General features: G+C 64.6%; 53 protein-coding genes and 1 tRNA gene. 23 read left to right on the top strand and 31 right to left on the bottom strand.

The annotated features are described in order from the left end of the window. Positions 1–165 precede the first annotated feature (165 nt). The 4 genes from B7R93_RS11790 to B7R93_RS11775 all read left to right on the top strand — a co-directional run bounded on the left by B7R93_RS11790 (position 166) and on the right by B7R93_RS11775 (position 4,454). A complete protein-coding gene (locus B7R93_RS11790) occupies positions 166–870 on the top strand; it encodes a hemerythrin domain-containing protein (protein WP_103020954.1) in 705 nt (234 codons plus the stop codon). Positions 871–918: 48 nt separating this feature from the next. Beyond that, the gene (gene hemN / locus B7R93_RS11785) at positions 919–2,301 is read left to right on the top strand and encodes an oxygen-independent coproporphyrinogen III oxidase (protein WP_103020953.1); all 1,383 of its coding nucleotides are present in this window, start codon (positions 919–921) and stop codon (positions 2,299–2,301) included. A 48-nt stretch (positions 2,302–2,349) separates the two neighbouring features. Then, complete coding sequence (locus B7R93_RS11780) at positions 2,350–3,843, top strand: nitronate monooxygenase (protein WP_103020952.1); 1,494 nt, start codon at positions 2,350–2,352, stop codon at positions 3,841–3,843. A 116-nt stretch (positions 3,844–3,959) separates the two neighbouring features. Next, on the top strand, positions 3,960–4,454 hold the full coding sequence (locus B7R93_RS11775) for an RrF2 family transcriptional regulator (RefSeq protein WP_198598668.1): 495 nt from the start codon (positions 3,960–3,962) through the stop codon (positions 4,452–4,454). 14 nt (positions 4,455–4,468) lie between these two features. On the opposite strand, the gene B7R93_RS11770 is transcribed toward B7R93_RS11775, so the two are convergent. The 7 genes from B7R93_RS11770 to B7R93_RS11740 all read right to left on the bottom strand — a co-directional run bounded on the left by B7R93_RS11770 (position 4,469) and on the right by B7R93_RS11740 (position 11,952). Then, complete coding sequence (locus tag B7R93_RS11770; protein ID WP_103020951.1) at positions 4,469–5,215, bottom strand: LytR/AlgR family response regulator transcription factor; 747 nt, start codon at positions 5,213–5,215, stop codon at positions 4,469–4,471. A 50-nt stretch (positions 5,216–5,265) separates the two neighbouring features. After that, positions 5,266–6,402, bottom strand: a complete 1,137-nt coding sequence (locus B7R93_RS11765) for a sensor histidine kinase (protein WP_103020950.1) — start codon at positions 6,400–6,402, stop codon at positions 5,266–5,268. Between the two features lie 43 nt (positions 6,403–6,445). Next, positions 6,446–7,180: an ABC transporter permease gene (locus B7R93_RS11760; RefSeq protein WP_198598667.1), complete on the bottom strand. Its 735-nt coding sequence runs from the start codon at positions 7,178–7,180 to the stop codon at positions 6,446–6,448. A gap of 53 nt (positions 7,181–7,233) precedes the next feature. After that, positions 7,234–8,175 carry an ABC transporter ATP-binding protein gene (locus B7R93_RS11755; protein WP_103020949.1) on the bottom strand — a complete coding sequence of 314 codons (942 nt, stop codon included), beginning with the start codon at positions 8,173–8,175 and terminating at the stop codon, positions 7,234–7,236. Between the two features lie 156 nt (positions 8,176–8,331). Next, a complete protein-coding gene (locus tag B7R93_RS11750; protein ID WP_103020948.1) occupies positions 8,332–9,171 on the bottom strand; it encodes a tetratricopeptide repeat protein in 840 nt (279 codons plus the stop codon). Between the two features lie 128 nt (positions 9,172–9,299). Then, positions 9,300–11,516: a TonB-dependent receptor gene (locus B7R93_RS11745; protein WP_103020947.1), complete on the bottom strand. Its 2,217-nt coding sequence runs from the start codon at positions 11,514–11,516 to the stop codon at positions 9,300–9,302. A 226-nt stretch (positions 11,517–11,742) separates the two neighbouring features. Continuing rightward, positions 11,743–11,952: a hypothetical protein gene (locus tag B7R93_RS11740; protein ID WP_103020995.1), complete on the bottom strand. Its 210-nt coding sequence runs from the start codon at positions 11,950–11,952 to the stop codon at positions 11,743–11,745. Positions 11,953–12,203: 251 nt separating this feature from the next. Here B7R93_RS11740 and B7R93_RS11735 point away from each other — a divergent pair, with 251 nt between their 5' ends. Next, the gene (locus B7R93_RS11735) at positions 12,204–12,491 is read left to right on the top strand and encodes a hypothetical protein (protein ID WP_103020946.1); all 288 of its coding nucleotides are present in this window, start codon (positions 12,204–12,206) and stop codon (positions 12,489–12,491) included. A 257-nt stretch (positions 12,492–12,748) separates the two neighbouring features. Here B7R93_RS11735 and bioB read toward each other — a convergent pair whose 3' ends face one another. Further along, the gene (bioB, locus tag B7R93_RS11730) at positions 12,749–13,828 is read right to left on the bottom strand and encodes a biotin synthase BioB (RefSeq protein ID WP_103020994.1); all 1,080 of its coding nucleotides are present in this window, start codon (positions 13,826–13,828) and stop codon (positions 12,749–12,751) included. Positions 13,829–14,192: 364 nt separating this feature from the next. Further along, on the bottom strand, positions 14,193–14,852 hold the full coding sequence (locus B7R93_RS11725) for a DUF3267 domain-containing protein (RefSeq protein WP_157942280.1): 660 nt from the start codon (positions 14,850–14,852) through the stop codon (positions 14,193–14,195). Positions 14,853–15,163: 311 nt separating this feature from the next. Between B7R93_RS11725 and B7R93_RS11720 the strand changes: the two genes are divergently transcribed. From B7R93_RS11720 to folB, 4 genes are all read left to right on the top strand, one after another. Next, positions 15,164–15,562 (top strand): hypothetical protein, encoded by a 399-nt coding sequence (locus B7R93_RS11720; RefSeq protein ID WP_232798373.1) that lies wholly within the window; start codon positions 15,164–15,166, stop codon positions 15,560–15,562. A 551-nt stretch (positions 15,563–16,113) separates the two neighbouring features. Next, positions 16,114–18,339: a sensor histidine kinase gene (locus B7R93_RS11715; protein WP_103020944.1), complete on the top strand. Its 2,226-nt coding sequence runs from the start codon at positions 16,114–16,116 to the stop codon at positions 18,337–18,339. 260 nt (positions 18,340–18,599) lie between these two features. Continuing rightward, positions 18,600–19,538 carry a PfkB family carbohydrate kinase gene (locus B7R93_RS11710; protein ID WP_103020943.1) on the top strand — a complete coding sequence of 313 codons (939 nt, stop codon included), beginning with the start codon at positions 18,600–18,602 and terminating at the stop codon, positions 19,536–19,538. A gap of 263 nt (positions 19,539–19,801) precedes the next feature. Then, a complete protein-coding gene (gene folB / locus B7R93_RS11705) occupies positions 19,802–20,230 on the top strand; it encodes a dihydroneopterin aldolase (RefSeq protein ID WP_103020942.1) in 429 nt (142 codons plus the stop codon). Positions 20,231–20,237: 7 nt separating this feature from the next. Here the strand turns inward: folB and B7R93_RS11700 are convergent, their stop codons facing one another. Next, positions 20,238–21,089, bottom strand: coding sequence for a type 1 glutamine amidotransferase (locus B7R93_RS11700; RefSeq protein ID WP_103020941.1), 852 nt, complete (start codon positions 21,087–21,089; stop codon positions 20,238–20,240). 107 nt (positions 21,090–21,196) lie between these two features. Next, entirely contained in the window at positions 21,197–21,811 is a 615-nt protein-coding gene (locus B7R93_RS11695) for a Maf family protein (RefSeq protein WP_103020940.1), read from the bottom strand. A gap of 166 nt (positions 21,812–21,977) precedes the next feature. On the opposite strand from B7R93_RS11695, the gene B7R93_RS11690 reads away from it, so the two are divergent. Beyond that, positions 21,978–22,835: a ParA family protein gene (locus tag B7R93_RS11690; RefSeq protein WP_103020939.1), complete on the top strand. Its 858-nt coding sequence runs from the start codon at positions 21,978–21,980 to the stop codon at positions 22,833–22,835. A 99-nt stretch (positions 22,836–22,934) separates the two neighbouring features. Here the strand turns inward: B7R93_RS11690 and B7R93_RS11685 are convergent, their stop codons facing one another. Together B7R93_RS11685 and B7R93_RS11680 are read right to left on the bottom strand one after the other, a co-directional pair. Further along, positions 22,935–23,261 (bottom strand): DUF8026 family protein, encoded by a 327-nt coding sequence (locus B7R93_RS11685; protein ID WP_103020938.1) that lies wholly within the window; start codon positions 23,259–23,261, stop codon positions 22,935–22,937. Positions 23,262–23,264: 3 nt separating this feature from the next. Beyond that, a complete protein-coding gene (locus B7R93_RS11680) occupies positions 23,265–24,722 on the bottom strand; it encodes a sodium-dependent transporter (protein ID WP_103020937.1) in 1,458 nt (485 codons plus the stop codon). 201 nt (positions 24,723–24,923) lie between these two features. Between B7R93_RS11680 and B7R93_RS11675 the strand changes: the two genes are divergently transcribed. Further along, a complete protein-coding gene (locus B7R93_RS11675; RefSeq protein WP_103020936.1) occupies positions 24,924–26,114 on the top strand; it encodes a M20 metallopeptidase family protein in 1,191 nt (396 codons plus the stop codon). 25 nt (positions 26,115–26,139) lie between these two features. On the opposite strand, the gene B7R93_RS11670 is transcribed toward B7R93_RS11675, so the two are convergent. The 6 genes from B7R93_RS11670 to B7R93_RS11645 all read right to left on the bottom strand — a co-directional run bounded on the left by B7R93_RS11670 (position 26,140) and on the right by B7R93_RS11645 (position 29,762). Beyond that, positions 26,140–26,817, bottom strand: coding sequence for an alpha/beta hydrolase (locus B7R93_RS11670; RefSeq protein ID WP_232798372.1), 678 nt, complete (start codon positions 26,815–26,817; stop codon positions 26,140–26,142). A gap of 21 nt (positions 26,818–26,838) precedes the next feature. Further along, entirely contained in the window at positions 26,839–27,402 is a 564-nt protein-coding gene (locus tag B7R93_RS11665) for an LOG family protein (RefSeq protein WP_103020935.1), read from the bottom strand. Between the two features lie 106 nt (positions 27,403–27,508). After that, entirely contained in the window at positions 27,509–28,069 is a 561-nt protein-coding gene (locus B7R93_RS11660) for a DinB family protein (protein ID WP_103020934.1), read from the bottom strand. 39 nt (positions 28,070–28,108) lie between these two features. After that, on the bottom strand, positions 28,109–29,293 hold the full coding sequence (locus B7R93_RS11655) for a cupin domain-containing protein (protein WP_103020933.1): 1,185 nt from the start codon (positions 29,291–29,293) through the stop codon (positions 28,109–28,111). A 53-nt stretch (positions 29,294–29,346) separates the two neighbouring features. Next, entirely contained in the window at positions 29,347–29,532 is a 186-nt protein-coding gene (locus tag B7R93_RS11650; protein WP_103020932.1) for a hypothetical protein, read from the bottom strand. A gap of 41 nt (positions 29,533–29,573) precedes the next feature. Further along, a complete protein-coding gene (locus B7R93_RS11645; protein ID WP_103020931.1) occupies positions 29,574–29,762 on the bottom strand; it encodes a hypothetical protein in 189 nt (62 codons plus the stop codon). A gap of 142 nt (positions 29,763–29,904) precedes the next feature. On the opposite strand from B7R93_RS11645, the gene B7R93_RS11640 reads away from it, so the two are divergent. The 8 genes from B7R93_RS11640 to B7R93_RS11600 all read left to right on the top strand — a co-directional run bounded on the left by B7R93_RS11640 (position 29,905) and on the right by B7R93_RS11600 (position 37,069). Beyond that, complete coding sequence (locus B7R93_RS11640; RefSeq protein WP_103020930.1) at positions 29,905–30,597, top strand: DUF4159 domain-containing protein; 693 nt, start codon at positions 29,905–29,907, stop codon at positions 30,595–30,597. 407 nt (positions 30,598–31,004) lie between these two features. Next, positions 31,005–32,303, top strand: coding sequence for a serine hydroxymethyltransferase (gene glyA / locus B7R93_RS11630; RefSeq protein WP_103020928.1), 1,299 nt, complete (start codon positions 31,005–31,007; stop codon positions 32,301–32,303). 107 nt (positions 32,304–32,410) lie between these two features. Further along, positions 32,411–33,010, top strand: coding sequence for an orotate phosphoribosyltransferase (locus B7R93_RS11625; RefSeq protein WP_103020992.1), 600 nt, complete (start codon positions 32,411–32,413; stop codon positions 33,008–33,010). A 62-nt stretch (positions 33,011–33,072) separates the two neighbouring features. Next, positions 33,073–33,930: a twin-arginine translocase subunit TatC gene (gene tatC / locus B7R93_RS11620; protein ID WP_232798371.1), complete on the top strand. Its 858-nt coding sequence runs from the start codon at positions 33,073–33,075 to the stop codon at positions 33,928–33,930. 39 nt (positions 33,931–33,969) lie between these two features. Further along, positions 33,970–35,625: a S41 family peptidase gene (locus B7R93_RS11615; RefSeq protein ID WP_103020927.1), complete on the top strand. Its 1,656-nt coding sequence runs from the start codon at positions 33,970–33,972 to the stop codon at positions 35,623–35,625. Positions 35,626–35,709: 84 nt separating this feature from the next. After that, on the top strand, positions 35,710–36,321 hold the full coding sequence (locus B7R93_RS11610) for a class I SAM-dependent methyltransferase (RefSeq protein WP_103020926.1): 612 nt from the start codon (positions 35,710–35,712) through the stop codon (positions 36,319–36,321). Positions 36,322–36,403: 82 nt separating this feature from the next. Then, positions 36,404–36,841: an NUDIX domain-containing protein gene (locus tag B7R93_RS11605; RefSeq protein WP_103020925.1), complete on the top strand. Its 438-nt coding sequence runs from the start codon at positions 36,404–36,406 to the stop codon at positions 36,839–36,841. A gap of 153 nt (positions 36,842–36,994) precedes the next feature. Then, positions 36,995–37,069 (top strand) — tRNA-Arg (locus B7R93_RS11600). Between the two features lie 223 nt (positions 37,070–37,292). On the opposite strand, the gene B7R93_RS11595 is transcribed toward B7R93_RS11600, so the two are convergent. The 9 genes from B7R93_RS11595 to B7R93_RS11555 all read right to left on the bottom strand — a co-directional run bounded on the left by B7R93_RS11595 (position 37,293) and on the right by B7R93_RS11555 (position 49,609). Further along, positions 37,293–38,195: a universal stress protein gene (locus B7R93_RS11595; protein WP_103020990.1), complete on the bottom strand. Its 903-nt coding sequence runs from the start codon at positions 38,193–38,195 to the stop codon at positions 37,293–37,295. Between the two features lie 343 nt (positions 38,196–38,538). Beyond that, on the bottom strand, positions 38,539–41,424 hold the full coding sequence (locus tag B7R93_RS11590) for a putative LPS assembly protein LptD (RefSeq protein WP_198598665.1): 2,886 nt from the start codon (positions 41,422–41,424) through the stop codon (positions 38,539–38,541). A gap of 53 nt (positions 41,425–41,477) precedes the next feature. After that, on the bottom strand, positions 41,478–42,461 hold the full coding sequence (locus B7R93_RS11585) for an ROK family protein (RefSeq protein WP_103020924.1): 984 nt from the start codon (positions 42,459–42,461) through the stop codon (positions 41,478–41,480). Between the two features lie 81 nt (positions 42,462–42,542). After that, positions 42,543–42,839 (bottom strand): FtsB family cell division protein, encoded by a 297-nt coding sequence (locus B7R93_RS11580; RefSeq protein ID WP_103020923.1) that lies wholly within the window; start codon positions 42,837–42,839, stop codon positions 42,543–42,545. 15 nt (positions 42,840–42,854) lie between these two features. Further along, the gene (eno, locus tag B7R93_RS11575; RefSeq protein ID WP_103020922.1) at positions 42,855–44,144 is read right to left on the bottom strand and encodes a phosphopyruvate hydratase; all 1,290 of its coding nucleotides are present in this window, start codon (positions 44,142–44,144) and stop codon (positions 42,855–42,857) included. 238 nt (positions 44,145–44,382) lie between these two features. Beyond that, entirely contained in the window at positions 44,383–45,738 is a 1,356-nt protein-coding gene (locus tag B7R93_RS11570) for a tetratricopeptide repeat protein (RefSeq protein ID WP_232798369.1), read from the bottom strand. 133 nt (positions 45,739–45,871) lie between these two features. Next, entirely contained in the window at positions 45,872–47,269 is a 1,398-nt protein-coding gene (locus tag B7R93_RS11565) for a porin family protein (protein WP_232798368.1), read from the bottom strand. After that, positions 47,270–48,616: a hypothetical protein gene (locus B7R93_RS11560; RefSeq protein WP_232798366.1), complete on the bottom strand. Its 1,347-nt coding sequence runs from the start codon at positions 48,614–48,616 to the stop codon at positions 47,270–47,272. It lies immediately after the preceding gene. Between the two features lie 207 nt (positions 48,617–48,823). Continuing rightward, entirely contained in the window at positions 48,824–49,609 is a 786-nt protein-coding gene (locus tag B7R93_RS11555) for a glycogen/starch synthase (RefSeq protein ID WP_232798365.1), read from the bottom strand. 1,057 nt (positions 49,610–50,666) lie between these two features. Here B7R93_RS11555 and B7R93_RS11550 point away from each other — a divergent pair. Together B7R93_RS11550 and B7R93_RS11545 are read left to right on the top strand one after the other, a co-directional pair. Then, complete coding sequence (locus B7R93_RS11550; RefSeq protein ID WP_103020919.1) at positions 50,667–51,293, top strand: ABC transporter ATP-binding protein; 627 nt, start codon at positions 50,667–50,669, stop codon at positions 51,291–51,293. A 67-nt stretch (positions 51,294–51,360) separates the two neighbouring features. Next, positions 51,361–51,735, top strand: a complete 375-nt coding sequence (locus tag B7R93_RS11545) for a hypothetical protein (RefSeq protein ID WP_103020918.1) — start codon at positions 51,361–51,363, stop codon at positions 51,733–51,735. Here B7R93_RS11545 and B7R93_RS11540 read toward each other — a convergent pair. Further along, a complete protein-coding gene (locus B7R93_RS11540; RefSeq protein ID WP_103020987.1) occupies positions 51,732–52,601 on the bottom strand; it encodes a DUF4097 family beta strand repeat-containing protein in 870 nt (289 codons plus the stop codon). The genes B7R93_RS11545 and B7R93_RS11540 overlap by 4 nt on opposite strands. 101 nt (positions 52,602–52,702) lie before the next feature. On the opposite strand from B7R93_RS11540, the gene B7R93_RS16360 reads away from it, so the two are divergent. Together B7R93_RS16360 and B7R93_RS16355 are read left to right on the top strand one after the other, a co-directional pair. Next, positions 52,703–52,888, top strand: a complete 186-nt coding sequence (locus B7R93_RS16360) for a transposase (RefSeq protein WP_103020917.1) — start codon at positions 52,703–52,705, stop codon at positions 52,886–52,888. A gap of 225 nt (positions 52,889–53,113) precedes the next feature. Continuing rightward, entirely contained in the window at positions 53,114–53,545 is a 432-nt protein-coding gene (locus B7R93_RS16355; RefSeq protein WP_103020916.1) for an IS5 family transposase, read from the top strand. 357 nt (positions 53,546–53,902) lie between these two features. Here the strand turns inward: B7R93_RS16355 and B7R93_RS11525 are convergent, their stop codons facing one another. Together B7R93_RS11525 and B7R93_RS15925 are read right to left on the bottom strand one after the other, a co-directional pair. Next, a complete protein-coding gene (locus B7R93_RS11525) occupies positions 53,903–54,397 on the bottom strand; it encodes an META domain-containing protein (RefSeq protein WP_103020915.1) in 495 nt (164 codons plus the stop codon). 701 nt (positions 54,398–55,098) lie between these two features. Beyond that, the coding region (locus tag B7R93_RS15925; RefSeq protein ID WP_232798364.1) for a T9SS type A sorting domain-containing protein at positions 55,099–56,154 on the bottom strand (1,056 nt) is incomplete at its 5' end.

Below are 56,154 nucleotides of genomic sequence, written 5' to 3'. Positions count from 1 at the left end.
TCCTCTATTTCAGATAAAAACATGTTCTTTTCTCTTAAGTAACGTTCTGCGCTGGGGACCGCCGGGCTCCTCCATTACCCTTGGTACTGTAGTGCCGGGGGCCGCTCCGGCCGGTATTGCGTCTGAGTCTCGCACGTGATTCTCTTCATCAGTCTTTTTTGGCCCATGCCTGCTCTCTCCCCCGACACGCCTCTCGTCGACCTCATAGACGAACGGCCCACTCGTGCTCGCATTCTCGACCGACTCGGCATTGACTGTCGCCGGGAGGGGGAGTGCTCCCTCGCGGAGGCCTGCGAAGCGAATGGACTCGACCCCGAGACGGTCGCCCGGATGCTCGACGTGGCGGTCGAGACCGTGCCTCCCGAGGACAGTCCTGAGTGGCTGTCTGTATCCCTGCCGGTCCTGATCGACCACATCCAGTCCACTCATCACGACTATCTGCGGCGCGCCCTGCCCCGTCTCACAAAACGCCTGGAGAGGGCGAGTCGGAATTCGGACGCGGAGACCTCGCGGTGGGTCGGGCAGGTCCGTGAGGCCTTCCAGACGTTGAAGTCGACCCTGCTGGAGGGCCTCCGGCGGGAGGAGGAATACGTGTTTCCCGCCATCCGGACCGTGGCCGCAGGGCGCGTGCTGCCCGACGGGTCGACGCCGAGCCAGGACACACTTTGCCGCATCACAGATCAGCACGATGACACGAAGACGAAGCTGGAGCGTCTCCGGGCGCTGACGAATGGGTACCAGGCGCCGGACGAGGCGGGCCAAGTTCTTCGAGACGTGATGGGTCGACTCCATGAATTGGAGATGGACCTGCGTCGTCACCTCCATGAGGAGCTCTACATCCTCTTCCCTCGTGCCGAATCGCTCCTCTAGCTGCCCGCGGCGTATCCGCCCCGCCCTCGCAGACCGCCAAGCCCTGACATGGATGTTGACCTCGATCTCCTTCGCCAGTACAACCAGTCGCTTCCCCGCTACACGAGCTACCCGACCGCCCCCCACTTCGAGGAGGCAGTGGGGCGCGAGGCCTTCCAGGCAGAGGTCGTTCGCGAGAATGCCTCGTCGCCCGAAGCGCCGCTTTCGCTGTACCTGCACCTGCCCTTCTGCCGGCAGCTCTGCTACTACTGCGGCTGTCACATGAAGGTGACGCACGACCCGGCGCGGATCGCGAAGTACCTTCGCTACCTGAAGCGCGAGATTGACCTGCTGGTCCCCCTGCTGTCGTCGGACCGGCCGGTGACCCAGGTGCACTGGGGCGGCGGCACGCCCACCCTGCTTTCTCCGGAGCAGATTCGGAAGCTGGGGGGGCACCTTCGCGATCGCTTCCGGGTGGCGCCCGACGCCGAGATCAGCATCGAGGCCGATCCCCGTGGGCTCACAGAAAGCCACATCGCCGCGGCCCGCGAGATCGGAGTGAATCGCCTGAGCCTCGGGGTGCAGTCGTTCGACCGCACAGTGCAGGAGGCCATCAATCGGGTGCAGCCGGAGCGGCTTACGCGAACCGCCGTGCGGTGGGCGCGGGGCCACGGCATCGACAGCATCAACCTCGACCTCGTCTACGGCCTGCCCCACCAGACTCTCGAAACGATGGGGGCGACGCTTGATGGGGTCGTCGATCTCGACCCGGCCCGGATTGCGCTCTACAGCTACGCCCACGTCCCGTCCGTCCTGGCGCACCAGCGCCTCATCTCGGAGGAGGCGCTGCCAGCGCCAGAAATGCGGCTTCGGCTCTTTAAACGGGCCTTGGAGACCCTTACCGCGGAGGCCAGCTACCAGTTCATTGGACTGGACCACTTCGCGAAGCCGGACGACGAGCTGGCCTGTGCGCAGCAGAACGGCACGCTCCGTCGGAATTTTCAGGGCTATTCGACCCGCGCGGGGGCCGACGTCTACGCCTTCGGCCTTTCCGGCATTCATCAGCTCTCGGGGCTCTACGCCCAGAATACGAAGACCCTGCGCACGTACTACGACCAGATCGACCAGGACAGACTACCCGTCTACCGGGGATATCGACCGACCCAGGAGGATCGGCTGCGGCGCCACGTCATCATGGAGCTCATGTGCAACGCCGAGGTGCAGAAGGCGGCGGTTGAGGCGCGGTTTAACGTCGACTTTGACGCGCACTTCAGCGACGCCCTCGACCGCCTGCGGCCAATGGCGCAGGACGGGCTCGTTGTGGTGGATCCGGAGGCCATCGCTGTGCGCCCGCCGGGGCGTCTGCTGGTCCGGAACGTGGCCGCGGCCTTCGATGGGCATCTGCACAACGCCTCCCCCGACGCGCAGCCGGCCTATTCCGAGAGCGTTTGACGCCCCAGTCCCGTTTCGTCTCGATCTTTCACCTTGACCTGATTCCCAATGGCCCTTCCTTCCTCACCTGCCCCGTCCACTGCGCCCAACATTATTCAGGGCGGCATGGGCATCGGGGTGTCGAGTTGGTCCCTGGCCCGTCGTGTGGCTCAGCGCGGCGAAATTGGCATTGTGTCCGGGACCGGCATCGACAGCGTGGTCGTGCGTGAGCTCCAGGAGGGCGACCCCCACGACCGGTGCACCGTGCTTGCCGACTACCCCGACAAAGGGATCGCCGGCCACCTGGTCGATCGGTTCTACCGGCCGGACGGGATGCCGGCGGACGAGCCCTACGACCTGTTGAACATGCATCCGTTCGAGCCGTCGGTCCGGTCGCAGCGCATCCTCGCGGCGGCCACTTACACGGAGGTGCGGCTCGCGAAAAAGGGCCACGAGGGAACGATCGGGATGAATCTGCTGGCGAAGCTGAAGCGCTACACGCTGCCCTGCATCTACGGCGCACTGCTGGCCGACATCGACATTGTCTCCATCGGGGCCGGCATTCCGCTGGAGGAGGCCCGCCAGATTCCGAAGCTGGCGGCGGGTGAGCCGGCCGCCCTGCGGCTGGACGTGGACACCAGTCAGGCCCCGGACCCTGACGACTCCTACGCGTACCGGTTCGACCCGGCCGATGTGCTCGATGCGCCGCCCGCCCTCGACCGGCCATTGTTTTTGCCCATCGTCTCGTCGGACGCGCTGGCCCGCATTATGGACGCCAAGCTGCCGGACGAGCACGTGGACGGCTGGGTGGTGGAGGGCCCCGTTGCAGGGGGGCACAATGCCCCGCCCCGCAACAAAAACTACGCGGCCGATGGCACGCCGCTGTACGATGAGCGCGACGAGGCGGACCTGGAGGCCATTCGGGCCCTTGGCAAGCCGTTCTACCTGGCGGGGGGGCACGGCTCGCCCGAGGGCCTTCGGGCCGCCCACGAGGCCGGGGCCGCCGGCATCCAGGTGGGGTCGCTCTTCTCCCTGGCGAAGGAGTCGGGCTACCCGCCCAGCACCACACGTCGCCTCATTCGGGGGCTGCACAACGGAGAGATTGAGGTCAGCACCGAGGGGCGCGTCTCATCCACGGGCTTCCCGTTCAAGGTGCTCACCGTCGACGGCACGCTGGCCGACGCGGAGGTGTACGACCGGCGCGCTCGTGTCTGCGACCTCGGCTACCTGCGCGAGCCGTACCTCGACGAGGAGGGGCGCCTGATGGGCCGATGTCCGGCGGAGCCCGTCAAGACCTACGTCAGTCGCGGGGGCGACCGGGACGAGACAGAGGGGCGGGCCTGCCTCTGCAACGCGCTGATGGCCAACATTGGGTGTGGGCAGCAGCGAGGAGACCGCACCGAGCCGTTCCTCTTTACCGGGGGGGACGCGCTCGAAGACCTGCCGCTCGGCTCGGCGGAGGATCCGCAGTACGACGCGGACGACGTGCTTGACTATTTGTATCGGGGCGTCCGGGATCCCCACGTGTCCAGCTCGTCCCGTCAGCCACAATCGGCAGATTGAGGCGGCGGACCCGAGGGGCGAGTGGGGAACGCTGGCAGAATGGACCGGTGCACACCACGTCGTGCAGACGCTCTGCCATCCCCCCACCGCATTCCGTTCACGTCCCCAACCCCCAGATGCTGCTTTCAAAAAGCTGCGAGTACGGACTGCGCGCAATGCTGTACTTGGGGACCCTCGAGAATGATGAGGGGTCGGAAGGGGAAGACGACGGCTCCGCCCCCACCCGTGAGTATGTTTCGATTCAAACCGTTAGCGACGACCTGGAGATTGGCTTCTCGTTTCTGACAAAGGTATTTCAACAGCTCAACGACGCGGGACTTCTGACGTCGAAGCGGGGACCGGGCGGCGGGGTTGCGCTGACTCGTGCTCCGGAGGCCATTGGCCTCTACGAGATTGTCGTCGCGATCGACGGGGCCGACCTGTTTGAGGAGTGCGTGCTGGGCCTGCCGGGCTGTGGGGAGGCCGAGCCGTGTCCCCTCCACGAGCACTGGACCGAGGAGCGTGACCGTATGAAGACGACCTTTCAGCAGACGACGCTGAGCGAAGTGCCGGACGTGCGCCTAACGCCGTTCGTCAAAGACATGACGGAGGCCGAAGAGGCCTCGGCGTAGACCGACTCTGTGGCTTACACGAGCCGGTCGCGGATCGCGGAGGCGTAGGAGCGGCTCACGCGGACGGTGGTGCCGTCGTCGAGCACGGCCTTGTACCCGCCCGAGCCGTCGCTGTAGAGGTGGTCGATGGCCGGGAAGGCGAGAATGTGAGAGCGATGGACCCGCATGAACTGCGCCGAGGCAAGGCGGTCGTCCAACTCGCCGATGCCCATCGACGACAGGTAGGTCGCCTCGTCGGTGTGGAGCTTCGAGTAGTCGCCCGCCGCTTCGATCCACCGAATATTGTCGGGGTCGACGGGGATGATTTTGTCGCCGTGGCGCACGTACAGCCGTTCGGGCGATTCCTCGGCGTCGGTCCTGGCCTCCTGCAGCAGCGCCGCCAACTGGTCGGCATACGCGTCGTCGCCCCGATCGTGGCGCTCCAGCGCCCGCTCCACGGCGGTCTGGAAGCGGGCCCTGGTGTACGGCTTCAAGAGATAGTCGACCGCTCCCGCCTCGAAGGCCGCAATTGCGTACTCGTCGTAGGCGGTGGAGAAGATGATGTCCGGCAGTGTGTCGATCCGCTCCAGCACGTCGAAGCCGTCGAGGCCGGGCATCTGCACGTCGAGGAAGACGAGATCGGGGGCCGTCTCGTTGATGGCCTCTATGGCCTCGCGTCCGTTTCCGCACTCGCCAATCGCCTCGATGCGGTCCACGTCCTCCAGGTATTCCTGGATCAGGGTGCGGGCGGGCGGCTCGTCGTCGACGATGAGGGCTTGCACAGGTAGGGAATGAAGGTTGGAAAGAGGGAAGGGGCAGTGCAGAGAGGCCGTCAGGCGTCGGTGCCGTCTTTGGGGATGGAGAACCAGACTTTAAAGCCGGTGGGATTGTTTTCGGCGGTGTGGAGGGCAGCGTCGGGGCCGTAGGTGCGTTCCAGGCGCGTGCTCGTGGTGGCGAGGCCGGTGCCCTCCGTCGAGCCCGAAAGCGGGTCGTCGGCGTTGGGGCCCACGCCGGTGTCCTCCACGTGCACGTCGAGTTCGTCGTTCTCGGCAGTCACCTCGACCGTCACGGAGCCGCCGTCCTCGCTTGGGGCAATGCCGTGGCGGAGCGCATTTTCCACGAGGGGCTGCAGCACCATCGGCGGCACCGGCGTGCCCAGCGCGTCCTCGTCGGCGTTCACGTTCACCTGGGCCTCCAGCCGATCCGAAAAGCGGTGCCGTTCCAGGTCGAGGTACCGGCGGGTGAAGTCGATCTCGTCCCGCAGCGGAACGACTTCGCGGTCCGGGCCCTCAAGGGCGTACCGCATCATGTCGGAGAGCCTCGCGATCATTTCTCGGGCCTGTTCCGGATCCCGGCGGAGCGTTGCGCTGATTGAGTTCAGGGTGTTGAACAAGAAGTGCGGATTGACCTGGGCCTTGAGGGCGGCGAACTGTTGCTCGCGGGCCATGGCCAAAAGCTCGGTGGCCTGCCGCTCCTTCTGCCGGAGGCGCTGGACGTTGCGGACCAGGTGGTAGAGGGCAAACTGGATGGCGTAGACCGTAAGGTTGGCGAACAGGATCCATTGGTACTGGGCCTCAATCTCCGCCGCGATGCTGGGGGCAAACACGGCCCGAACAACAAACAGGTACGACTCGAGGCCGCCCCAGGCGTAGAGAGGACCGAGGATCAGGTGCACGCCGAGTGTCCCCCCCCAGTGCGTGCGATCCATCTCGCGCACCGTGATCCACCAGACCGGTACGCTGTAGAGGCCGAGCACGAGGACGAACGTAAGCTGCCCGGCAAGAAGACCAACGAAGGGGGCGTTGGGCTCCTGCCGGGCGATGAAAAACGCATAGAGGAACGCATAGAGCGTCCAGCCCGCCGCGGCCAGTCCGATCCCCGTCCAGGTGATGCGTGGCTTGGGTGGAGCTTGGGGGACGATGTCCTCCGGGGAGGCATCGAGGTCGGTTGAGGAGGGCACCGACGACATGTCTGCTCGGTGTGTTGGGAAGGAATCGTTTCGTCGAGATGCACTACGACCACTGGAAGGCCCACGCCGCCACGACGGTACTTGTAAGGCCCGTTCCTGCAAGCACGAGCGCGGCCGTTCCGTTCCACTGGCCGTGCAGCCAGGCGTCCTGCAGGAGGCGGGTGACGTGGGTGAGGGGCAGGGCGAGGCTCGCGGTTGTCAGCCAGTCGGGGAAGAGAAACTGCGGGATCGCCGCCCCCGAGAGGAACAGCATGGGAAAGAAGAGGGCCATCCCAACGGACTGCGCCGCGCGGGCCGTGGGCATCAGGGCCCCGAGCAGGAAGCCGAGGCTCAAGAAGGCGGTTCCGGTGAACAGCAGTGCACCGGTCGCTAGCAGGACGGAAGAGGGCAGGGGCACGTCGTACGTGAGTGCCGCGACGAGAAGAAGAACGGTGCTCACGACCAACATGAAGAGGTTCACGGCCGCTTGCGTGCCCAGCACCGTCGTGGGGCGGAGGGGCGTGACGCGGAACCGTCGCAGAATGCCCTGGTCGCGCTGCGTCGCCAGCGTGATGGGCAGGCTCAACAAGCTGAGGGCCCCAATCGTGAGGGCCACGTAGCCGGGAAGGGCGCGCGTGGTATAGCCGACGTTGCCGGGGGCGGAGGCCGGGCCGTTGCCGAAGATGGTCCCAAAGGCGAAGAGAAGCAGAAGGGGAAAGCCCAGCGTAAAGAAGGTCGCGGCCGGTTCCCGCAGGAAGAGCTTCGATTCGGTCCAGGTGAGCGTGAGGAAGGCCTTCATCGGCTTGGACGGATCGGTTGGACGAGACGGAGAATACGGGGGGATGGGAGCCGCTAGTCCCGAAGGTCGGGGGAAGAGGATGTGGGAAGCTGCGAGTCGTCAGTGAGGGTCAGGAAAACGTCTTCCAGGGTGGCGCGCTCGGCGTGCAGGTCGTTTGGGGAGACGTTCGCGTCGGCGAGACGGTGCACGACGGCCGTTAGGAGGTCATCCCCGCCCCGGGCCTGCACGTGGCCGTCCACGAGCTCCACGCTCTGTATGTCGTCCGCCGTACGCAGGGGATCGAGGTCGAAATCGGACGGAGCGTCGAACCAGACACGATACGAAGCGTCGAGCTCATCGATGAGGGCCGAGGGCGCATCGAGTGCCACGCAGCGCCCCTGATTCATCAGGGCCACCCGGTCGCAGAGGGCCTGCGCCTCGTCCATGAAGTGGGTCACCAGTACAACGGTCGTCCCGTTGGCCCGCACCTCGCGGAGACGATTTCGAACCTGATGACGGGCGTCGGGGTCGAGCCCCGTCGAGATTTCATCGAGGACGACAAGGTCTGGGTCGTGCACGAGCGCGAGGACGACAAACAGGCGCTGCTTCTGTCCACCCGACAATGAGGCGAACGAGGCGTGTTGTTTGTCGGCGAGGCCCCATCGGTCGAGGAGGGCCTCCGAGTCCGCAGTCGAGGGATAGAAAGACGCGAACAGGTTGATGGTCTCGCGGACGGTGATCCGGTCGGGGAGGGCCGACTCCTGGAGCTGAGTCCCCACTCGTTGGTAGAACGCCTGGGACGATGCCTCCTGTGGATCCATGCCGAGCACGCGCACGGTGCCCGCGTCCGGCTGTCGAAGGCCTAGCGCGCACTCGACGGCCGTGGTTTTGCCCGCGCCGTTCGGGCCGATGAGGCCGAAGATTTCCCCTTCTTCGACCGTCAGGGACAGATCGTCGACGGCGACCGTTGCGCCGTACGTTTTGCGGAGGGACTGGAAGGAAAGGGCAGACGACATGGGTCGGGGGGCGGATTGGCAGAAACGGATGGGATCGGGATCTCCCCAGGGAGCCGGGTCACGAGTGTGCAGGCACGAGTAGGCGGGTCATGAGTCAATGAGTGAATGACTGATGAGGACGTTCTGCTGCGCATCTGTGGTCGTAGAGGCGGGCTGTCAGCTCTGCTTCTCTTTGGCCTTCGGCAAGAGAATCTGCTTTACCCAGCCGTAATCGGGATTGAGGTCGAGGGCCCTCTCAAAGGCGCTGCGAGCCTGATCGTACCGCTCGGCGTCCATGTGGACAATGCCGATCCAGGCGTAGGCCTCGGCGTGCCCCCAGCTGGGCATCAGCGGGTCGTCGGTGGACTCCTGCTCGGCGAGGCGGGCGGCTTTCTTGAACTTCTTCAGGGCCTGCTCTTTGTCGCCGCCAAACATACTGGGTGTGTAGAAATCCGACGTGCCATCGACGATCCATACGCGCGGATTGTCGGGGCCACGCTCCTTCGCCTCGTTCATGGCCTCGCTGGATTTCGGGCCGAGAGACATGCCCTGCATCGGGGTCATCCCCATCATTTGGCCGTAGCAGCCCGAGAGCAGGGCCCACGCGTCGGCCATCGTCGCATCGATTTCCGTCGCGCGCTTGAGGTGACCAATGGCGTCTTCGATTACCGGCTCGCGCCGGTCCTCGTCGTCCTCGGGGATTTGGTTGATCATTCGGAAGTCGGCAAGGCCGATGTAGTAGTGCGCGAGTGCCCTGTTCTCGCTGTCGTCTGTTGCCCGTTCGGCGACGGCACGCGCCTGTTTCAAGGAGTCGATGGACCCTTTGTCGGTGGCCTCGCGGATGAGGCTCTTGGCCTGTCGGAGGAGCGAATCAGTCGTTGCCGTCGTGAGGCGGGCTCCACCGGCGGAGGCGGACGCCATCGGCGTGCTGGTCCCGCACGCGACGAGACCAATTAGCAGCAGGCACACGGTGAGGACGAGTGGGGTTTTTCGAAAGAGGGTCGGGGGTTTGAGCATAGAAATTGAGATTTGAGTTGAGGGTTTTGCGTTGTGGGTTTGTGTGGCGTGGGGCATGAGCAAATGAGTTATGAGGGGATGAGTCATGAGTGGGTTTTTGTGGTCGCCGCGAGCAGACCGAAGACCGTTCAGAGGGTGAGGGTAAGGCCGAAATAGACCGATCGTCGGAAGTTGGTGGTGCGGTAGCGGCGTTCAGCGTAGTCCGGGGTGTAGGTCACGTCGACGGCGTTGGCCCGGTCGAGCACGTTGTTGAGCGCCGCGTAGACGACCACGTTCTGCTGGCGGTTGAAGGGCCAGAAGTAGCTCACCTGCAGGTCGAGGCGGTGGTAGGCCGGAAGGCGCTCGCTGCCCACCGGCCCGTCTACCGGCAGGAGGGCGCCGGTGGGCGATCGATTGGTCTCCACGACAGGCGTGAAGGGCTGCCCGGTCGTGTAGCGGTACGTGCCGCCGATCCGGATCTGATCGACGACGCGGACCTTGCCCACCACCGTTGCCTGATGCGTGAGGTCGAAGGGGGCCGGTCCACTTTCAAGCGTCAGCTCCTCCGTTCCTTGATCCCGGGGCTGGGTGCGATGGGAGCGAAGCAGGCTGTACGAGGCCCAGCCGTTGAAGCGGGTCCCCAGGAACGATCCGTACTTGGCGAAGAGGTCGACGCCCCGCGCGACGCCCGTGCCGTCGGTTGCGTAGCGGGACGGCCCGGTGCGGACGACCAGGTCGCGGTACGGCTTGTGGTAGGCCTCGGCCCGCAGGAGCAGGTTCTCCTGCTCATGGCGCAGGCCCACCACCACGTGCTGCGCGCGCTGGGCGCCGAGTGTGTTTTCGCCGGCGTGCTCGCTGTAGGTGCTGAGCTCTGGGAACTGGTGGTAGAGGCCCCAGGCGGCCCGCAGCTGGGTGTGCGGCGCGATCCGCCAGGAGAGACTCACCCGTGGATCGACGACCGGCCGGCCCGCGCGGCCGTGGAGGTCGGTGCGGAGCCCGGCCCGGGCGACGAGCGACGAAAGAACGTTGGCCTCGATCTCGGCGTACCCACCGGCCCGCGTGGCCGGAACCAATTCGTCAATCGAACGCGTGGCGGCGCCAGGGGCCACTACGTCCGGCTGCGTCGGAACCGTGCCGTCGAACCGGTACCGCCGCCGCTCAAGGGTGCCGCCGGTGCGGAGCGTCCAGTCGTCGGCCCTGCGCGTGGCGTCGACGCGGAGCTTGGCGGCCTGGTCGGTAGGCGACAGGTCGAGTGCGCCGAGCGTCGTCGTCGACGTGTGTGCGTTCCAGGAGGCGCTCGACTCCACGGTCCACCCGCGTGCCCGGGTCGTCCACTGCAGGTTGTAAAGCTGGTTTGTCGTCTCGCCACGGTAGACACCGGAGTACGTGCCCTCCGTCGTCTCCACGCCGATGCGGTTGTGGCGGGCGAAGACGAAGAGCTTGAGCTGTCCGGCGGGGCCGTAGTCCCAGGTCAGGCCCAGGCTGCCGTCCAGGCCCTGCGGCACGGTGGCGTAGTCCCTGCGCTGGCCGTTGACGCGGAAGAGGAGGCCGGTAAACGAGCGGTTGCCGGAGAGCCGGAGGCCGAACTTGTCTTCCACGAGCGGCTGGTCGAGGGAGACGGACGCGGCGGCAAGGCCGAGGTTCACATACCGGCTGGATTCCTGGGGGCGATCCTTCGACTCCATCGCGAGGACGCCGGAGAGCGCGTTGCCGTACTGGGCTGAGAAGCCGCCCGTGGCAAGTGTGGTGCCGTCGACGAGGAAGGGGCGCACGGCGCCGAACGACCCACCCGCTGGGGACTCGTAGCGGTACGGACGATGAACCGTTGCCTGATCGAGGAGCGTTTTGGTCTCGGACACGTCGCCGCCACGTACAAAGAGGCCGGCGCCGTCTCCCGGCGCGGCCACGCCCGGGAGCGACTGCAGTGCGCGGAAAAGATCCCCGGCGGCGCCCGGCGTCGTCACCGCTTCGGTCGAGCCCAAGGTGGACTCCGCGGGCGATCCGGTCGAGAAGGCCTCGCCGGTCACGACGGCCCCGTCAAGCTCAACGCTTTCGGCCCGGAGGATGAGGCGGACGGTGGTCGTGTCTCCGGCCTGGAGGTGGAGAGAGCGCTCCACGGGATCGTAGCCGACGGCCGAAACCCGTAGGACAACCGATCCGGTGCGTTTCGTGTCGAGGCGGAAGCGGCCGTCCTCCCCGGCGGCGGTGCCGATGGTCGTTCCTTTGAGCTGCACGTTGGCGTAGGGCACACCGACGGCGTCCTGCGCGTCCTGTACCCGGCCTTTCACGACCGTGGGCTGCGCCGAGGCTACGGCAGGAATGAGCGCAAGCACGACGGCGAGTCCCCCAATGAACCGGAGACACATGGTGAGACTGGCGGTTGAGGATCAGGTCATCCGCGATGGGATCCTCACCTATTCGGCGCCCGGGGCTTGCGTTTGGGGACCCTCGACGAGCCGCGTCTGCCCTCGTTGGGCCGTGCGTTGCGCCGACGAACGAGTGGGAGGCTCGATACCGAGAAGCACCATCAAAAAAGAAAGGCCGACCCGCCGGATGGCGGATCGGCCCGACACAGATCAAATGGGGGCCACCCTAGGCGACGACTTCCGCCTGTTCTTCGGGGACCGGCATGGCCTCGAAGCGTATCTCCTGGTCCCCCGGGTACGGATCGTGGTGGTCGTGCTGGTTTCGCCAGATTTCCTCCGGGATGCCCTCCGGAAACGCCTCGCAGATCGCCTCCTCGTCACGATCGCGGTCAAGATGCGTACAGGCCTTACACAGTGATTCGATGTCGTGAGCCACGGCTGCCACCCCTGTATTTATGAAATTAGTAATGAGATCTGTCATGCGAATGGCAGAGAAACGAATGGGATCCGCGGCCAACCAAGTTTAGAGGCAGTCTAAATGTACTCCAACCCCCGCGTGGGCGACTCACAGCGCAGAAACCGGATCGACTTCGCCCGAAACCTCACAGAGACGGGTTGCGTAGAGCGTTGATAGTATATTATTTAGACTCCGTCTAAACAAATAACCCCCAACCCACCAACAGTATCATGCAACTGGAGGAGATCGAGCGCCAGGCCCCTGTCGATTTTTCGGTGTGCGACCGTCCCGGGCAGGCGTGTTACAAGTACTGTCTCCGGGGCAAGGGATGTGCCCTCGGCGTGCTCTTCGAGACCTCGGCCTGCGTGTGCTTCGAGTGGCTCACCGAGAATGGGCAGGTGGTAGACTACCGGCCGGAGCTGCGCTACAAGGCATGGCCCAAGCGCACGGTTGCCCGTCTCGTGAGCGAGGGCTGGTGGGAGCCAGAGCCGGCGACGCCCGATGCGCTCCCTGCCTAGTCGTCGGCGTGGAGGGACCGTGCCTGCTCACCGGTGGCCGGCGGAAAGACGGGCACGCGAGGCATCTGGGCCCAGAGCGCCAATCGGACACGGACGCACTCAAAACTGGGTTCAACTTGTATTTGGGGGCCGAGCAGCAGCGATGGCCTGAACGCCGACTCCGATTTCGGGCGGCCGTCCTGCCCCAGCCCTCGACCACGGGCTGCGTCTTCGACCTCTCGATGCTCGCTCTCCCGACCCAAAATCAAAATAGGGTCCTAGTCCGTGGGGTCAGTCGAGGGCTGACGCGTCCGACTGGCAACGTCGGAATGTTCAGAAGACGTGTCGCTGGGCCCGGTGGGCCCTTGTCGTTCGGGGCCATCCTCGACGATCACGGGCTCAAATCCGGCCTGTTGAATCATCTGGTAGTCCTCCGATTCCCCCTGGCCTCCGGTGGTCAGGTATCCGTCGGTGAAGAAAGAGTTTGCGGCGTACAGGGCCAAGGGCTGCATCTGGTCGAGCACGACCTCGCGTCCGCCAGCCATTCGGATGTCCGCCTCCGGGTGGACGAGCCGAAACATCGCGAGGGCTTTCAGGCACTCCTGTGGGCGCACCTTCTCCACGTCCTCTAGCGGGGTGCCGGAGCGGGGGTGTAGGAAGTTCACCGGGACCGACTCAACCCCGATCTCGCGGAGTGCCATGGCCAGGTCGACCCAGTCCTCACGGGACTCGCCAAGCCCGATGATTCCCCCGCAGCACGCCTCCATGCCGGCAGCCTTGGCCCGGTTAACAGTCTCAACCCGGTCGATCCACTCGTGGGTCGACACCACGTTTTCGAAGTGACTGGAGGAGGTCTCCAAGTTGTGGTTGTACCGATCCACGCCCGCCTCTGCAAGTTGCTGGGCCTGTTCTGCGTCGAGCAGCCCGAGGGAGGCACACACGTCCATCGGGTACTTCTCCTTGATGCGACGCGTGGCCTCACAGACGACATCGACCTCGCTGGAATGGGGCCCCCGAGTCGCGGTCACGATGCAATAGGTAACCGCCCCCTTGTCCCAGGCTTCTTCGGCCCCCTCGACGATCGTGTCTACCCGCTGCATCCCGTACTGGGCGGGCTCACTGTCGAACTTGAGGGACTGGCTGCAGAACGCGCAATCCTCGGGGCAGACGCCGCTTTTGGCGTTCTGAAGAACGTGGATGCGCACACGCCGCCCGTGATGGTGCCGTCGCACGCGGAAGGCAGCGTCGAGGAGGGCGAGCACCTCATCGTCGTCGGCATGCACGACCCTGAGCGCCTGTGAGGAGGAGAGAGGAGGGCCCTCTAGCGCTTGTGTGGCGAGGGCGGTCCAGTCTGTCATGGACACCGGGGGATTGTTCACGAAAAAGGCGGGGCCCGGCGGACGGTCGATCCCTCCGTTTGCCACCGGGGGCGCGTGGCGTCTGGCCCCGAAGCTGTTTTGTCCGGGGCTGGAACTCTCATTTCGAAGAGAATCTGAGTCTATCTTCAGGACTGTCCCCAAAAAATACAACCGAACGCACAGGGGAAGACGACAATTTCCAGTTGAAGTTTGGGGCGCGACCAGTGCGGACCGACGGTGGAAAAGAGGTCCTCGTGTTCGTGCGGAGGGAAGGGAAAGAGCCACTTTTTGAAGTGGCTTGGCGGATGCCAGGCGCATCAGGTCCGTTGATGGATCACGCGACAGGGCCGAATCGAGATCACGATCACCCGAGAGCGATCACAAACCCGACGGCCGCTGCAATGGCTGAGACAACCGCGAGAAGCAGGAGCCGATAGAATGGAAGCGGATCGTCGGCCGTCGGGTCCTCCGGCAGGCTGCCTTCCAAAACGGGGAGGGGCGGGGCCGAGCCGGCGTCGTCGACAATGAGGCAGCCCACCTTTTGGGGATGGTCCTGCACCCAGGTCCCGGCGGGGACCCCCACGAGAATCCAGAGAATGAGGACGTCCCCAGCCGCGGCCACGAGCATCAAAAACCCGTAGAACGTTGCTGACCAGCTGCCTGTCCCCAGGCCGACGAGCAGTGGGCTCGCGCCGAGCACGAGGCCGGGAAGAGCAAGGGTACGTCGGTACGAGCGGGCCCGGGTGGGAACGAGACACTGCGCGAAGGGAGTGAGGGCCGCCCAGTGCATGCCAAACTGGACGTCCCGCCACGAGGCACCTCCCCATACGTGACCGAGGCCGTGGAGGGCCTCATGGAGCCCCACGCCGGCCGCAAAGGCAAAGAGGAACAGTAGAATGCCGCCCGTGTCGGTAGGGAACGGCGGATCGGGCAATCCCCAGAGTGCAAGGTACGGCCCGATGGACAAGAGGGCGATGGGGGCCAGAAGAGCAGCGCCCCGAATCTGGGCTTGGGTCGGGGGCAAAACGGCGTGACGCGGTGAACGCGGGCCGTCGGCGGACGAGCGCGGATCAGAGCTGCTGATGAGAGCGAGCGGATTGCGTGAACGGTAGCGGAGAGACAACGTCCGCCCTGTACCCGAGAACTTCTGGGTTGTAAACGGTCAAAAAGCATACCAAAATTCCTCTCTCCTCTCCCCGATAGTTTTACGGGAAAGGATTGGAACGACCGTGCCCGCGGGAATTTCGATGAGGAGCGTGACCGCCCTGTGCCCGGCGGTCGTCGCATTCGAAAGTCACTTCGTTCTCCCCTCCGTCCCATACGCCTGTCCGTCCGATGCGTGTGACCCTGATGCAGGTCGAAGTTCAGGTCGTCCCCTTCGGCTCCGGGGAGTGTGAAGACCGCTGGGACTTGTTCTCGGGCCCGGACCTTTACTACAAGGCATACGATCCGGAGGGGGCGTGCCTGCACGCCAGTGCAGTGGTCGACGATGTGGAGCCCCAGGACCTACCGGTGACGCTGGACGCCGAGTTTGCCGTGGAAGCGTCGGGCTGGCACCGTCTGCAATTGCTGGACGCCGATCTGATTGAGGACGAGGTTGTTGGGGCCGTGGACTTTGCCCCGGACCGAATTCTGAACGGAAGTCCGGCGTCCGCGCCGGCCCGGACCGTTCGTCTGAGTGATGGAGACGTTACTCTACAGCTGACGCTGGAGTGGACGACGGATTCGTCGTAGCCCCAGCGCGGCCCCCTGGGACGGGTACGGGCAACGAGACTGAGAGAAGATGGAATGGTAATTGCGCTTCTCGTGCGTCCGGGAAGTGAGTCCTCGATAGGGCCCAGAACGCAAAAGACGGAAGTACAAAATACACTCAGAAGCTGTTTGGTGGATTGATGTTCAGCCGACACGAGCGTAGCGACTGACGAGGCCCAGCCGAGTACACACAGTGGGCGAAGCTGCAAAATGGTGCCCAAATGAGTCTCTGTAGTGAGTCTCTGTAATGAGTCTCTGTAGCGAGGGCCGAGCAGGAGCGAGGTCATGCCCGTGGGGAGCTACCGGGCGAATGCAGAAGCCATCTTGCGCTGGGAGCGCAGCGACCAAGTACTTCCGGGGGGGCCACAGAGCATCCGCCAAACAACTTCTCACACGCAGCCTTCCTCGTTTGACCGACAGGCCGGACGTCACCGAGACGCCCGCAGAAAAGGGCCTTTTCCGTTCGGTCCAGCTCGCGCGGACATTCCCTGGGAGAACTCTGTTCTGTCACCCATCGTCGCAGATTCCGGCCCATGTCTTTGTCCGTTCCACTGGGGGGCCCTGTGTTCTGGTACCTGATGGCGTTCGCTGCCGCGACCATCGTGTGCCTGGGGGCCGCCTGGCGGGCCTGGTACATCCCGTACGCCGGCACGCGCAAGAGCCTGGGCGTGTTTTTCCTTTCGAGTGCGGGGTGGGCGGCCGCGTACATTGGGTTTCTCCTTTCAGCCTCTTCCCTTGCGAAGCATTTCTTCTACCAGGCAAGCCTAATTGTAGGATTTGGCACCGTGTGGGCATGGCTGTGGTTCTGCTCCGCCTACACCGGACGAGCGCTCCACCGCAATGCTTCGGCCCGGTGGTTTGCGATTATCGTGTACGGGGGTGTCACCCTGCTGAAGATGACAAATCCCTTCCACCACCTCTACTACACACTGGAGCCGAGCCAGGGAGCCTTCGGGTTCGTCGTCCGCCATGGGCTCCTCTACTGGGTCGTGATGGGGGGAGCTTATGCGTTGGCGACGGCCGGCTACCTGATGTTGTTCGAGATGTTCTGGAAGACGGAGACCCGAACAGGGCCGCTGGCGGCGCTCACGGCACTGACGGCGGCTCCGGCCGTCCTCAACATCATGGGACACATCAACCCCGCGATTCAAGAAATCACCCACGAACCGCTGGGCGTGGCCGTGTTTGCGATCGGTGTCCTGCTCGTGTACAGCTACCAGTTCCAGGCCGTCCGCCTGGCGGGAAGCCTTTCGGCCCCCACCATCATGCTCAGTGCCGACGGGCGAATCAAGGACTACGGGCGGCGGATCATCGAACTGTTTCCGAAGATGGAGGACCGATCGGCGATTGGAGAGCCCCTCGGGGCGGCCCTGCCGGAACTGGCACAGAAGCTCGAGCAGGATCGCCCTTTGCTGAAAACCACCGACGGGGCGGCCCCGCGGTACTACCGAATCGTCGAGACGAGCCTGGGGGCCACCGGCGGGAGCGATGTGGTGGTGTTCTCCGACATTACCGAGCGGGAGCGGCGGGAGCGGGCCCTGCGCGACCGGCAAGAAAAGGTGGAAGCCCTCTACGCGACGATCAGTCAGCTGCTGCGAGCCCAAGACAGAGAAGAGGCGGGCAGGGTGGTGCTCCGTCTCGTGAACGAGGTGTTCGGGTATCCGCTGGTGAGCATCCGATTTGCCGACGATGGGCAGCTGGTGCCGGTGCAGGACTCCCCGCAGATCTCGGAGCACATGCCGGCCCAGCGCCCTCCCGTTGACGTCGATGGGGACAGCCTTCTTGCGGAGGTGTATCGGGACGGAGAGCCGCTGGTGGTCGACGACCTGCACGCCGTGGACACCGAACTGGACTACGGGGCGGCCCGCGCCGCGGTCTGCTTCCCGATGGGGAGCCACGGAACCATCGCGGCCGCCGACCTGGAGGAGGAGGGAATCGATCCGTTTGAACACCGCCTGCTCGATGTGCTTGCGGCCCACGCTGCCGTTGTGCTCGATCGGCTCGACCAGGAAGAGACGCTCCGGACGGCGAAGGAGGTGGCCGAGGAGGCAAGTCAGATGAAGTCAGCCCTCCTGGCCAACACGAGTCACGAGTTTCGCACGCCCCTGACGTCCATTATCGGATTTGCGGAAGAGATCAGCACAATGGCCGAAGATGATGCCTCCCCGATCGGTCGGTTTGCCGATCACATCGAAAGCAGCGGGCACCGCCTGCTTGACACCCTCGATGCGCTCCTGAACCTCTCGCGCCTGCAAGGGGGAGACCTGGTGCGCTCCCCAGAGCCCACCGACATGATCACCGTCGTCGAAGAGGCCACCGATCAGTTCTATCCTGAAGCCGCAGAGAAAGACATCACGCTCCGAATGGAGGCGAATGGAGCCCCGGTCTGGACGCGGGCGGACCGCGAGGGGCTTCGGATCGCACTGCAGAACCTGATCTCCAACGCGGTAAAGTACACGGAGGCTGGGGGGAGTGTATGGATCCGCACCCGGGCGGGAGAGGAGACCGCGGTTCTAGAAGTTGAGGACACGGGGGTGGGCATGGATCCAGGGCAGACCGACGCGTTGTTTGAGCCCTTTCGGCAAGAGTCGGAAGGCATGGGCCGCAAGTATGAAGGCACGGGGCTCGGCCTGGCGGTGACGAAGGAGGCGGTCGAACAGATGGGGGGGACCATCGAGGTGCAAACGGAGAAGGGGGAGGGCTCTTGTTTTACCGTGCGCCTTCCGGGGGCAAATGCGCCCGAGACGGTGGGGGCCTAGACCGGCTATTCCCAAACCCGACAGGGGACAACACCTTCTGGCCGAACGTTCCGCCTCCCTCACACCCGCAGGGAACCAGCCCGGCATCACGTCGATGTGAGACTCATCTTGAGTTTCGCCCGTGCCGGTCAAGCCACTCAAAACTGGGGAACACATAGCGCCTTGTCATAGAGAATTCGCACGTGGGACGTGTTGAGTGTGCACCCGCGTGTTTACATTTCGCCGTGTTCGTACACTACGTAGAAGGACTTCGACCGCCCGTGAGTATTCTTGCCGTAGGGACCGTTGCCTTCGACTCCATCGACACGCCGTTTGGGTCCGCCGAGCGCGTGCTGGGGGGCAGTGCCTCCTACCTAACACTCGCCGCCCACCATTTTTGTGACGACGTCCGCCTCGTGGGCGTCGTGGGGGGCGACTTCCCCGATGAATACCGCCAGATGCTGGCCGACGGTGGGGTGGACCTCGAGGGCCTTGAGGTCGAGGAAGACGGAGAGACGTTCTTCTGGCACGGCGAGTATCACTACGACATGAACGAGCGGGACACGCTCGACACGCAGCTCAATGTTCTCGCCTCGTTCGAGCCGGAGCTTCCGGAGAGCTACCTGGACAGTGACATCGTGTGCCTCGGCAATCTGGAGCCGGGCATCCAGCGTGACGTGCTGGACCAAGTGGACGACCCGGGGTTCGTGATGGCCGACACAATGAACTACTGGATTGAGAACACGCCGGACAGCCTCCGAACGACCCTCTCGCGGGTCGACTGCTTTGTGATTAACGACGCCGAAGCCCGTGAGCTGGCGGACGAGCCGAATCTGGTTCGGGCGGCGTCACAGATTCGCGACATGGGTCCTGAGACGCTCATCATCAAGAAGGGCGAGCACGGCGCACTCCTCTTCACCGACCACTCGGTCTTCAGCGCACCCGCGTACCCGCTGGAGGACATCCAGGACCCCACAGGGGCGGGCGACGCATTTGCGGGCGGGCTTGCCGGGCACTTGTACCAGTCCGGCGGTTTCAATCAGGAGGTCCTTCGCCGCGGGGTGGTCTACGGAAGTGTGATTGCCTCCTTCGTGGTGCAGCGCTACGGTCCCGACAAACTGCTCGACCTCACTCGGACCGACATTGCTGAGCGCGCCCACTCGTTCCGTGAACTGGCTGCCATTCCCCAACTGGTGCCGTTTGACAAGCCGCTGGCGTAGCACGTTGAGGCTTGAGGCGCTGTCTGAACGACTGCTTATATCCCCCCTCGGAGACTTCTCGGTCGCACCCGTTCCTGCGCTTCGACTTCGTGGCCCCGTTCGCGGCCCCGGGCAGCATGGGTGCTTCACTCATCCGGTGGCGCCGCTGCCGGATGCACGCGAGGGCACCCGTCGTCCGTGGCGTCTCGGCTTGAAACCACTCCCCAAGCGGCGTCCGAGGCGGCCCGCCGCACCCTTCGTCATCCCGCTGCATCCGTCCCTCTATGGCTGACTCTTCCCCCGACATCAAACCTGAGACGTCCCTCTCTTCGGACCACACCACCACCGGCACGGTCCGTCTCGTCAACGCCGTCTTCTACGGGCACCACGGCGTGATGCAGGAAGAGCATCGCGTTGGGGGCCGGTACGAGGTCGACGTGAGGGTGGGCCTTGACTTTGAGGACGCGGCCCTGCACGACGACCTGGACCGCACGGTCAACTACGAGCAGGTCTACGAGTTCGTCCGGCGGCTGGTGACGGAAAACAACTTCTACCTGATTGAGAAGCTGGCGTACCGCATCGCCCACACGGTGCTCGAGACCTACCCTGACCTGGAGGGAGTCGAGGTGACGGTGCGGAAGCCCAATCCCCCAGTCGGGGGGCCGTGCGACCGGGCCGAAGCGACCTATACCATCGATGACCCGGGCACGTGACGGGGCATCATGCCGGGCGTGGGGACGACCGGCGTCGCTCGGTGGAGGCGGCAGGAGCGGGCTTCGGGGCCTCTCCAGGGAGAAGGGCGGCAGGGCCGACCGACGGATGGGGACGAGCGACGAAGGTCACGAGGAAGTCGTAAAGCAGGTTGTCCACCTCTGTGGTGTCCGCCAGGGAGTCGAGTACATGTTCCACTGTTTCCGCGTCGGGAAGGGCCGACTGGTAGTACTCGCGGTACACGAGAATCCGTTCGCGCTCCCGTTTCGCGTCGAGCTCGCTGTGGAACTGCGTGCCATAAATCGGCGCGTCGTTCAGGCGAAAGGCCTGGTGGGGCTGGTCGTTGTGGGCAAGCTCCGTAGTGCCGGGAGGAAGCTCAACCACCCGATCGTGGTGGCCCATGTTGGCCTGAAAACGGGACGAGAACTGGCGAAAGAGAGAATCGACGGTCCCGGCTTCGGTAAGCTCCACCCATCCACAGCCCAACTCGGAGTGGCCCGGGTCGTGGACCACGCGGCCGCCGAGTGCGCGGGCCAGCACCTGGTGCCCCCAGCACGACCCGAGCGTTGGGAGGGCCCGGTCGGCGGCGCGGCGGATCAAGCCGTTCAGTCCTTCGGTCCAGGGATAGGTCTGGGTCGCAGAGTACTTGCCGGCCCCGCCCAGCAGAAGGGCGTCCACCTCGTCGAGTGAGACGGAGGCGGGGTCGCCGCCCCGGGCAACGTTCACGGTCCGGAGCTGATCGGGACGGAGGCGGGTCCGCTCCAAGAAGCATGTCTGCTCCTGCGCCTCCATCCGGGGGGCACTCCGGCACTGGACGAGCAGGGCGCGGAGGGACAACGACGTCAGGGGCGAATCCACCATAGAGGCAGTGGGCCCATGGACTGAGGGCCCTCGATGAACGGGGATGGGAGGCATTGTAGTGATTCTTCTACGCCGGCCCGCGGAAAAAGTTGACGGGACGTGAAGCGCTAGGCGGACGGGGACTGCAGGAGGTCCGCGAAGGACTCGTGCAGCATGCAGTAGAGCCGATGGAGGGGAAGGCCGACGACGTTGTAGTAGTCGCCCTCGATGCCCTCGACGAAGAACGGGGCCGTGTGGTCCTGAATGCCGTAGCCCCCGGCCTTGTCCAGGGGCGATCCGGAGGCGACGTAGGCCTGGATCTCTGTGTCCGAGAGGGGCCCAAGCGCCACGCCGGTGCTCTCCACCGCGGTCGCCGTCCGCTCCGACGCTGCGTGCATGAGGGCGAGGCCCGTGTGGACGGTGTGGGCCGTGTCTTGGAGGCGGTGCAGCATGGCCCGGGCGTGCGGGGAGTCGTCGGGCTTCTGGAGAATGTCTCCGTCGTGGGCGACCACCGTGTCGGCGGCGAGAACAAGGGCCGAGGGGCGGTCGGCGGCCACCGGATGCGCCTTTCGGCGGGCCAGCGTTCGGACCGCCTCGGCGGGCGTTCCGGGCGTTTCCAGCGTCTCGTCCGCGGGGCTTCCCTCGGCCTCGAAGGGAACGTCGATGCGATCCAGGAGGGCGCGGCGACGTGGCGACTGGGAGGCGAGAAGGAGTGGGCAGGACAGTTGCAGAAGTGGATTCATCGGATGCGCTGCGACCTCGCCGGAGAAAGTGCACCGAAGAAACGTGAGAGGGGCGCGAAAGTTACCTCCCTCTCTCACAAAGCCGAGCGGGGTCCTGCGTCACGGTTGACACCGGTCCGGAAAGCGCCTAGTTTTCTCTCCTCTACTTCCACCGGCTGTCTGTGTTATGACCGTCCTGTCAGTCTGCAACCACAAGGGGGGCACCGGAAAGACCACCACGACCATCCACGTCGCGGCGGCGCTGGGGCTGTCGGGCTGGCGGACGCTCGTCATCGACCTCGACCCGCAGGGCTTTCTCACGCACACGATGGGCATTGAGGAGCCGCCCTCCGAGCAGTCGGTGGCGGCCTTCTTTGCGGCCGACGCGGACCCGGCACGCATTCCGATCCAGGAGACCGCGGGGTTTGATCTCATCCCGTCCTCCAGCACCCTGACCCGCCGCATGCGGGACCTCAACAAGCCGACCGATGTCTTGTGGGTGCGGGAGGCCCTTCGGCGGCTTGACCTGGAGTACGACCTGTTGCTCTTCGATACAGCCGCCGCCGTGACGGTCTACAGCCTCAACGCGCTCGTCGCGAGCCAGCACGTGTTGATCCCCGTGCTGCCGGAGTATCAGTCTGTGGTGGGGGGAGAGCAGACCTACCAGACCACGGAGCTCGTCGAGAACAAGTTGAACCCGCGCCTCGACACCCGGCAGTTTCTGTTTACGCAGGTCGACGCGCGGAAGCGGATACACAAGACCTACCGCGAGTACATTCGGAAGAAATACGGGGAGGCGGTGATGGATGCCATCATTCGCACCAGCACGTCGCTGGCGAAGACGCGAGACGGGGCGACGACGGTGTTCGACCACGAGCCCCGTTCTCGGGGGGCGCTCGACTACGCCAACGCCACCGACGAGCTGACGGCACGGCTTCAGGCGGCGTCTGAGGAGGCCGCCTCAGAGACGGACCGGGCCGCCGCTGCCCCGGACGACCTCTCGACGGAGACCGCCCCGGAAGTTAGCAAGATGCTGAACTCCTAGCCCCGTGGCACTCATCCACGCTGCGTGCAGTGCGGACTCTCCGTCTTTAGAAGCCGCACCGCCCGGCGAGCGGACCCCGCCTTGTGTCGCCGCGCGCCTCTAGATCGTGTCGAGACGATCGACCTCGGCCCGTGACCACGCGTAGAAGTGTTGATCCGTGGCCCGGAGGGTGTCGACGCAGTCGTCGTGGGCCGACCGGGCCGCGTCCACGTCCGGATGTGTCGGCTCCGGGTGGGTTTCGATCCAGTCTTTCAGGTCGCGCAGGGCACGGGGAGAGTACGTGTCGAGGGCACGCTCACTTTCGAGCAGGCTCATCTTTCGTTCCTCCTGGCGGAGCGTGTAGACGAGCGTCAAGATCGATACGCCGAAGAAGGCCAAGACGCAAAAGAGCATCGTGGCCCACACGTCCCAGGGCAGTCCGAGCATGGGCTATCGAGTGCGTTCGCGTGAGAGAGAAGCGGGGCGGTCCTCCAGGTACGCCATTAGCGCGTAGCCGAGGACGGGAATTCCAAGGAAGACGGCGACGCCCCCGATCATCTCTGGCGTGCCGAAGTTGGCCCAGGCGTAGTTCGCGACGATCAAGAGCATCACGAGTGGGATTACGTACTGCACGACGGGGGTCCAGATCGATCCCACGTACAGTCCGGCGTTGCGATTAATCTCCAGCACCCGAAGCTTCTCGGGGCCGCGGTGGCCCATCGACCAGCCGATGGCGCCGATGATGGCGAGCGTAGAGAGGGGCAGGCCGAAGTTGCCAAACACGAAGTCGAGGAAGTTGAGCACGCCGGGGGAGTACGCACTTGCGAGTCCCAGGAGCCACACGACGCCGCATACCCCGATTACCGTCTGCTCGCGGCTCGCGGTCAGCTCCTCGCTGAGGGTCGTCACACTCACCTCCGTGATGAGGATGGCGGAGGTAAATGCGGCCAGGAAGAAGCCGACGAAGAACAGGATGGCCCACAGCGCGCCGCCCGCCATCTGCGGAAAGACCTGTGGCAGCGACACGAAGGTCAGGCTGGCCCCCGACTCCGGGTTCAGGTCGAACGCAAAGACGATCGGGAAGATGGCGAAGGCCGCCAGGATGCCGATGCTCGAGTTCCCGATGACCGTAAAGACGCCCCCGCCGATCGGGATGTCATCGTAGTCCGGCAGGTAGCTGCCGACCGTGAGGGCGATGCCCCACCCGAGGCCGGTGGAGAAGAGCACCTGTCCGAGGGCCGTGATCCAGGTCTGGCCCAGTCCGAGCTTGCTCCACTCGATGCCAAAGGTGAACGCGAGGCCCTCGGCCGCCCCGGGCAGCGTGAGGGCCCGGATCATGATTGCGACGAGGGCGAGCACGAGCCCCGGCACCGCGTAGATGACGAGCCGCTCCACCCCCCGCCGGATGCCAAGGTACAGAATGGCCGCGACCAGGGCCATCACGGCCGTGTGGCTGCCGATCGACAGGACGCCGCTCGCACGGAAGCCTTCCCAAAACGCCTCCGGCGCGAAGCCCGCCGACGTGAACGTGAACAGCAGGGAGTGCACGGCATAGTAGAGCGTCCACCCCACGACCGGTGCGTAGTACGACATCAGGGCGACGTTCACGATCAGCACCACCACGCCCAGTCCCAGTGTGGCCCGCGACGAGGCCACCGTTTGGAAGGCCCCCATCACCCCCTTCCCCGCGTAGCGCCCAAACGCAACTTCGGCGATGAGGCCGGGAATGGCCAGCACGAGCAGGAGCACGAAGTACGCGAGGAGAAAGGCCCCGCCTCCATTCTCGCCGGTGACGTAGGGAAACCGCCAGATGTTGCCGGCCCCCACCATGGCCCCGAGCATCGCCATCAAAAACCCGAAGCGTGATCCCCATTGGGCGCGTGAGAGCTCAACGTCTTGGTCGGGCATCGACGCGGTGTTGCTGTGTACAGACCGTGAGCAGACCTAAGGTAGGAACAACGAACCGAAATTTCGAACGGCGGTTGGGACCCGGGGGAAGGACGCCTGAGCGACCCCCGGGCGGGAATCTTTCCAGAGAGGTGTGGGTTGCGGAGTACGTCGTGGATCGACAGCGCATGTTTTTTGACTGACCATCGCTCTGCCCGCCCGATGCTCGATTCCATCAAGTCTGCCGCCGCCGACGTGCACGCGGAGGTCGTGGCGCTGCGTCGCACGCTGCACCGCCGGCCGGAGTTGTCGGGGGAGGAGCACGAGACCGCGCGACGCGTGGCGGAGCGGCTGACGGCCCTCGGCCTCGATGTGCGCACTGGGGTGTACGACACGGGCGTGGTGGGCACCCTGGACGGGGGCAAGCCCGGCCCGACCCTGCTGCTCCGGGCAGACATGGATGCGCTCCCCATTCAGGAAGAGACGGGGCTCGACTTTGCTTCGGAGCACGAGGGCGTGATGCATGCCTGCGGGCACGACCTTCACACGTCGTCGCTCCTCGGCACGGCCATGATTCTGGCCCGCTGCCCCGACGAGGTGCACGGGCAGGTGCGGTTCTGCTTTCAGCCCCACGAGGAACGAATTCCGGGCGGGGCCAAATTCATGATCGAGGAGGGCGTGCTCGACGCAACGGACGACACGCCGGCCCCGGAGGCCGCCTTCGGCCAGCATGTGAAGCCGGATCTTCCGCCCGGCACCCTCGGCGTACGAGCCGGCGGGTTCATGGCCTCTGCCGACGAGGTGTACGTGACGGTGAACGGCGAGGGCGGACACGCGGCAACCCCGCACGAGGCAGTGGATGCGACCTACGTCGCCAGTGAAATTGTCGGGGCGCTTCAGTCGCTCATCAGTCGCCGGTGCCCGCCGGGCGTGCCGTCGGTCCTCACCATCGGGCGCCTGGTGGCGGACGGGGCCACGAACGTGATTCCCGAGACGGCCCGGCTGGAGGGCACCTTCCGGGCGATGGACGAGGAGTGGCGCTTCCGGGCCCATGACCTGTTCCGGCGGCTCGTGCACCGGACCGCCGAGGCGCACGGGGCGACCGCCGAGGTGGAAGTGCGGGAGGGGTACCCGGCCCTCCACAACCACGAGGCGCCGACGACACTGGTCCAGGAGGCGGCCCGCGAATACGTAGGGCCGGAGCGCACTGTGGAGGCGGATCGGTGGTTTGCGGGCGAGGACTTTGCGTACGTCCTACGCGAGTGCCCGGGCACCTTCTACCAACTCGGGGTGGGCAGCGAGCACGGCCTCCACACGTCCCGGTTTGACCCGGACGAGGAGGCCCTCCGCACGAGTACAGGGTTCATGGCGTACCTGGCGTGGCGCTACGGCCACGAGCACGCGCAGGAATAGGGGTGCATCCGGCAGGACACGGGCCTCAGGACGCGACGAGGGCCCGCAACGGGGCCGGGTCGATCCGGTGCCCGCCCTCGAACGTATGCGTCGTCGCCGGGATGTCATGGGTTTGGAGGCGGCGCCGCACCGCAGCCCACCGCTCATCGGTCACATGCGGATCGTCGGTCCCCGCGACGAGCGTCAGGTCCAGGGCACACAGCGCATCGGCGTGCTCGGCCAGGTCGAGGTCGTGGGCCGGGGCCCCGCCCCACAGCACCAGTTGATCGATGGCCGTGTCCCCGAGCAGCGCCCACCGACTGGCGGTGGCCGCGCCCTGCGAGAAGCCGAGCACGTGCAGGGCCGGCGGCGCGCCGTCGGCGAGGTGGCGGACGGTGGCGTCGAGGGCACTGACGTAATCGGCAACCTCGGCCTCGCGTGCCGCGCGGGTCATCCAGGAGGCGCCCACCTGCTCGTGCTCATCCATCCCGTCCACGTAAAACCGAGACAGCCCCTCCGGCGCGACGACGCAGCGATCAGGAGAGACGAGTGGGGCAAATGCCGACACGAAGTCGGCGGCGAGCTGGCCGTAGCCGTGTAGCACCACCCACCATGACGCGGCGGCTGCGGGCGTCCCGAGCGTGGCCACGCGGGCGGTGCGGGTGACCTGAAGCGTATGGAGACGGGGCTCGGGCGGCACGGTCTGCTTGTCTGGTAGGGGCATGTATCGAAGAAAGACGCGGGGTCAAGCGACCTGTCCGTCGGAGGCCGACATCCTTTCGATGCGGTCCAGGGCCGCCTCGGCGGACGGCACGATCTCGACCAGGTCCGAGACGCTGGCCCGTGCAAACCGGCCGTCTCGCAGTTCCTCAAAAAATGAGAAGAGGGTGTCGTAGAAGCCGTCCACGTTCAGGATAGCAATGGGACGGTCGTGGTAGCCGAGCTGCTTCAGGGTGAGCACCTCCATGAACTCTTCCAGGGTGCCATAGCCGCCGGGCAGCACGACGAACGCCTCCGCCTTCTCGTACATGATCCGCTTGCGCTCGCGCATCGTGTCGGTCACAATGAGCTCGTCGGCGTCGTAGGCGATGCCCTCGCGGTCCTGCAGCTTCGACGGAATGACGCCGGTCACGGCCCCGCCGGCCTCGTGGGTGGCCTCGGCCAGCACGCCCATCAGTCCCACCGCGCCGCCCCCGTAGATCAACGCATGGCCCCGGCGTCCCATCGTCTGCCCGAGCGCCCTGGCCACCGGGGGGTAGGCGTCGGCGATGGCGTTGCTCGACGAGCAGTAGACACAGATGGAGGACATGATCGGCAGGGGGACGGGTGAGCGAAAAGAGAAGCGTCCGGGTCGAAACGGTGCGGTGGACCTGGGGGGCGCCAGAGACGAGCCCCGGGCGGGCCAAAATGCTGCGTTACGACGCGTGGACGGCGCGAAGGGTTCGTCGGGCCTGTTTCAGGTGCCGCCGCTCGTGGGCCAGGGTGGCCTCAAACCAGGCCCCGAGGCTAATGCGGAGAAGGGGGACGGCGGGGGAGCCGAATCGAATGCGGCGCAGGTCCAGGCCCTCGGCGCCCTCCACACAGCTTGCGAGCCGGTCCTGCAGGCCCAAAAACTCGTCGATCGCCTCATCGGGGTAGAGGGTGTTGGGGGCGTCCGGCTCAAACAACGAAGGCGCGTCGAACGTCCAGCCCGAGGAGGGCTCCAGCACGTGCACAAACCAGCGGCTGACGATGCCGTACTCGAACGGGGGCTCGCCGTACGGCCCTTCGTCGTGTCCCCGCTGGATTTCTTCTTCCGTTGAGCGGAGCAGCAGCCAGCCGGCCGTGTTCAAGTGATCGATGCACTGAACGACAGACCACGTGTCCGTGTCCGGCCGTCGTTGCATCGTGGCGGCGTCCACGTCGGCCACGAGTGCGGTGGCCTCGTTCTTGAGGTCGACAAACCCGGTGCGGTACTCGTCAAGCTGAGTGTGCATGGGCAGCAGAGGCAACGGGAGGCAATGATCGGTGGGGCACTACGCCGCGTCCCACTCCAGAAGGCCGTCGTTGATCAGGGTGGTGAGCAGGTCGACGAATGCGTCGTCGTCAAGGTGTGGGGTGAGGGCGTCGCTCGGGATCTGCTGGCGCCCCGTCACGAGCCGGGCCGCGTGGGTCAGGTTGGGCGCCAGGTCGATGGACGACCCGTTTGCGAAGAGGGTCGTTGATCCGTCGTCGTGTTCGATAAAGGCGAGTCGGGAGACCGGACCCGGGCGCAGTCCATGGCCGGCCCGGAGGGTTTCGACGAGCTCCTCGTTCGTCACGGGCGTCGACGGGGGCACGGCCTCACGGTCCCGGCCCGGCCGCGTCAGGTACTGGCCGAGCCACTGATCGATGGCGCCGTCGTCATGCACGAGTCGGCGCAGGAGGCGGCGCACCTTCCGACGCGCGTCGTCGTGGATCTCGCCGGGGTGGTCCACTGGATCGAGGGCCGAATCGCTGTACCGCGCGTCCGGGTCGATCGTCTCGATGGCGTGCTGCAAGAAATTGGCCACGAGGGCCTGGTGCCGCGGTGCCCGGAAGCCGACCGAGTAGGTCATGCACTGGTCGTCGGTGGCGACGCCGTGGTGGGCCACCCGGGGGGGCAGGTACAGCAGGTCGCCCGGGCCGAGCACGAACTCCTCCTCCGCCTCAAAGTCGGCAAGGATGCGGACGTCGAGGTCCGGCACGATCTGTTCGTCCTCCACCGGCTCGGTCCCAATCTGCCACCGCCGGTGCCCTGCGCCCTGCAGCAGAAAGACGTCGTAGTTGTCGATGTGGGGGCCCACGGTTCCGTGCGTGGGGGCGTAGCTCACCATGACGTCGTCGAGCCGCCAGGCGGGCAGGAAGCGGAAGTGGTCGAGCAGGGCGCCGACCTCCGGGAGCAGGCGGTCGACCTCCTGCACGAGAAGCGTCCAGTGCGTCGCGGGCAGGTCGAGAAAGTCCGCCGAGGCGAACGGGCCGTGCCGCAGTTCCCACGGGTGCTCGCCCCCTTCCTTTAGGATCAGCCGACTCGCAACGTCGTCCTCGCAGGCCAGGCCGGCCAGTTCCTCCGGGGAGAGGGGCGACCGGAAGTCCGGCAGTGCGTCGCGGACCACGAGCGGCCGGCTCTGCCAGTAGGTATCCAGAAAGTCGGTGGGCGAACGGTCGCCCAGCACGGACGACGTGGGGGGAGTGGGCTGCACGGAGACAGGGAGAGGTTGACGAAAGAAAACGGTGGGGGCGTGGCCGTTCCGGCTTACCCCAGCAGGTACATCAGGCCCTCGAGGGCGGGCCAGAGGAGCAGCAGTGCGAGCCCCCACGCCACCCATTGTACGCTGGCACTGCGCTGCGGAAACTCATAGCCGCAGTACGGGCACTCTTTCACGTCCCCAGTGTCTTCGAATGTCAGAGCGCAGGCGGGACACTCCCGGTCGGATGGCATGGTGGGGCACCGTGGGGATTGGGGCGTCGAGCAGGGGCAGGCTAGAGCTGAGAGGCCAACTCGTTCAGCATCATCTCCACATCCTCCTGCGCGATGTCGTCGGGGTTGGGGCCCGGCAGGCCGGGGTCCGGGGCGGGCCGGGCGGCCTTCAGGTCAAGCTGGTTGAGAAGCAGGGCGGCCGCGCCGGTGGCGGCGGCGGAGACGAGGAGGGCCTTTGCAAATTTAGACATGGCGACGGGGGGACAGGGCGAGAAACAATTGAGTCACACCAACGGGAAGAGGGAGGGGGAGTTCTTCCCTCGAAGCGAACCTAGTCGGGACGTGTAGGTTCGTAAAAATGGATGAGCCAGCGCCCCATTGTCCCCAATCCTCATGCTGCGTTCCCTTCTGGTTCGCCTCTCGATTGCGGTGGGACTCGGTCTGGTCGGGCTTGTCGGAGGGGCGTCCGATGGGTGGGCCCAGGACGACGGGTCCGTGTCTGTGGCCCGCGTGAAGTACGACGGGGGGGGCGACTGGTACAGCGACGAGGAGTCGCTGCAGGAGCTTTTCGCATTTGCCCGTCAGCACACGCTCCTCGACGTGGAGGCACAGGAAGAGACGGTGGAGCTTACCACCGACAAGCTCTTCACGGTTCCCTACCTGTACCTCACCGGCCACGGCAACGTAACGTTCTCTGAGGCGGAGGCCGAACGCCTGCGCCGGTACCTGCATCGGGGCGGCTTCCTCCACATCGATGACAACTACGGCCTCGACGAGCACATCCGTCCCGAGTTGGCGAAGGTGTTTCCGGAGAAGGAGTTCGTAGAAGTGCCGTTCGACCATCCGATCTACGCCATGCCCTACGACTTTTCGGATGGGCTCCCCAAGATCCACGAGCACGACGGGGAGGCCCCGAAGGGATACGGCTACTTTGATGACCACGGCCGCCTCATGGTGTTCTACACCGTCGAGACGGACCTGGGGGACGGCTGGGAGCCGGCCTCGGTTCACGACAACCCTCCAGAGAAGCGGCGGGCCGCCCTCCGCATGGGCACGAACATTCTCACGTACGCCATGACGCACTGAGCAAAGAGACGAGGCGCAAGGCCCTCCGTGGCTGTCCTTCTGGTCGTGATAAAAAGGCTTCTCCTGATTCTGGTCGTCATGGGGGATGAGACGGCTACCGACCCGGGAATGGAAGCCGTCCAGGCGTTCGTCCACACTCGGGCGGCGGACCGCATTGGGCGGGGCCTGGGAGCCGGGGCGTTGGCAAACCTGTCGAGTGGGGCGGGCAGCGTGCTCGGGGGGGCGTCCGTTTGGCGAGATCGACGAGTTTGAGGGGGAGGACTGAGTGGCGGGGGCCCCGATCAAGAGACGAGGGGCAGTGAACCCCGTCGCCTGCATTCACGTTTTGTCTGTCCGTTCATGCGTTACAACGGCGGCTAGCCGCCAGGGCCGCCCTGCACTGTTGCCTTCACAGCTTTCCTGTTCCGATGAGTGCGCTCCGCAATCAAGATCCCGAGATCCACGACGTCATCCAGAAGGAGGTCCAGCGCCAGAACGAGGGGCTGGAGCTCATCGCGTCCGAAAACTTTGCCTCCCGGGCGGTGATGGAGGCGATGGGCACGGCCCTCACCAACAAGTACGCGGAGGGCCTGCCGGGGAAACGCTACTACGGTGGGTGCGAGGTGGTAGACCGGGCCGAGGAACTGGCCCGTGATCGGGCCAAGGAGCTCTACGATTGCGATTGGGTGAACGTGCAGCCGCACGCCGGGGCACAGGCCAATTCGGCGGTGTACCTGACCCTCCTCGATCCCGGGGATACCTTCCTGGGGCTCGACCTGTCGCACGGCGGGCACCTGACCCACGGCTCGCCCGTCAACTTCTCCGGCATTCTCTACGAGGCAAAGTACTACGGGGTGGAGAAAGAGACCGGCCGCATCGACATGAATAAGGTGCGCGACCGGGCGAAAGAGGTGCAGCCGAAGATGATCTCGATTGGGGCCAGCGCCTACCCGCGCGACTTCGACTACGAGGCCTTCCGCGAGATTGCCGACGAGGTGGGCGCGTTCCTGTGGATGGACATGGCGCACACGGCGGGGCTCATCGCGGGCGGTGTGCTGAACGACCCGATGCCGCACACGCATGTGGTCACCACCACGACGCACAAAACGCTCCGCGGCCCGCGCGGCGGCATGATTCTTCTGGGCGACGACTACGAAAACCCGATGGGCAAGACGGCCCGCAAGAGCGGACGGACAAAGATGATGAGCGAGCTGCTCGACTCGGCCGTCTTCCCGGGCACACAGGGCGGCCCGTTGATGCACGTAATCGCCGCGAAGGCCGTTGGCTTCAAGGAAGCACTCGCGCCGTCGTTTGCCGAGTACACACGGCAGATTGTCGACAACGCGAAGGCACTGGGGGCCGAGCTCCGCGAGCGAGGCTACGACCTCGTCTCCGACGGGACGGACAACCACCTCGTCCTCATCGACCTGCGCAACAAGGGACTCACCGGCAAGGAGGCCGAGCAGGCCCTCGAAGCGGCCGGCATCACGGCCAACAAAAACATGGTGCCGTTCGACGACAAGAGCCCGTTTGTCACGAGCGGACTGCGCCTGGGCACCCCCGCGATGACCACTCGCGGCCTCGGTCCCGATGAGTTTTCCCACGTGGCGGAGATGATCGACCGGGTTCTTCAAACCCCGGAGGATGAGGACACGCGGGCGACAGTCGAGCGGGAGGTAAAGGCTCTCTGTGACCAGCACCCGCTGTACGATGTCGCCATGGCGTAAACGGGAACGACCTCGCGCGCCCGACGGTTCGAGATCCGGTGCCGAAATTTTGCCTGTGTTCGCCTGCTCTGCTCACCTGACGACCTACGCGCGCGCCCATGCCGTCGATGGATCGCGGTACATTTAGCTCCTCCTCCCGAGCCGAGCTCATCGAGATCGGCCGCAAGCTCTACGAGCAGGCCCTGGTGCGCCGGGAGGACGAGTTGATCACCGACCCGCGGGGCCAGCCGATTGGGTGGCTCCTGGACACGCGCGTGCCGACGCTGGACGGCGGGCTGTTCACGGAGGTCGGGTCGGTCATTGCCGAGCGGCTTCGGGAGCGGGACGCCCGCCAGGTGGTGGGGTATGGCTTTGGGGCCCATCCCCTCGTCTGCAGCGTTCTGGCTGTGAGCGAGGGCGACGAGTTCAAGGGGGGGCTTGTTCGGGACGAGCGGAAAGAGCACGGGCGGCGTCGGCTCGTGGAGGGGCCCATCGATGCCGACCAGCCCGTCGTGATGGTGGACGACATCATCAACAGCGGCCGCAGTGCCGCCGAGGCCCTTCGCCTCGTGCGCAGCGCCGGATTCATGGTCGACGGGCTCCTGACGCTCTTCAACTTCACGTGGAGCAACGGCCAGGATCGAATTGAGGCGGAGGGCCTGTGGGTCGACTCTCTCCTCGACCTCAATCTGCAAGAGGGCACGGGCAGCGGGTCCGACAGCGCGTAGGGGCGCTCAGGGAAGCAGAACGGGGGTGGACGTTTTTTTGCCGGATCGCAGTCACGAGTGGTATGCCCGAGGTTCCATCCTCACAGACCGACACGCCCGCTGGAGTGCAGGGGGACGGGGCGCCGGATGGGGCGCCCGCGCCCGATGGTGGCGTGATGCCGTTCCTGGATCACCTCGAAGAGCTGCGCTGGACCCTGATCAAGGCCGGGGCCGGAGTGCTCATTGCGATTTCCCTGTGTGCACTCTTCAGTGGATGGATCGTTGATCGCATCCTGATTGGCCCCACCCGGCCGGGCTTTTTTATGTACGACGTGCTGGCGCTGGAGCCGGAGAGCCTGGAGCTGCTCAACCGGACGATCACCGGCCAGTTTTTCGCGGACATTGGGACCATCATCGTCGTCGGGCTTATTGCCGGATCGCCGGTCGTGGTCTTCTACCTGTGGCGGTTCATCGAGCCGGCCCTCTATCCCAACGAGAAGAAGGGCATGCGCTTCTCGGCGGTGTTTGCCACCTTCTTTTTTCTGCTCGGGGCGGCCTTTGGGTATTTGATTCTGACTCCGTTGGCCCTCCAATTCTTCGCCCAGTACACCCTCTCGGAGCAGATCGTCAACCAGTTCGACATCATGACCTACTTCAGCATGGTGACGTTCTGGACAATGGGCACCGGGGTTCTCTTTGAACTGCCGGTGATCGTGTACTTCCTGGCGAAGGTGGGCATCCTGACCCCGGAGGCGATGCGGATGTACCGAAAGTATGCGCTCATCGCGGTGCTCGGCGTGGCGGCGTTCCTGACGCCCCCGGATCCCATTTCGCAGATCATCGTCGCCGTGCCGCTGCTGGGGCTGTATGAACTGTCCATTTACGTCGCCAAATGGGTCGCGCGGCGCCGGGCGCAGGCGCTCGGCACGGCGGACGAGTAGCCCGTTGCGACCTTCCGCACTTGCACCGACTGAGGGTTTATGCATCGCTCCCGTGCCACCGTGTCGCTTTTGGGGCCGGCCCTCGCCGTGTCATTGGGCATTGGCGTGGTCGTGGGGTTCTGGATGCCGGACGACGACCTGTTCGAGCTCCGCAAGGGCCTCCGCATCTTTGGGGCGGTCTACGAGGAGGTGGTCACCGGCTACGTAGAGCCGGTGGACCCGGTGCACCTCATGCATGTGGGGGTCGACGCGATGCTGAAGGAGCTAGATCCGTACACCGCGTACGTCGACGAGTCGAAGAACGCGCGGATTGACATCCTCACGGAAGGACAGTACGGGGGCGTGGGGCTGGACGTGGGGCGTCGGAACGGTGCCCTGACGGTCGTCTCGCCCGTTGCGGGGGCCGATGCGTATCAGCAGGGGGTGCGGACGGGCGATGTGATCACCGAGGTGGCGGGCCAGCCCGCATCTGCACTGTCGGTGGAGGACGCGGAGGTGCTGCTTCGGGGCCCACCCGGCACCACGGTCCGCATGACGGTGGAGCGGGAGGGACGCCCCTCCTCCCTCCCGTTTACCCTAACCCGCAAGCGGGTTGAGCTTCCGGACGTGACGTACCAGGGACGTGTGGGGGCGGAGCGGGAGTTCGGGTACGTGAAGCTGGAGCGCTTTACCCGCGACGCGCCGGCGGCGGTGGAGGCGGCGCTCGACGGGCTTCGGGACACGGGGCCCCTGCGGGGCGTTGTGCTCGACCTTCGAGACAATCCGGGCGGCCTGCTGCGGGCCGCCGTGCGAATCACGGCGCTCTTCGTGCCGCAGGGGACCGCGGTGGTCTCCACCCGAGGGCGCAGCGACGACACGGCCAAGTCGTATACGACCGACCGTGCGCCCCTGCTGCCGGAGGAGCCGGTCGTGGTGCTCGTGAATGGCCAGAGTGCCTCGGCGAGCGAGATTGTGGCGGGGGCCCTACAGGATCACGATCGGGGGGTGGTGATGGGCACGACGACCTACGGGAAGGGGCTCGTGCAGAATGTCCGCTCCCTGCCTCACAACACTGCCCTCAAGCTCACGACGGCCCAGTACTACACCCCGAGCGGGCGCACCATCCAGCGCCTGGGGGCGGCCCAGTCGGACACGGCTGCGGTGGCCTCCCGGATGCACGAAACCACCGGCGGCCGGACCGTACGGGACGGACACGGCATCCGGCCGGATGTGCAGGTGGCGTCCTCGTCCCCAAGTGCCCTGGAGGAGGCCCTGGCGCGGCGCGGGGCTTTTTTCCGCTACGCGAACCACTACGCCGCCACCCACGACACGCTTGCCGCCGACTTCTCGGTCGGCGAGTCCGACCTGCAGGCCTTTCGGATGTGGCTCGACCGCGAGCGCGTGGAGTATCCTCTCCAGTCCGAACGAACCCTCGATTCCCTTCATGCACTTGCGGAGGCCAACGGCCACGAGGGGCTGGAGGACGAGATTTCGGCGCTGAGTGTGGCGCTGGACGACACAAAGGCGTCGGCGTTCGAGCAGCACGCCCCGGCCCTCATGCGCCACCTTGAGCGCGAAATTCTGTCCCGGTACGTCAGTGCCCGCCGCCGGATCGAGGCCCTGCTCCCGGCGGATGAGCAGGTGACGGCGGCGACGGACCTTCTCCAAAACGCGGACCGCTACCGACGGCTCTTGACCCCGAGAGACGAACGGTGAGAACCAGAGAACAAAACGACAAAATGACGGTGGGTCTGCGCGACCGTCCCTTGAGAGCTGTTATGCCTCCTTCGTTGATCGCTCATGTCGCTTTCTCAACGCTTCTTTGCCCACACCCTGGCCTGGGGCGACGATGCCCAGCGCCGCCTCTACGGCGACCACAAGCATGATCTCTTCGCGGGCCTGGAAGGGACCGTCGTGGAGATCGGGCCGGGCACGGGCGTGAACCTGCCGTACCTGCCGGAGGGCCTCCGGTGGATCGGGCTGGAGCCGAACCCGCACATGCACAGCTACATCCGCGACCGGCTGGAGGGACGCGACCTCGATGCCGAGGTGCGCACCGACCCGGCACAGGACACCGGCCTGGCGGACGACAGTGTGGACGCGGTGATCAGCACGCTCGTCCTGTGCTCCGTCCCCGACGTGCCGGCGACGCTGGCGGAGCTCCGGCGCATCCTGCGGCCCGGCGGACGCCTCCTGTTCATCGAGCACGTCGCGGCGGAGCAGCACACGCCCCTTTGCTGGGTTCAGCACGGAATTCGGCCCTTCTGGCGGGCCGTGGCCGACGGCTGTCGCCCGGACCGCACCACCGGCGTGCAGCTCCAGCGCGCAGGCTTCTCGACCGTCGAGTTCGAGCGGTTCGACATCGGGGTCCCACCGGTGTCGCCCCACATCATGGGGACGGCAACGACCTGAGCCCGGCGGAGAAGAGGAAGGAGAGAAATTGCACGGACGCACAGAAGACGCTCAACGGTCACAAACAGACAGCGGTTTGCCGATGCCCACGGTTCATCTCCTCTCCCGCGCCGTCGTGCGGGACGCCAATCATGTGCTCGTTGTTCGGGCCGACGGGCACCCGCACACCTTTCTGCCGGGCGGGCATCGAGAGCCGGGGGAGGGCCTGGAGGCCTGCCTGCGCCGCGAGCTCCGCGAAGAACTGGGGGTGCGTGCCGAGGTGGGGCGCTACCTCGGGGCCGTGGAGCATCAGTGGCGCCGCGACGGGGAGCGTCAGTACGAGGTCAATCACTGCTACGTGGCCACGAGCCCGGCGCTCACGGTCGATGCGGCCCCGCAGGCCCGGGAGGAGTACCTGTCGTTTTCTTGGGCACCCGTCGACCAGCTTGAACGTGCGTCCCTGCAGCCACCCCCCCTACGCGCCCTGCTGGCAGGAAAGAACACGAGAGACACGCCGTGGTGGGGGTCCACCGTCCGTTGAGCGACACTGACCTGCCTCCTCCCGACGTCCGGGAGAATAGGTCCCCACTTCCGCCGGGTCGTCCTCACGCATTCCCCGTTTCTTCAGAGGCGGAGCGGTCGAAATGTAGGATCTCGCCCCGGCGGCGTGTGTATAGACCGTGCTTTTGAAAACGGGCCTGTAGCTCAGCCTGGATAGAGCATCGGCCTTCGGAGCCGAGTGTCGGGGGTTCGAATCCTCCCGGGCCCGCAATGTCCTTCCGCCCCGCCTTCAGCCGCGCTGAGGGCGGGCTTCTGTTTGGGAGAACGTCGCAGGCCGTCACGTGGCATTTGGCCTGATCAGGGCATGGCTTGACTGTGTACAGCACTGTGTACAGCGGTCAGTGGCCGCAACTCATGACGCCGAGGGGCTTTGGCGTTCCCCTGTCCCCAACACGATCGAAGGACTTGGAGGGCACCTCTCCGACGCCCCTTTAGTCCGACGCCGAAAAATCACGAGCGGCGAGAACCGGTCCGGTCGCCTCCCGAAGGACCTCTTCGGTGACACTGCCCAGCACCGCGCGCCGGACGCCGCGAAGGCCACGGGTGGCCATTACGATGAGGTCGGTCTCGTTCGGGGCGCCGCGGAGAATGCTCGGTGCCGGTTTGCCCCGGTGCACGACATACGACACTGTTCGGTCCGTCGTCGTGAGATTGCTGCCCCAGTCCTCAAGGGCCGCTTCGGCCTTCTCTTTCGTCTTGTGGCTCGTGACCGTGGGCGACTCTGGGCCGTAGACCGAAGGGGTATCGGGCGTCTCAACGACGTGCATCAGCTTGAGGGGGGTTTCGTAAATCGTCGCGAGACGACCGGCCTGCCGCAGTGCTCCCCGAGACGGGTCTGAAAAATCGACCGGGGCCACAATTCGCTCAACAGAGGGGGATGTCGCCCCGTTGTCGGAAGACTTCACGGTAAGAACCGGGGCTGGGGCAGTCCGGAGGGTCTCCTCCGCCACGCTGCCGTAGAAGGCCCGCTCGACGCCCCGACGGCCGTGGGTTCCCATGGCGATCATGTCGATGTGTTTGCTCTCGGCGTACCGCACGAGTGCCGGGGCCACAGCGTCGGCGCGCTCGGCGTTGAACGTGAGGCGATCGTCACTCGTGCTGAGGTCATGGGACGCAAGAAGCTCTTGGCAACGTTCTTCAAACTCCTCCTGGAGTTTGTAGGTTGGCATTGGCGACCGCGATGCCCCTTGGAAGGGGCCCTGCGGAACCTCCTGTACGTACATCAGGTGCAGCCTGGCATCGGTCCGCCGGAGGAGGTCCGCGCCGTAGGCAAGGGCGCGTTTCGAAGAGGGGGAAAAGTCGAAGGGCAGCAGAAGGTCGTGAAGTTCAGGCATGAGGAAGAAGGGAATTGGCGGGTCGGCGCTCGAAAAATCGAAGTGAACGACCGAGACGGTGTAGTCGCTACCGTCTCTTGTGGACGAGAGGGCGTTTCGGGAGGGGGCTGGCAGCCCCCCTGTTCGGGTTCCCATGTTGGCGGTGCCCACTCGCTCATGTCGAAGCCGCAGGAACCCCCCAGCGTTCCCGGCCGCAGGAGGCTCTCCTTCGAACTGTGCCCCGGCCCGGGACGCCCAGACCCTGCGTCTCCGGGCCCGGACAGCGTCCCCGCGAGGCCCCGGTTCATGCATCAATGTCCCAACAAACTGGACCGCCCGGCGCCGCGCCCGCGGCCGTGATGCATTACGGGAGGGGCCCGCTAGAGCCTTGGCCACCACCGGTTAGGCTGCCCGCGGTGTTGCGGAGCCGGTTTCCAAACCCGCCCAGGGGGCCGTCCTGGCCCGAGCTTGGAATTTGGAGCCGGAGCAGTTGAGAGAGCTGTCCGCTCTTGACCTGAAGGCTGAAGCTGTAGGACTGGCGCGACCCGAAGGGCACCCAGCTGAAGGACATTACCCAGCACCTACAGCGTCCGATGTCGCGGTTGAGATTGATGCTCGTGGTGGCCAGCTCCTCCTGAACGAAGTCGTAGCCCGTGCGGCCCTCCAGGGACCACCGTGGCGTTACGTCGAAGCTGACCTGGGTGTTGAGGGTTGCCGTTTGGCCCTCGACCTGCTTCCGCGGCTTCCGGAAGCTGTAGTTAAAGTCGAAGCTCAGTGTCCAGGGAATGTTGGTGTCGAGGTAGCCCGGCTCAGGGCGCGCCCCGGGACCCGTCTGTCCCGCCGATTGGCCCTGTTCGGAGCGCTGTTGGTCGGCGCGGCCCGCGGGCCCGCGTCCGTCCGGTTGGAAGCCGGGCCGGGTGCCGACCCCGCTGCCCCCCCCTTCCCCTTGGAACGAGCTGCTGAGGTTGAGGCTGAACCGCGTAAGGCGCACCGGCGTGAGCGGGCTTTCCGTGAACATGTAGCGGTCGACGCGCTGGAACCCGTCCCCAGTGTCCCCGGAACGGCGGAGCTGGTAGGGAGAGAAGGTCATGGATGACCGGACGCTAAAGTCACGAATCGAGGTGCGGGCCCGGAGGCCGATGTCGCTGAGCTTGAAGGCGTCGGCCGTGAAGTTGTACGAGGTGTCCAGGTCAAAGTCCAGCAGCTTGATCTTCTCCTCGTCCGTGTCCCCGGTCGAGTCGACGCTCACCTGCTTCGTTTCGAGCTCGTTGTCGAGCCGAAAGCTCAGGGTGCGCTGCTCGTTGCTCCCACGCACCCGGCTTCCGTCGAGGATGTCGTACCGGACGGGCTCCCCCTGTTCGTTGCGCACAGGATCTCCGTTGGCGAAGCGGAGCGGGCGCGTCCGGCCCCAGAACGGCGCGTTGAAGTTGGGGCTGTAGCTGAACGAGAGGGAGGGAGACACCCGGTGGCGGAGGCCCTGGAAGGGACCGGCGCGGAGGGGAAACGTCCCAAACAGTTCCGTGCTTGCCGAGAGGCCCGTCGAAAACGCCCGCCGGGCATAAAAGCCCTGGACCCTTCGCTCTTCGGTGGTGCGGGTGGTGTCCTCCTGGGTCGTGTCGCGATTCACGACCTGGCGGATGGTGCTGATGCGCCAGTCCGAGTCGTAGCGAAAATTGGGGCTCAGGTTGAGGTTGTAGCGGTTGACGCGAAAGGAGGCACTCACCGGAATCTGGTGCGTCGCGCGAAAATCGAACTGCTCGTCGTCGCCGGTGGCGGTCCGATACTTTTCCCGGTCCACGAGCGCCTCGTACCAGGCGATGTCGGAGACCCGGTCGGCCGCCAGGGAGTCGCCCTGTTCGCGGAGCTGCTCAACGTCCCGCGGGGAGAACGAGTAGTTGTTGTCGACCGAGAGGTCGTAGGAGGTTGTGATCTTCTCGAACCACCGGTCGTCGCCCACCGCCTGGTCCATCTCAAACGGCTTGAACGACCGCTGGGAGAAGTTGAGGCTGGGGAGGGTCATCGACACCTCTCCGCTCTGCAGCTGCTGCCGCTGGTTGGCACTGACGTTCAGGTCTTTGCCGCTCCCGGGCCAGCTTTTGCTATACCGCAGGTTCGACGAAATCTCCTGTTTGACGGCGTCGTTGTAGTTGTTGCTGTTGCGGCGCGCGAAGTCTGTAGAGGTGGCTAGGTTGATGTCGCCGCGGATGGAGGCGGTGGGGGAGAGGTCTTGGCTGTGCTGCCACTTGAGCTGCCCTCGGTGCCGGTTGGTGAAGTCGGGGTCCTCCTCTTCCCCAATTTGGGTGCGCCGGTAGGTGAGGTCCACGCGCCCGCTGTAGTTGTACCGCTTGCTGTAGCGGAAAATCGGGTTCACCTCAACGCTGCCCTTCGACCAGACGCTGCCCCGCAGCTGCAGGTCCGTGTAGGCGTTCATCGCAAAGTACCAGCCCCAGTTGCGGAGAAAGAGGCCTTTTTCCCGGTCCTGCCCATAGTCCGGTGCGAGAGGGCCGCTCCGGCGGCCCGACACGTTCGGCAAAAACCCGAACGGAAGCCACAGGGGCGTCGGGATCTCGAACAGGTACATTTGAATGGGGCCGGTGTAGACCCACTCCCCGTCCACCTTCATCTCGTTTGAGCGCAGCGAGTAGGAGGGCGTTTCGCCGGGCGGGCAGTCGCAGGTCGTGTACCTCCCCTCTTGCACAAACAGGGTGCTGTCCTCAAACGCCTTCACGGCGTCGCCCTGCACGTAGCCGTTTTGCTGCTGCGTACGGGCCGTCACGACGCGGCCCCGTTTGGTGCGGAGGCTGTAGGAGAGGGTTTCCCCCGTAAACGACTGGCCGCCGCCCCGGCCGCTTCCCTGCTGGCTGCCCCGTTCAAACGTGGGGCGAGCCTGTGCGGTGTCGGAGGGGGCCCCAAACGCTTCGAGGACGCTCGTCTCGAGGTTCATCTCGATGGTGCCGGCCTTCAAGGTCGCGCCCTGGTACGACATCTGGGCCTGGCCGTGGAGGGTGCTGTGATCCGCCGAGTCCGCGGGGGTAACGATGACCAGCGAATCCGATGCGGTGAACTCCACGCCGGCGGCCTCCCCGGAGCCGGCGGCCGGTCGGTCCGCCCCGGAGGAGGACTGCGCCTGGCGGGCCGAGTCGGGGACGGTGCGGCGGTTTTGGGCCGTGCCCGGGCGAGACAGGAGAAGGAAGACCAGCACGGCCCCGAGTCCAACGATCAGCCGGTCCGGTTGGGGAAAACGAAGCACAATCACCAGGCGGTGGGGGAAACACGAACTGTGCCGCCTCGGAGGGCCGACGACTACTGCGTTCCGACCTGGGCGTCCTTGCCCTGGAAGGCGAGGCGGGCCGCCCCGAGAAGGCTGGCCTCGTTGCCGAGCCCTTCCTGGTGAACCCGGAGGTCGTTCCGAAGGCCCGGCGTGACAAAGCGGGGGAGGACGTCACGGGCAGGGGCGAGGATGTATTCTCCCGCTGCCGAAACGCCGCCCCCTACCACAATGGTTCGAATGTCCAAGAGATTTACGGCGGAGCCGAGCACGCATCCGAGCTTGTGGCCGGCCCACGCCAGGATGGCCCGGGCAAACTCGTCGCCCTGCGTCGCCGCTTCGTACAGCACGCGCGGGGACAACTGGTCCAGGTCGCCTTCTACGAGCTCCCGGACCATGCTTTCCGGGTAGTTGACGATCTGATCGCGGGCGTGTGCCGTCAGAAATGTTTGGCCGAGATAGCCCTCGATGGCCCCGCTCACGCCCGAGTTGGCAAAGGGGCCCTCGTAATCGATTGTCATGTGCCCGATTTCGCCGGCGCCGCCGGTGCTGCCGCGAAAGATTTTGTTTTGATAGATGATGCCGCCGCCGACCCCGGTGCCGAGGGTGATCATGATGAACGAGTCGACGTGCTGCCCGGCCCCGTAGAAGGCGGACCCAAGGGCCGCCACGTTCGCGTCGTTTTCCACGATGACGGGGAGGGAGGTGCCCAGTCGCGACCGAAGGACCGAGCGTAGGTTGACGGACGTCCAGCCGTCAATATTCGGGGGGTGAGACACCGTCGTGCGGTCCCAATTTACGGTGCCGGGCGCCCCAATGCCGATGCCCGCCACCGCGTCCGGCGGGGCCGCATCGAGTAGATCTGCGGCGAGGCCCGCAATCTGAGACTCGACATGCTGGGGGCCCCGATGGGCTTCTGTGGGGCACTCGGCTTGCTCAAGCAGGCCTTCGTCGCGGGCCACGAGCGCGGCCTTGAGGTTTGTCCCCCCAATGTCAATCCCGATGGCGTGCGAACTCATGCTGGTCCGTGAAGCGGACGAGGGCGAGATGGACGATGGATGCAAAAGCCCCTCTTTCGATCGGCACCGGAGCGCCCCGCCTCACTCGCTGGGCTCGACGCGGTAAATGGTTTCGTCGGGCCGCTTCATGCCGTACTCCTCACGGGCAATCCGTTCGACGACGCTGTCCGACAGGGGACGGTCGAGCTGTGAGCGAAGGCGCTCGATCTCGGAGCGGAGGTCGGCGTTCTCCGCGGTTGTAGCCTCCAGCTCTTGGTGCCAGCGGTATCGCTGCCAGAGGCTGTGACTGTCGAAGAAGGCGATCCAGACGAGCACGCCCCCCAGCAGAAGGCCGATTCCCCACCGCACGCGGCGAGCGGACAACGTGGAGTCGGGCATGGCGGAAGAGGCTGATTAGTTTGCGGGTGGGAAGGCGTCGAGCCCAGGATATTCGGCCGCCGCCCCCAGCTGTTCTTCGATCCGGAGCAGCTGGTTGTACTTTGCCACCCGGTCGCTCCGACTGGCCGAGCCGGTTTTGATCTGTCCGGCCTCGGTCGCGACGGCCAGGTCGGCGATCGTTGTGTCTTCGGTCTCGCCGGATCGGTGGCTGACGACAGCCGTGAACCCGTGCTTGTGGGCCGTCTCGATGGCGTTGAGCGTTTCGGTGAGGGTGCCAATCTGATTGGGCTTGATCAGGATGGAGTTGCCACATCCCTCTTCGATGCCCCGGCCGAGGCGCTCCGTGTTTGTGACGAATAGGTCGTCGCCCACGAGCTGCACCTCGTCCCCAATTTCGTCGGTCAGCAGGGCCCAGCCGTCCCAGTCGTCCTCGTCCATGGCGTCCTCGATGGAGAGAATGGGGTACTGGTCGACCCACTCGGCCCAGAACTTGACCATGTCCTCCGAGGACCGGTCGGTGCTCGGGTCGCTCTTCCAGAAGACGTACGCCTCGTCGTCCACCATTTCGGCGGCGGCGGGGTCGAGGGCCACGAACACATCCGAGCCCGCGGTGTACCCGGCCGTCTCGATGGCATCGAGAATGAGCTCGACGGCCTCCTCGTTGGACCGGAGGTCGGGGGCAAAGCCGCCCTCGTCCCCCACGGCAGTGCTGTAGCCATGGTCTTGCAGGACGGACTTCAGGGTGTGGAAGACCTCTGCGCCGGTGCGGAGGGCCTCGGAGAAGGAGGCAACCCCCGCCGGGGCAATCATGAACTCTTGCATGTCCACGTTGTTGTCGGCGTGCTCGCCCCCGTTGAGGATGTTCATAAGCGGCACCGGAAGGGTGCGGGCGGTGGCGCGCCCCAGGTGGCGGTACAGCGGCACGCCCAGGGTGGCGGCGCCGGCTTTCGCGGCGGCGAGCGAGGCCCCGAGAATCGCGTTGGCCCCCAGGTTCGATTTGTCCGAAGTGCCGTCGAGAGCCCGGAGCGTGTCGTCGATCGTCACCTGTTCGAGCACACTCAGGCCCTTCAGGGCGTCGGCAATCGCGTCGTTGACGTGGCCCACGGCCCGGCGCACGCCCTGCCCGTGGTAGCGATCGGCATCCCCGTCGCGCAACTCGACGGCCTCGTACGCGCCGGTCGATGCTCCGCTTGGAACGGCGGCCCGGCCCAGAACGCCCTCGTCGGTGGTGACGTCCACCTCCACTGTGGGGGTGCCGCGGCTGTCAAGAATCTGGCGAGCGGTGACACGTTGAACGGAGGCCATGCGAAACGGGGGGAATGCTGGAGCGGGGGGCGGCGAGTAGGACGCCTCGCAACGAGGCCGTTACGAAACGCACTCGTTAACTACGTGGTCGGCGCCCAGAACCACAAGAGCGGATCGACACGAAAACTCCCTTGGAGGACGAAGGCACGAATGCGGGTGCGATTCCCGCCTGCGCCAACGAAAAGGGCCGACGGCCCCAACGGCACGCCGGCCCTTCGACTCTCAGAATGTGGCGGCATCACCCCGAGGAAGGGGCCGATCGGACGGAGGTCGTCTCACCAATCCATGAGTAGCACCCGTAGTCGATGGTGAACGACTGCCCGCTCTCCCAGTCCTCTCGGTAGAAAACATCTTCCTTCGTCGGGAAGACCCTACGGTACGTCTGGATCTTGCTGTCCGCGACGGAGGCAATCGAAGAGTCGATTTCCTTCGCCTGCCGGTACTTGTCCACGGCGGCCCAGTATACCGCCCTGTCGTTCCGGGCCATTTCGCTGCCGCTGCACCGATTTACGGCCCGGGCGTACAGGTCACCGATGGCGATGTACGCCCGCCCAAAGCCGTCCTTCATGTCAATGGCCGCTTGGTAGTCCTGACGGGCCCGGGCGAGCTTCTCCATCTTCTGGTAGGCGGTGCCCCGGTTGAAGTAGTCCTCGGCCTTCAACTCAGCCCCTTGCTTCTCGGCCCGCTCGTACGCCTGCAGGGCGTCTTCCGGACGGCCGTCCTCGAGGCGCATCTGGGCGATCTGCCGGACGGTCTCGGCCGACGGCTCCATTTTGATCAAGCGCTTCGAGAGCTCCGAGGCCTTCTCGACGTTGCCCTGCTGGTTGTACGCATCGAACAGTTCCGTCAGCAGCTTGGTGCTGTCCGGGCTCTGCTCGACCTGTTTCTCAAGGTACGCGATCTTTGCCTGCGAGTTTTTCCCAAAGATGTCCTTCCGGACCGAGCTGATCATCTTGGTTACCTCCTCATCGTCCCCCCGCTTCGACTCCACGGTGTTGGCAAAGTCAAGGGCCTTCTGAAGGGCATTGTCCTCAAGGTGTGACTGCAACACCTGTTGGATGTAGTACGGATCGAGGTCCTTTGGGGCGAGCTCAAAGGCCCTTCGGTAGTGGGCCGTCGGCGTCTCAAGGCCCTCCGCACCCTCGGGAAGGACGTCCTGGTGCTCTTCGAGGAACCGGCCCTTGCGCCGTTCCCACTTGTACGACGTGTGCTCCAGACCGTCCTTCTTGATCTGGTCTACGGCGGAGGCGAGGTACGTCGCCGCGGTGTCTAGGTATGCCTTCTTTGCCTTCTCGTCTGAGGCCTGGTCGGCAAGCCCCTCGTAGAGACGAATCACCCGGCGGTAGTTGTCGTCGTCGCCGTCGGGAACGCCAGGGGCATTGTTGAGCACCCAGAGCAGGTCGCTCCGTGCGCTTTCGAAGTTGTCGTTCTTGTAATTCTCGTAGTAGAGGCTGTAGTGCATCAGCTTCTCCCGCTTGCTCGGCTCACTATCCTGGGCCGAGGCCGGTGAAGTTGCCACGAGCAGGGCAAGCCCCACGCAGAGGGCACCAGCGACGAAGGACTGTAATCGGAGAACGGGGGCGGTCAGAGACATATTGGGGGCAAATCTGTCCGATATTTTGAACAGGCTAGGGCTTTAGACTGGACGCTTTGCGTTGGGTTTCAGTCAAGAGGGCCCTGCGGTGCGGCCTGTTCGGTGAGAGAGGACCTGCGGGTCCCCGCGCCGCCTACCGGAGCTTGCGCCGCTGGAACCAGCGCTCTCCGAAGTTCACGTGAAGAGACACTCCGAAGAACTGATCACGGACGAGGGCACCGGTGGTCGTCCCTCGCGTTCCGGCAACCGTGTTCAGATCAATTCGTGTGCCAGAAAGAGAGGTGGGGAGGCTGATGCCCGCGGTGAGGGCAAATTCATAGAGGGTCGTTTCCGAGTCTGGGCGCACGTACATCTGTTCCGCGTACCCGCCGAAGCGGTAGGCCGCCTGGGCAAAGTACCCGGCCAACCGGTCGTCGCCGGCAGGTACCACTTCGGCCCCGGTCGAGAGGCGCCACCGATCGGTGAGGGTCTCCGTCCCCCCGGCCGGAAAGCGAGCGGGGGCCGTTTCGGAGGCCCGAGCGGAGAAGTCGCTTGAGAAGGTGCTCCAGGGGTCGAAGGCCCCGTCGACGACGAGCGTCCAGCGGGCGTTGGGCTGGTAGGACAGTCCCAGGCGGCCCTTCCAGGGCAGGGTGACATCCCCCCGTTCGGTCGCGAGGGTGTCCCGGGCGAGGTCTTCGTCGAGGGTCCGAAAGCGCTCGCCCGACAGGTTGGCCGGGAGCGTAACGGAGGCCCCGATGGAGAAGGCGTCGTCCTCGGCAAACACATCGGCAAGGGCGAGGTGGCCGCCCAGTGTGCTGGTCAGGCCGGAGAGCTGGACCCCGTCGGAGATGACGGTGTTGCGGAGCTGGGCGACTGCCCACGTCGTACGCCGACGGCGTTCGAGGGTCCCGAACAGAAGGTCCGCGGTGGCCCCGACGCTCAACATGTCGTTGACGCGGTATCCCAGCCCGCCCCGCAGCCGGTGCAGGCCGCCGGAGCCCGAAAACTCAGTCTCAAACGGAACCTCCCGACGTTCGCCGTTGATGGACACCTCTTCGCTGTCCAGCCGCTTGCCGCTGTAATTGGAGCGGGAGTAGGGCTGGAAGGAGAAGCCGACCCCCAGGGAGCGCTCATAGAGCGGGAAGTTGAACTGAAGTGCCTGCACGTTGCCGGAGCTGAGCCGCCCGGAATTGCCCTGGCCGTCCTCCACGGTGGTGGAGCGGTAGGCCGCGCTTCCGGACAGGCGGGTAAACACCTGGTCGCTCCAGAGGGCCGGGTTGGCGTCGGGGTTGTAGTTGAGGGAGCGAAGTGCGTAGCCGCCCCCCCCCATCGCGTCGCTCTGAGACGAGGAGAACTCAAGCAGGCTGCCCATCCCGAACCGGGAATAGATTGTGCCCTCCCCGTTGGACTGGGCCTGCACCGAAGAGGGAGCGCCCAGAATACCCACGACAACGGCAAGGCAGGAGCCCCAGAAGAGCAGGCGATGGAACCCCACCATCCGCACGAGGCCGTCGCGCAGCGTGTGGAGGAGGGAGCAAGCGGCAATCATCATCTAGAGTGGGGTTACGGTCAGAGTAGCGCGGGGCGGCTTCGGCTCGGTCCCGCCTTTGGGAACGAGGGCGGGCAGCGTGGTGGGCAGGCCGGGCTGAATGGTCGTGGCCTGGTTGACCGACGTGTTCGCCCGATCGGCGATGTGGACACGGAAGGTCGTGAAGACGGGGGACTGCCCGCTGCGGACGCGCTGGAGCGACTGCTGGAAGATGGGAAAGGAGATGTTGTCCGGAACGAGGGCTGCCCTGGGGGCCGCCGTGGGGTCGAGTGGAAGTGTGCAGTCTTCATCGGAGATCGGGAAGACTGTGGATTGTACTTCTCCGCAAAGGGGCACGTCTGGGGACGAAGCGCGGGTGGCGATGATGCGGTAGCCCTGTGGCTGCGGCCGTTCAAAATTGGAAGGGGTGAGTGCCTGCAGTTCGCTTGTGTCGTTCGGGACGAAGATCTCGGCTCGGTTCAAGGGACTCTCTTCGAGAGTGTCGAGCGGACTCTCATTGAAGTCCCACGACATCGTGAGTCCGGTCCCGACGCCGTCCTGCATCAGCCGGTACCCGGACGGCGAGGCACCCCCGCCCGTCTGCTCAATGTGAGTGAAGGTTTTTAGGCCCGAGTAGTCGGCCGTGGTGGTGTCACCAGACGAAACGGTCCTGAGGCGCAGGGTGGCGTCCGACGAGGAGAACCCGACGACCGCCTCGCTGCTGGGGGCAGTTATTTTGAAGCCGTGAAAATTGCTTTCGAAGTCCTCGCCCGTCTGAAAGACCTCCGGGTGATCGTTGATCCAGGACTCCTGGAGTCGAATGGTGACCAGAGAGTCTGAGTCAGACAGGTTGATCTGTGCCGTGTCCACGGACACCGGGGACGCGTCGGCGTTGAAGCTCGCCGTCGCCCGGGCGGAGTCCATGTCGGCCTCCTCCGTCAGGTCGTACACCTCCACGTCTATCGATTCGGTCGAATAGCCGTGGAAGTAGTCGGTTTTCAGGCGCAGTTCAGCGGCACGGGCGTCGGGACTGGCATTTTCGATCTCGGAGGGAACGTCGTCGCTCCGGCCTGCGAAGTCGATGTAGCCTTCCGCCTCGACGAGTCCCGTTCCGCTCACCGGGTCGTCTACGGACCCGATCAGGAATCGCCATGCGCTCTGGGACCGGGGCCGGTTGCGGACGTTGTCTCCCGTGATCGGGGGAACTCGGGTCGTGCCGACGTCAGGGACTGCGTCGACGGTCGCTGGATTGTCCCCCTGCAGGGGATCGGAGCCCACCCCCAACCCGACATCCGACGAGTCGGTGCAGGCGGCGAGCGAGGCGATCAGCCCGCCCCCAACAAGGAGTGCGGTGAGCCAAGAGGACCTCATGGATATTGGCATTGCGGGCGGCGAACGCCGGTTCGGTACAAGAGTGCAGGAGAGAGCGCCTGCGCACGACACATCGATGTGGAGCACCCAGGCGAGTACAACAGCTCCGGAAGAGGAACACACCCAACAAGACAAGGGCGTGGGCGCATTCCCGAATCGGGTCCCTGAATGATGCCTCGAAGCAGGGTGTTTCTCGGCAGGTGAACCCTACGCAGGGACTTCACCGAGCATTTGATCGTACAATGCCACCGTCTGCTTGGTGCGCGGCTCGGCATCGGCCGGCAACGTCGATGCCTCTTCGGCCTGAGCCCCGTTCGTCAGCGTTCCGTTTGGCGGGAGGACCGTGGTGTCCGCATGGGCAAGACCCACCTCCGACACCGTCGATCCGGCGTCGCCGTCGATCGGAAGGTCCATGGACTCGGCAAACGAGGCCTGGAGAGTCGTTTCCGGGGCCGTTCCTCCAGGCGTGAAGACGGATTTCGTGGCGCCCAGCAGGTCGTCGTCCGCGTAGGTGGTGGAGAGAAGAGACGGGAGAAGCCCGCTGATCCACCCAAAGCCATGGATCAGGTCCGGGCCCCAGCGCAGCTCCCGGAGGGTTTCCAGAACAGAGCGACTGAAAAATAATGCCCGGACCGCGTTGTCGTCGAAGGGAGTCCCGTCCCCGTCGGTCGCGCGGCCCGTTCGCCCGAAGTACCCCTCGTGGTCCATGAAGTAGACCTGCAGCTGCGCGTCCGGTACCGAGGCCACCTTGACGGAGACCGACTCGGTGTTCGCCCCCATCGGGACATCTGTGTCTGAGAGTCGAATGACCTCGTGGAGGCTGTGCTTCCGCTCGTTGATGTCCCCGTAGCAGGGCATCATGATGCGTACTTCAAAGTCTCCCGCGTCTTGCACGTGCTCGGGGAGCGATCGGGTGAGGGCGGCAAGTGGCGAGCGGTCGGTGAACGGAGCGAGTGCTTCGGCGACGTAAAGGAGGCGGTACGAAGAGGCCATGTGCATTGAGGAGTTGAGAAAGGCAACGGCGGGTGTGGACGAGGTACGGCCTGCTCAGACGAGCACAAGGGGGGAGAACGCCCCTGGTCCAGTTGTAGGGCATCCCTGGATCGAAGAAGAAGGCGGGTCCGGAAGTTGTGAAGCCCAGCCCACCAACGCTCCGTAGTTCAGGTCCGAGTCCCTGGACATCCTACATCAACGGATGCAATGAGCCGACAGTGGGGGAGTACAATGGTCCGACAGTGTGGTCCGACAGTGTGCTCTCGTTAAAAATAAACCTACTGTTGTCGGACTCGGGAATCAATTTTGGACACCCCAGCCATGAGGAAGTCACGTCAAGACCGTGAAAATTTGAAAATTGGTCGGAGGGGACGTGTTGTTCAGACCCCGCGGAGATTTGACGACGGTCTGCGTTCACCCCTCATTAAGAGAAGCCCTCGAATGGGTGGGGGAAGGGGCGTGGAAGGACTGGTCCACGGCACGAAAGTAACGACAGCAGACGCGAGGGGCTCCTTTGGGGCTTCCCCGGCGGAGAAAAGCTGGTGCCGACCGAAAGGCGGTTCCCTGGAGAAGCTCCGCCCGGCCCTTCGGCGTCATGCCAACAACCCTATGGGCCCCTGGCCCTGTATTCCAGAGGAGAAGGTGCGCCGAGGGGCCGGACGGAGCCTCCCGCAGATGCGTGAAGGATGAAAGCCACTCCTACACATTTCAGTCCGCAAAACGCATTCCAGCCCGCGACGCACTCGACTGGAAGGGCGAAGACTGTCCTTCAACTGGTGGACACCGGTCCACAGACCGTCTATGAGACATGTCGGGGTGGTAAGAAGAGAAATAAAGCGGGGACGAACTACACGAAATCGGCCGAGACGTCTGTCGCCGCCCGATGCAATTCGCCGTGGGAGACGGGATGAGACAAATGGGAACGAGTGGAGCCTTGCCCCGACTGGGTCGCAGAGGGCGCCGTGGATTGGACGGCAATTTCTTTGGGGTTGTGCGGAGAACGCCGTACGTTCTAACGCCAAATTGGCCTTCCAAAACAAGTGTCTTTCGTCGACGCATGCCGACCCTCACGGCCGAGCACGTCGGGCACCACTTCGGGCGCCTCTTGCTCTTTCGGGGATTGTCGGTGACCCTGCACGCCGGAGAGACGCTGGCGGTGACGGGGGCCAACGGGACGGGCAAGTCGACCCTTCTTCGCATCCTGGCGGGCCTGCTCACGCCCCGCACCGGAAGCGTCACGCTCACGGTGGATGGGCAATCCGTGCCCGACGAAGAGCGTCCGCTGCGGACGGGGCTCGTGGCCCCGGCCGTAGGGGTCTACGAAGAGCTCACGGCGCGGGAGACCCTCCGCGTGCTGGCACGAGCGCGGCGACTACTGGATCCTGCGTCCCGGATCGATGAGGTGCTTGCCCGGGTTGGGCTTGCCAGCCGAGCCGACGATCGAGTGGGCACCTACTCGTCGGGCATGCGGCAGCGCGTCAAATACGCGGCGGCGCTCCTTGCGACCCCGCCGCTCCTGCTACTCGATGAGCCCGGTGCCAACCTCGACGCGGCCGGGCGGGAGATGGTCGCGTCGATCGCGGAGGCATGGCGGACACAGGGGCGGCTGCTCGTCGTTGCGACGAACCGACCCGGCGAAGCGGAGCGACACCACCGACAGCTTCGCATTGAGGACCACCGGTAGTGACGGAGGCGCCCGAGGGCGTGGCGTTCGCCGCAGGTCTTATTTTCCCAAACGCATTTTTCTGCACATGGCCCACGACACAACCGAAATTTTTGTACGGGACCGTTCTGAGGACGCGGTTGCCGACTGGCTGCGGACCGTTTTCGAAGACCTGGAGCAGGTGGCGGAGGCCCCCATCGTGACGTACGAGGGGCAGCACGACGGGGAGATCGTTCCGGTGCAGGTCACCGAGCGGGTTAAAAATGGGCCGTACACGAGCATTTGGTTCAACGCGCCCCGTCTGCCGTGGCAAGGCATCCAAAAATGTGCTCGTGCCGCCCACGAGGCACTTGAGGCCGAGGTGCTTTGCTACCTGGAACAGCCCAAGGAGCCGTGGCGCATGCTGCGGGTGGCGGAAGGGGAAACGGAGCGGGTGGACGAGCGCACCCTGGATGATTTTTAGCGCTGGCCGGGGCCCTCGGGGGCCTTGAGGGACCGTACCTCGACCGTTCCGGCGGGGGGGGTGTCCAGGGTAAGCGTGGGCCCTCCGCCGTTGAAGAGCCAGCGTTCGTCGTCTGTCGCGGAACTGCCGAAGGCCTCGCCGACGGTGACGGCGTCGGTACGGTCTGTCTGGAGGGAAAACCCTGCTTCCGCAGGCAGAAAAAACCGCAGTGTGCCCGAAACGGTCTCTGCCGTGCTCGACGCGGCGAAATCTTCGAAGGAGACGGATGCGTCTCCGGCGTGGACCTCCAGCGCGACGCCCTCGCGAACGCCGGTCGCGTGGATCTGTCCGGTGTGCGTCCTCAGATCGAGCATACCGCCGGCGGAGTCGACGACCACCTCGCCCTGGTGCGTATCAATCTCCATGTCGGCCTCCAGGTTCGAGACCTCAATGGTCGAGTTGATGTCGTCAACCTCGAGCATCGCCGTCGCCGGCATCGTGATGCGGTAGCGGGCGGCTAGGTTCTTTCCCCCGCTCGGAGAGATGCGGAGAAGGCCCGGAATGCGAATTGACCAGGAGGCTCCGTCCTGATCGATTGCGAATTCCTGGTCGGTGTGGCTGACGCTGACGATCGACGTCAGCATGGAGTCCTCGTCGCTCACCGGGGCAATTTCGTAGGCGATCCGGTCGCGGTCCCACGTGGTAACGGTGATGGTTCCCGCACGGGTGTCGTCGATTTCCACAGTCCCGTCGGGGGCAAGACGAACCGTGTCCCGTATGATGTCGGGGGAAGAAGGAGAAGAGGGCTGCCCCGCTGCGATGGGGGCAGTGCCAAGGCCGAGCATGAGCCCGAGAACGGCGGTCCACAGAACAGCAGGGCGGGGCATGGCAATGCGATGTTGACGGGCCAGCATTTTTCCTAGGCACTGTCTGACAAAAAGCCGGTATGAAGGGCGATTCGCAAGTGGACTTGTTCTGACATTTGCCGATGGCCCGACGTCGCCGCTACGAACTGACCGATGAGCAATTTGAGCGCATTGAAGATGCTCTTCCCGAAGTCGATGGAAGAGGCAGGCCTTATGAGGACCACCGGAAGGTTGTAAACGGAATCTTCAGGGCAGATGGCTCAGGAGCTCCCTGGCGAGACCTTCCCGAGCGCTACGGTTCTTGGTGAGCGGCCCACGACCGGTTCAGGCGTTGGGCTAAAGATGGCACCCTACAATGGGTTGCCCAGAAGCTCCAAGGAGAACTCGACGCTGAGGGCCATATCGACTGGGAGCAGTTGGGCGCACGCAGCACGACGGTTCGAGCCAGCCGCTCAGCGGCCGGTGGCCCGACTGACGATAAAAAGGGGACCGAACCGCCCGAGAAGACGAAGGAGTAAGTCCTGCTCTCGGATATGGACCTGTCGGTCCTGCGGGGAGGGTTCTCCACCAAAATGCATCTTGTGACCGACGGGAATGGACTTCCGATGACCGCCCTCCTTACGGCTGGGCAGCGTCACGAATCGGCCTTTTTTGCCGACGTAATGGACTCGGTGCGGGTGCCAAGACCGACTGGGCGGCCTAAAAAGCGGCCTGAAGCAGTAGCTGGGGACCGAGCGTACGATTCAAAAGCAAACCGAAGATGGTGCTGGCAGAAGAACATTGAGTCGGTGATTCCGGCCCGAAAAGGGATGCATACCGGAGCCGGACGTCCCCCGACTTGCGATCAGCAAAAATATGAACGACGGAATGTTGTCGAGCGTCTCGTAGGCCGTTTGAAGGAGCGAAGGCGGATTGCCACTCGGTATGAGAAGAAGGCTAGCCACACGAGAGCGACAGCTCCGTAGCGATGCTGCAATGGGCCTTCATCGGCGAATATCTGAAGCGATAATTCTCAGACAGAGCCTAGGATGAGACACAGGCCTACGGCTAGTGCTGTTGCTATTTCGAAATGTCGAACTATGCCGGTCATTGTTCTGGTCGTTTTGTTTAGAACTTATACAAACATACCAGAAGAAAAAACGGACGCGGGTAATGTCAAACGGGATCTGGAAAGCCTGGGATGAAAGAGAGTCACGATTTCAAGGACATTGCGAATCTGCTCGATGCACAGATGACACAGCGCACGAGACCGACGCCCAGGCGTTTCTGCGAGAGCTGACGGGGGAAACAGTCGAACAGTAGTCCCCCTCGGTTGACAGAAGCTACTTCGTCGAGTCGGGTTCAAGCATGAGAGTGGTGCTATCCGAGCGGAGCTGGAGTGTCTCACCATCGATCCGGTAGGACGGGCCGCTACGAAGCACGCCCAAGAACTCCGGCTCCTTCGAGTCGGGGGGACGGCCCATGAAGGTGGTCTGCAGCTCAGAGACCGACAAATTCTGTCCTTCAACTGTATACGTTGCACTTCCGCTATTGGGATGTGCAGAAAACGTCAGGCAATGACCCGACCGGGAGGAAAAACAGGAATCGGCCGGAGTGGACATGAACGAGACGGTGTAGTGGGCTCCTCTGGAGAGAGAATCCCTCCGGATATGGGTCGTGTCATTCGTTTCTACGAGGGTCGTCAATCGCCATGCTGTTCCACGGAGGGAAGTCGGAACTGCTTCTCCGTCTTGAGTGAACAGGTCCCCAACGGGATCGCAGTTCACGAAAGTCAGGCTGCACAATCCGGTGATGAGTAGGGCGACAACTGAGCGCATGAGACTGAGCGGATCGGGAAGAAGTCAAGAGGGCATGTTGCCATCCTATCCATCGAGGGGTCCGGTGTGGACAGGGAGTATTTGTAGACGAGTTTCCATGGGGGCGCTACTCTGGAAAAACATCGGTTGGTCGGAGGACGAGAAACGCGTCGTTTCCATGTTTCAACCGAAGGGTGTTCTCCTTAATCCGAAATCCGGTAACGTTCCGTAGGGCCCGGACAAATTCTGATTCTTTCGAGGAGGGCGGGGGATTGATTTCTGTTCTGGCCACATTGCCGAGTGCAAGCGAGTGAAATGGATCTTCCTCAGAACGAGATCTGACTATGTAGACGGAAAATAATTCATTCGGGAAACCGATACCCTTGACCACTTTGCATTCCGGCACATCGAGACCGGAGCATCGGGTAGAGGTCGTATCCCGAAACCAAAGCGTATAGGCATTCTCTGCTGACAATGCTCCTGTGGTGTCGGGAGGGTCAACACGTGTCGAGTCGTTGGAATGAACAAACGCCTTTAGCTGCCACTGCGTCCCGATAAGGGGAGGCAGATCCTGATGCTCTGCATCCTGAGAGGACAGCGGTTCAAGCGGCTCGCAGTTGATGAGGAAAAACAACTCGCACCGACAAGGAGGAGGGAAATGAATTTGTACATGGGACTGAGAGCGTTGGCCGAGAGTGCGGAGGATTCTTGCCTTCCGCCCGTTACTGCACCACGGTCATCCGACGGGTGGCGCGGTGCGGGCCGGCGGTGATGCGGTAGACGTACACCCCGCTTCCCAATCCCTTCGGAGTAAATGAGACACGATGATACCCGGCTGACTTCGTTTCGTTGACCAATTTGGCCACTGTTCGCCCCATCAGGTCGTAGACCACAAGGCGTACGTGTTGTTTCTCGGGCAGGGCAAACCGAATCGATGCTTGCTGTGCAACCGGGTTCGGGGAGGAGGACTGCAGTGCAAAGGTGTCGGGCGTCCCTTGGCGTGGGGTCGTGCTCTTCGGACAGATGTAGTTTGGATTCTGATTGCCATACTGGCACTCATCTCCACCGGATCCATCCTGCTCATTCACAACAATGTCCGTCTTGTCAGTGTGAGTTTCGCCTTCGTCATCGTACACGTACACTCTAACAGAAGCCAAAGCGTCACCATCGGTATTATCCGAAAAAGATGTTGTGCATGAAGACCCACCACTGCACACACTCTGCCATGCACAACTTTGACACTGCCGAAGATCCCAAGAGTAAGTGTAAGGACTCCTATCTACATTTGAGTTCACGCTGGCACTGAACGTGATCGGGTCGTACTCATCGACTTCAGGAGCGGGCTGAGGCACATTTACGGATAGGAAGGGATCTATTCCATTCAACGTGATAGTGCCTGTGTCGCTGGAGTCGAGCCAATCCTTAAGTCGGGTAGTATTATTTCCTCCCTTATTACAGGACAACGATAACTTTCCGTAATACCCATCTCTCACTTCACATCGGTCAACATTTGTTCCACCATGAAGTTGTCCAATCACTTTGTTGTTCGGGCTGAATAGAGGGGCACCAGAAGATCCTCCTTCGACCGTTCCTTCATCAAAATTAACCAACCAGTGTGAGTTTGATGGAGTACCAGCGAAGTTGTCTGAGTTTGGAGAGTTATTATCAATTGCGATTTTCTTGATATCTCCAGCTGGATGGTGAATTGAGGTCGTAGAGTTGAAAGAAGGGATATGTGCCCGAATTTTTGGACCAGTTGACCGGCTAGGTACGGCTAA

Source organism: Salinibacter altiplanensis (assembly GCF_002894645.1).
In the GTDB taxonomy this organism is placed as follows: domain Bacteria; phylum Bacteroidota; class Rhodothermia; order Rhodothermales; family Salinibacteraceae; genus Salinibacter; species Salinibacter altiplanensis.
Note: the sequence above shows the minus strand (reverse complement) of the source record. Positions and strands in the feature narration are given on the sequence as shown.

What these genes read in the sequence shown, in the direction of transcription:
- B7R93_RS11790 (WP_103020954.1), top strand. Translation starts at nt 166, where the DNA reads ATGCCTGCTCTCTCCCCCGACACGCCTCTCGTCGACCTCATAGACGAA.
- hemN (WP_103020953.1), top strand. Translation starts at nt 919, where the DNA reads ATGGATGTTGACCTCGATCTCCTTCGCCAGTACAACCAGTCGCTTCCC.
- B7R93_RS11780 (WP_103020952.1), top strand. Translation starts at nt 2,350, where the DNA reads ATGGCCCTTCCTTCCTCACCTGCCCCGTCCACTGCGCCCAACATTATT.
- B7R93_RS11775 (WP_198598668.1), top strand. Translation starts at nt 3,960, where the DNA reads ATGCTGCTTTCAAAAAGCTGCGAGTACGGACTGCGCGCAATGCTGTAC.
- B7R93_RS11765 (WP_103020950.1), bottom strand. Translation starts at nt 6,402, where the DNA reads ATGTCGTCGGTGCCCTCCTCAACCGACCTCGATGCCTCCCCGGAGGAC.
- B7R93_RS11760 (WP_198598667.1), bottom strand. Translation starts at nt 7,180, where the DNA reads ATGAAGGCCTTCCTCACGCTCACCTGGACCGAATCGAAGCTCTTCCTG.
- B7R93_RS11755 (WP_103020949.1), bottom strand. Translation starts at nt 8,175, where the DNA reads ATGTCGTCTGCCCTTTCCTTCCAGTCCCTCCGCAAAACGTACGGCGCA.
- B7R93_RS11750 (WP_103020948.1), bottom strand. Translation starts at nt 9,171, where the DNA reads ATGCTCAAACCCCCGACCCTCTTTCGAAAAACCCCACTCGTCCTCACC.
- B7R93_RS11745 (WP_103020947.1), bottom strand. Translation starts at nt 11,516, where the DNA reads ATGTGTCTCCGGTTCATTGGGGGACTCGCCGTCGTGCTTGCGCTCATT.
- B7R93_RS11735 (WP_103020946.1), top strand. Translation starts at nt 12,204, where the DNA reads ATGCAACTGGAGGAGATCGAGCGCCAGGCCCCTGTCGATTTTTCGGTG.
- bioB (WP_103020994.1), bottom strand. Translation starts at nt 13,828, where the DNA reads ATGACAGACTGGACCGCCCTCGCCACACAAGCGCTAGAGGGCCCTCCT.
- B7R93_RS11720 (WP_232798373.1), top strand. Translation starts at nt 15,164, where the DNA reads ATGCGTGTGACCCTGATGCAGGTCGAAGTTCAGGTCGTCCCCTTCGGC.
- B7R93_RS11715 (WP_103020944.1), top strand. Translation starts at nt 16,114, where the DNA reads ATGTCTTTGTCCGTTCCACTGGGGGGCCCTGTGTTCTGGTACCTGATG.
- folB (WP_103020942.1), top strand. Translation starts at nt 19,802, where the DNA reads ATGGCTGACTCTTCCCCCGACATCAAACCTGAGACGTCCCTCTCTTCG.
- B7R93_RS11700 (WP_103020941.1), bottom strand. Translation starts at nt 21,089, where the DNA reads ATGGTGGATTCGCCCCTGACGTCGTTGTCCCTCCGCGCCCTGCTCGTC.
- B7R93_RS11695 (WP_103020940.1), bottom strand. Translation starts at nt 21,811, where the DNA reads ATGAATCCACTTCTGCAACTGTCCTGCCCACTCCTTCTCGCCTCCCAG.
- B7R93_RS11690 (WP_103020939.1), top strand. Translation starts at nt 21,978, where the DNA reads ATGACCGTCCTGTCAGTCTGCAACCACAAGGGGGGCACCGGAAAGACC.
- B7R93_RS11685 (WP_103020938.1), bottom strand. Translation starts at nt 23,261, where the DNA reads ATGCTCGGACTGCCCTGGGACGTGTGGGCCACGATGCTCTTTTGCGTC.
- B7R93_RS11680 (WP_103020937.1), bottom strand. Translation starts at nt 24,722, where the DNA reads ATGCCCGACCAAGACGTTGAGCTCTCACGCGCCCAATGGGGATCACGC.
- B7R93_RS11675 (WP_103020936.1), top strand. Translation starts at nt 24,924, where the DNA reads ATGCTCGATTCCATCAAGTCTGCCGCCGCCGACGTGCACGCGGAGGTC.
- B7R93_RS11670 (WP_232798372.1), bottom strand. Translation starts at nt 26,817, where the DNA reads ATGCCCCTACCAGACAAGCAGACCGTGCCGCCCGAGCCCCGTCTCCAT.
- B7R93_RS11665 (WP_103020935.1), bottom strand. Translation starts at nt 27,402, where the DNA reads ATGTCCTCCATCTGTGTCTACTGCTCGTCGAGCAACGCCATCGCCGAC.
- B7R93_RS11660 (WP_103020934.1), bottom strand. Translation starts at nt 28,069, where the DNA reads ATGCACACTCAGCTTGACGAGTACCGCACCGGGTTTGTCGACCTCAAG.
- B7R93_RS11650 (WP_103020932.1), bottom strand. Translation starts at nt 29,532, where the DNA reads ATGCCATCCGACCGGGAGTGTCCCGCCTGCGCTCTGACATTCGAAGAC.
- B7R93_RS11645 (WP_103020931.1), bottom strand. Translation starts at nt 29,762, where the DNA reads ATGTCTAAATTTGCAAAGGCCCTCCTCGTCTCCGCCGCCGCCACCGGC.
- B7R93_RS11640 (WP_103020930.1), top strand. Translation starts at nt 29,905, where the DNA reads ATGCTGCGTTCCCTTCTGGTTCGCCTCTCGATTGCGGTGGGACTCGGT.
- glyA (WP_103020928.1), top strand. Translation starts at nt 31,005, where the DNA reads ATGAGTGCGCTCCGCAATCAAGATCCCGAGATCCACGACGTCATCCAG.
- B7R93_RS11625 (WP_103020992.1), top strand. Translation starts at nt 32,411, where the DNA reads ATGGATCGCGGTACATTTAGCTCCTCCTCCCGAGCCGAGCTCATCGAG.
- tatC (WP_232798371.1), top strand. Translation starts at nt 33,073, where the DNA reads ATGCCCGAGGTTCCATCCTCACAGACCGACACGCCCGCTGGAGTGCAG.
- B7R93_RS11615 (WP_103020927.1), top strand. Translation starts at nt 33,970, where the DNA reads ATGCATCGCTCCCGTGCCACCGTGTCGCTTTTGGGGCCGGCCCTCGCC.
- B7R93_RS11610 (WP_103020926.1), top strand. Translation starts at nt 35,710, where the DNA reads ATGTCGCTTTCTCAACGCTTCTTTGCCCACACCCTGGCCTGGGGCGAC.
- B7R93_RS11605 (WP_103020925.1), top strand. Translation starts at nt 36,404, where the DNA reads ATGCCCACGGTTCATCTCCTCTCCCGCGCCGTCGTGCGGGACGCCAAT.
- B7R93_RS11595 (WP_103020990.1), bottom strand. Translation starts at nt 38,195, where the DNA reads ATGCCTGAACTTCACGACCTTCTGCTGCCCTTCGACTTTTCCCCCTCT.
- B7R93_RS11585 (WP_103020924.1), bottom strand. Translation starts at nt 42,461, where the DNA reads ATGAGTTCGCACGCCATCGGGATTGACATTGGGGGGACAAACCTCAAG.
- B7R93_RS11580 (WP_103020923.1), bottom strand. Translation starts at nt 42,839, where the DNA reads ATGCCCGACTCCACGTTGTCCGCTCGCCGCGTGCGGTGGGGAATCGGC.
- eno (WP_103020922.1), bottom strand. Translation starts at nt 44,144, where the DNA reads ATGGCCTCCGTTCAACGTGTCACCGCTCGCCAGATTCTTGACAGCCGC.
- B7R93_RS11570 (WP_232798369.1), bottom strand. Translation starts at nt 45,738, where the DNA reads ATGTCTCTGACCGCCCCCGTTCTCCGATTACAGTCCTTCGTCGCTGGT.
- B7R93_RS11565 (WP_232798368.1), bottom strand. Translation starts at nt 47,269, where the DNA reads ATGATGATTGCCGCTTGCTCCCTCCTCCACACGCTGCGCGACGGCCTC.
- B7R93_RS11560 (WP_232798366.1), bottom strand. Translation starts at nt 48,616, where the DNA reads ATGAGGTCCTCTTGGCTCACCGCACTCCTTGTTGGGGGCGGGCTGATC.
- B7R93_RS11555 (WP_232798365.1), bottom strand. Translation starts at nt 49,609, where the DNA reads ATGGCCTCTTCGTACCGCCTCCTTTACGTCGCCGAAGCACTCGCTCCG.
- B7R93_RS11550 (WP_103020919.1), top strand. Translation starts at nt 50,667, where the DNA reads ATGCCGACCCTCACGGCCGAGCACGTCGGGCACCACTTCGGGCGCCTC.
- B7R93_RS11545 (WP_103020918.1), top strand. Translation starts at nt 51,361, where the DNA reads ATGGCCCACGACACAACCGAAATTTTTGTACGGGACCGTTCTGAGGAC.
- B7R93_RS11540 (WP_103020987.1), bottom strand. Translation starts at nt 52,601, where the DNA reads ATGCCCCGCCCTGCTGTTCTGTGGACCGCCGTTCTCGGGCTCATGCTC.
- B7R93_RS16360 (WP_103020917.1), top strand. Translation starts at nt 52,703, where the DNA reads ATGGCCCGACGTCGCCGCTACGAACTGACCGATGAGCAATTTGAGCGC.
- B7R93_RS16355 (WP_103020916.1), top strand. Translation starts at nt 53,114, where the DNA reads ATGGACCTGTCGGTCCTGCGGGGAGGGTTCTCCACCAAAATGCATCTT.
- B7R93_RS11525 (WP_103020915.1), bottom strand. Translation starts at nt 54,397, where the DNA reads ATGCGCTCAGTTGTCGCCCTACTCATCACCGGATTGTGCAGCCTGACT.